Below are 54134 nucleotides of genomic sequence, written 5' to 3'. Positions count from 1 at the left end.
GAGCTGCTTCAGCACCACCCGGGGCGCCTGATCGACCGGCGCGTCCGCCATGGTGCAGTCGGCCGCCACCCAGGCGACGTCCGGCTTCCAGGGCAGGCGGATCACCGAGGCGGCGTCCGGCATCGCGAACAGGTCGGGATGGGCCGGGGTCAGGTCGAGCCACGTGGCGAAGCCCGCGAAGCCCGCGCCGTCGCGCTGCATGGCGCCGATCGCCTGCGCGGGCACCAGCTTGGCGCGCTGGCAGCCGAACAGGTCCGTATAGGAGATCATGAAGTACTTCACGCCGTGCTCGGCGGCGTAGGCGGAAAGGTCGGTCGTCACGGCAGCCCCCTGAGCGCGGATCGGTTGGGGGCCGGCCGCGCCCCGTTCCGGCGCGACCGGCGGGGTTGAAGGGCCCTAGAGGCCCGCTTTGCCCGGGTACCAGTCGGTGCCGGCCAGCGGCACGCGGGCCATGGCGGCGGCCTCGAGCGTCAGCGCCACGAGATCCTCGGGCTCCAGATTGTGCAGGTGGTTGTGGCCGCAGGCGCGCGCGATGGTCTGCGCCTCCAGGGTCATCACCTTCAGGTAATTTGCGAGCTTCCGGCCGGCGCGGACCGGGTCCAGGCGGGCCGCCAGCTCGGGGTCCTGCGTGGTGATGCCCGCCGGGTCGCGGCCCTCGTGCCAGTCGTCGTAGGCGCCAGCGGTGGAGCCGAGCTCGCGGTACTCCTCCTCGTAGGCCGGGTCGTTGTCGCCGATGGCGACGAGCGCCGCGGTGCCGATCGAGACCGCGTCCGCCCCGAGCGCGATGGCCTTGGCGACGTCCGCGCCCGAGCGGATGCCGCCCGAGATCACGAGCTGCACGCTCCGGTGCAGGCCGAGATCCTGCAGCGCCTGCACGGCGGGGCGGATGCAGGCGAGCGTCGGCTGGCCGACATGCTCGATGAACACGTCCTGGGTCGCCGCCGTGCCGCCCTGCATGCCGTCGAGGACGACGACGTCGGCCCCGGCCTTCGCGGCCAGTGCGGTGTCGTAATAGGGCCGGGCGCCGCCGACCTTCACGTAGATCGGCTTCTCCCAGTCGGTGATCTCGCGCAGTTCGCCGATCTTGATCTCGAGATCGTCCGGACCGGTCCAGTCCGGATGCCGGCAGGCGGAGCGCTGGTCGATGCCCTTGGGCAGGTCGCGCATGGCGGCGACCCGGTCGGAGATCTTCTGGCCGAGCAGCATGCCGCCGCCGCCGGGCTTGGCGCCCTGGCCGACCACCACCTCGATGGCGTCGGCGCGCCGGAGGTCGCGCGGGTTCATGCCGTAGCGGGAGGGCAGGTACTGGTAGACGAGGATGTCGGAGTGGCCGCGCTCCTCGTCGGTCATGCCGCCGTCCCCCGTGGTGGTGGAGGTGCCGGCCAGCGTAGCGCCGCGGCCGAGGGCCTCCTTGGCGTTGGCGGACAGGGATCCGAAGCTCATGCCGGCGATGGTGATCGGGATCTTCAACGCGATCGGTTTCTTGGCAAATCGCGTGCCGAGGGTGACGCCGGTCCCGCAGGCCTCCCGGTAGCCCTCCAGGGGATAGCGGGACATCGAGGCGCCGAGGAACAGCAGGTCGTCGAGATGCGGGAGCTTGCGCTTCGTGCCGCCGCCGCGGATGTCGTAGATGCCGGTGGCCGCGGCCCGGCGGATCTCCGCCAGGGTGTGGTCGTCGAAGGTCGCCGACTTGCGCGGCGGCATCGGCGGGTTCTGGTAGGTCATGCCCGGTCTCCCGCTTGAGCCGCTCCCGATCGGGAGCGGCTTTAAGTCCTTGATTCGACGCGCTCGCTCGCGCCGAACCGGTATCCACTCCGGCGGCGCGCTCTCAGTAGGCGTCGGCGTTGTCGATGTTGAAGCTGTAGAGTTTGCGGGCCGAGCCGTAGCGCCGGAACTCTTCCGGCCGGACGTCCGCGACCCCGGCGCGGTCCAGCAGGGCCGCGAGGTGCGCGCGGTGCTCGGGGCGCATCGGTTTCTCGATGCAGTCGGCCCCGAGGCTCTTCACGCTGCCGCGGACGAACAGCTTCGCCTCGTAGAGCGAGTCGCCCAGCGCCTCGCCGGCATCGCCCAGGACCACGAGGGATCCGGACTGGCCCATGAAGGCCGACATGTGCCCGATCGAGCCGTGCACGACGATGTCGATCCCCTTCATGGAGATGCCGCAGCGCGAGGCCGCGTTGCCCTTGATGACGAGGAGGCCGCCGCGCCCGGTGGCGCCGGCATATTGCGAGGCGTCGCCCTCAATCACGACGGTGCCGGACATCATGTTCTCGGCGACGCCGGGACCCGCCGAGCCCTGCACCGTGACGGTGCCGCCGTCGTTCATGCCGGCGCAGTAGTAGCCGACCGGGCCGCGCACCGTGACGGTGACGGGCCCGTCGATCCCGACCGCCACCGCGTGCTGGCCCCGCGGGTTCAGCACCTCGAATTCGGTGTCGTTGGCGCCCGGCGCGACGCCGTGGAGGGCTTGGTTCAGGGCGCGCAGCGGCGTCGCCGCCAGATCGAAGACGGGCATGGGCGAGATCCGTGAAGGCTGCGGGGGGAGCGGCTCAGGCGGCCTGCCGCTGATCCCAGAAGTAAACGGTCGCCGGCTCGGGCTCCCAGACGCGGGCGGATTCGATCCCCGGCAGGCCGACGAGCGCCCGGTATTCCGAGCCGAAGGCGACGTAGCGCTCGGTCTCGGCCATGATCGCCGGCTTGCAGGCGATCGGGTCGCGCAGCACCCCGAAGCCGGACTTGGTGCCGACCACGAAGGTGAAGAACCCGTCGAGATCCGTGAGCGCCCCCGCGAGCGCCGCGCCGAGGTCCCGGCCCCGCGCCATCGCGGTGGTGAGATAGGCCGCCGCGACCTCGGAATCGTTCTCCGTCTCGAAGGCCATACCGTCGCGGGCGAGGCTCCGGCGCAGGTTGTTGTGGTTCGACAGCGAGCCGTTATGCACGAGGCACTGGTCGGCGCCCGTCGAGAACGGGTGCGCGCCCATGGTGGTCACGGCCGATTCCGTCGCCATCCGGGTGTGGCCGATCCCGTGGGTGCCCGACATCCCGGCGATGCCGAAGCGCGCCACCACGTCCTTCGGCAGGCCGACCTCCTTGTAGATCTCCACGCTCTCGCCCGCGCCCATCACGCGCAGATCGGGCGCGAGGCCCTTCAGGGCGTCGCGCGTCGCGGCGAGGCGGTCGGACGCCACGGTGATGACCGCGTGCGAGCTCTTCACCGCCACCCGCGCCGAGCCGCCGGAGGCTTCCGCGAGGCGCTGCTCCAGGGCGGGGAAATCCGCCTCCGGGCGTGCCGACTGCACGGTGATCTTCGACAGGCCGGGGGCCGGCGGCCCGTAGATCGCGAGGCCGGCCGAGTCCGGCCCCCGATCCGTCATGGTGACGAGCATGTCGGCGAGCAGCGCGCCGAGCTGCGGCTCCAGGGCGGGGTCCTTCAGGAACAATCCGACGATGCCGCACATGGCACCACCTCCGTCGCGGGTTCGCCCGGAGCATAGGCGGCCTGCGCGGCGGAAATCAACCCTCAAGAAATAAGATTTCTTCCTGAGAACAACGCGGCCCGTCAGCCGGTGCGGCCCGACTGTGGATACGCGATCACCGAGAGGTAGCGGGCCGGCAGCACGAGCAGCTCCGCCGGCCCGTGCGGGGCATCGGCGTCGAAGAACAGGCTGTCGCCGGGCTGCATGTGGAAGTGCCGGTCCCCGTGCCGGTACAGCACTTCGCCCTCCAGCATGTAGAGGAACTCCAGGCCGGGGTGCTGGAAGGTCGGGAACACGTCCGAATCGGTCGTGAGCGTGATCAGGTACGGCTCGACCGTCACGCCGCTGGTGTTCTCGTGGATGTGCCCGAGCAGGTTGTACTGGTGCCCGGCCCGCGTGCCGCGCCGCTCCAGCTCGATCCCCTCCCCGGCCTTGACGAAGACCGCGTTGCGGACCTCCTCGTAGCCGCGGAAGAAGCCGGTGATCGGCATGCCGAGCGCCTGGGCGAGCAGCTGCAGCGTCGTTAGGGACGGCGAGATGTTGCCGTTCTCGATCTTCGACAGCATGCCGGGCGACAGGCCGGTCGTCGCGGCGAGGTCCGCCGAGGTGATGCCGAGCCGCTTCCGGCGCTCGCGCACCGCGTGGCCGATCGCGCGCTCGAGGTTGTTCTCGCGCGGCTCGCGGACGGCGTGCGGATCCTGCAGCAGGACCGGCTCCCGCTCCGGCCGCGGGGCCTCCCCTGCCGTCCGGTTCGAAGCGCCTGACGGCATGGCGGATCTCCCTCCTCGGCGATCGTGGGCTCCGGCCTAGCGGGTCCTCCGCCGCCGTGCCGTGGCCCCGGACGCCTGTCAACGTCGCGATCCGCGACCCGTCGAGGAATCGCGGTTGAGGACGGATCGGCGCGCGGCGCCGACGGCCGGAGCGCGGGCGCTCGACCGCGCCGGGGGCGGCGTGGCATCGTCCCGGCCGGCGGTGCGCCGCGCTCCGTGCGTGATCTCACGCCGCCGGATCCGAACCCGTCGCAGGGTTGGCCGGCGGGGCGAGCCGGTCGCCCCGCCGGCGCGAATCGAGGGTGGGCATGGCCGGGACAGGACCGAGCAGGCGCGGGATCCTCGCGGGCGGCGGCGCCGCGGCGGCCGCCGCGCTGCTGCCGCGGGCGGCCCGGGCCGCGCCGCGGATCATCCTCAACGACGCGAGCGGCCTCAACCCGACCCCGGTGACGCGCCACGCCCTGCTGCCGACGGGGTCGACCGACACCCTGATCGAGGCCGTGCGCGCCGAGATCCGGGATGCCGCCGCCGCCGGCCGGCCGGTCGCCGTCGGCGTCGCCCGCCATTCCATGGGCGGCCAGAGCCTCGCCCGCGACGGGACGGCCGTGACCCTGGAGGGCGGCCCGATCGAGCCCGACACAGCCGCCGGCCTCTACCGGGTCGGGGCCGGGGCGCGCTGGTCGCAGGTCATCCGGCAGCTCGACCGGATCGGCTACTCGCCGACGGTCATGCAGTCGAACAGCGATTTCGGGGTCGGCTCGACCTTCTGCGTCAACGCCCACGGCTGGCCCGCGCCGCACGGCCCGTTCGGCTCCACCGTCCGCGCCGTCCGCCTCGTCCTGGCCGACGGCAGCCTCGTGACCTGCTCCCGCGAGGAGAACGCCGAGCTGTTCGGGCTGGCGATGGGCGGCTACGGCCTGTTCGGGATCGTGGTCGACCTCGTGGTCGAGATGGTGCCGAACCGCCTCCTGACGCCGACCTTCGCGGTGATGCCGGCCGCGGAGTTCGCGCCGGCCTTCGCGGCGGCGGTGGCGCGCGACGCCCGCCTGCGGATGGCCTACGGCCGGCTCTCTGTCGCGCAGGCCGGATTCTTCGACGAGGCGATCCTCGTCACCTACGCGGAGGCCGAGCACCCGCCGCAGGTCCTGCCCGCGGCGGCCGCGCAGGGGGCGTTCTCGGCGGTCTCGCGGGAGATCTACCGGGCCCAGGTCGGCAGCGAGTTCGGCAAGCGCGCCCGCTGGATCGCCGAGACCCGGCTCAACCCGACGCTCGATCCCGGCCTCGCCACCCGCAACAGCCTGATGAACGAGCCGGTGGCCAACCTCGCCTCGCGCGACCGCAGCCGCACCGACATCCTGCACGAGTACTTCGTCCCGCCCGAGCGCTTCGACGCGTTCCTCGCCGCCTGCCGCGAGACCATCCCGCGCTCGGGCTGCGACTGCCTCAACGTCACCCTGCGCTACGTGGCGGCGGACCCGGACTCGGCGCTGGCCTACGCGCCTGGCCCGCGGATCGGCGCGGTGATGTCGTTCTCGCAGGGCCTCACCCCCGGCGACGAGGCCGCGATGATGCGCATGACCGAGGCCCTGATCGAGCGCGTCGTGGCGATCGGCGGGGCCTATTACCTGCCCTACCGCCTGCACGCCCGGCGCGACCAGATGGCCCGGGCCTATCCGAAGCTCGACGCCTTCGTGGCAGCCAAGCGCCGCTACGATCCGGGGCTGCTGTTCCGGAACGCCCTGTGGTCGACCTACATGGCCTGACCGCGCCCCGGCACGGATCCGCCTCGCGCGGGCCGCGCGTGCCGACTCAGGAGACGCCCATGAGACCCACGCCCCCACAGGTGGCCGCCCTCGCCTTCGCGGCCATCCTGCTGTTCGCCGCCGCCACCGACTACGTCCCGGCCTTCCGGGACGCGGAGGGCCGCGTCTTCGGCCTGTTCCGGCTCGACGTCTACAAGGACGCGCTCCACCTCGCCTCCGGCCTGTGGGCGCTCGCCGCCGGCCTGTGGTCGCGCTCCGCCGCCGTGACCTTCCTGCGGGCCTTCGGGGCGATCTACCTGCTCGACGGCGTCGTCGGCGTGCTCACCGGGTCGAGCTTCCTCGACCTGTCGCTGTTCCTGAAGGGCTTCCAGGACAGCCCGCTCCTCTCCAACGGCCCGCACCTGAGCCTCGGCCTCGCCGGCGTCGTGCTCGGCTGGTGGCCGTGGCGCGCCCGGACCGCGGCCGGGGTCGCCGCGTGAGCCCCCGGCCCCCCCGCCGCCGGCGACGGGTCGTCCGCTGGGCGGTCGCCGGCCTCGCCGTTCTGGCCCTCGCCTGCGCCCTGCCCGTCGCGGCGATCGAGGGGGGCTGCACGGTCAGGCCCGATCCCGCCGGGCCGGGGCGTTCGGCGGGCGGCTCGCGCTTCGGGATCGCCCCCGAGGGCTACAAGCGCGCGGCCGGCGACAGCTACCTCACCTTCCCCGAATGGGACATCGTCCACGCCTACGCGGACCTCGCCGGGGTGACGCGTTCCGCCTCGGAATCGGCCTTCGACTACTGGGCGGCGACGACGGGCTTCTGGACGAGCCTGTGCGGAGCGACCCGGGCGGCCGGGCGCACCGGCGACGTCACCGCGGGCCAGAAAGTCACCAACTACGTGATTGGCCTCAGCTTCACGGCCGAGATGCTGATCCAGGGCGCCTACGAGCGCAGCCTCGGGGCGCTGACCGCGCGGTGGCGGGGGCCGGAGCCGACGGACGAGGACCGGTTCAACGCCCGGCTGCTCGGGGATTACGCCGCGTTCCTGCGCCAGACCCCCTGGTACCGCTACCCGTTCGACGCGGAGCTGTCCCGGCTCTGGCACGAGGTCCCGTTCACGCCGTCCCTGCGGGCGGTCGAGCGGCGCGGCGCGCTCACGCTGCAATACGGGGTGAAATGGGCCTACGCCCAGGGGATCGCGTGGCTCGCCGGGATGGACCCGGCCGGCCTGACGATCCGCAGCGTCGTGGCGGGGCTCGATGCCGGCGACGCGGCCGCCGACCCGCGCATCACCCTCCTCGGCCCCGTCCCGGCCGGCGACGGCGGCCCGGCCGCCCTGATGGAGACCCCGCGCTACCGGGCCTTCACGGAGATCGTCCGGGGCCTCGGCGCGCGGGGCCGGACCGTCCTGGAGATCGCCGGCAACCACCGGATCCTCACCACCGTCCTCCTGCCGCCGGGCCGGACGGTCACCCTCGCCGGGGCCGAGCCGCTGTTCGCGATGCCGATCCAGTCCGAGCCGGGCTGGCAGCGCGTCGGCTACGACACCGCGGTGGAGCAGCTCGTCGCGCAGATCCGCGCCGTGGAGGCCGCGGGGGGCCGGTTCGAGCATGCCTACGATTACTGATCGGCGCCCGCGGCGCGGCCTGCCGGTCGGCGCCGTCGCGGCGGCGCTCGCCGGGGGGCTCGGCGTGACCGCGCTGACCGCCCTCGCGGTCCAGCCGGAGACCGTGGTGGCGCTCGGGAACCCCGCCGCCCTGGCGGCCGCCGACGACGGGGCCCTGGTCTCGTCCGGCCGCGCGTACCTGGTGCTCCGGCCCGCCGCGCCGGGCGCGGTCCGGCGCCTCTACGCGGGCGGTGCCTGGCTGGTCCTGCCGGCGCCCGGGACCGGCTGCCTCGGCGTGCGCTGAGGACAGCGCCCGCGGGGCGGCCGGAGGGCCGGTGCTCAGTAGGGATCGGAGCGCTCGAGGATCTCTTGCCCCATCAGCACGCAGCTCCCGGGCATCGGCGCGTAGATCAGCCGGATCCGATACGCGCCCTTGTAGATGCTGCCCTCCACCTCGATCACCTGGAAGCGCCGCGTCCCGACCAGGGACGCGACGGTGCCGACGGACCGGACGGACGCGGGATCGACCGTGGCCCGCGCGTCGCCGTCGCTGTGGAAGCGCAGCAGCTTGAGGGCCTGCCGCTCGGCGTCGGCCGCGCAGGGGGGAATGGGGGCCGCGACCGCGGCGGTCGCGGCCAGGCCCGTCACGGCGAACAGCGGCAGCGCCCGCAGGATCCGTCTCATCGGCACGCGGCTCCGTATTCGTGGACCTCGGGCAGTTCGCCGTCGCCCGTCGTGGTCACCGAGAGCGTGCCGGCGGCCCCGGGCCGGCGCAGGGGCCGGATCAGGCGCGGGGGCGTGCGGTCCCATCGTCACCGGCTGCTCGGGGCGCCCGCCGGCGCGGGCGGGCTCGATCCCGGGGCCGTCCGGGCCGCCGGAACCGGGTCGGGCGGCGGATAGGCGGGGTCGGTCAGGCAGGTCGAGAGCCAGGTCTCGGCATCGGCGTCCGGGGCCAGCTCGACGTCGAGGACGGGCCGAGGGCCCGCGGGTGCCGCCGCCGCGCCGGCGGCGACGGCCGGGGCGGCAGGCCGCGCCCAGCGGCCGTCGGCGTTGTCGGGACCCGGGCATTCCGCGTCGTCGCCCCCGCCGATCGTGCAGGTCGCGACCGTGCGCGCGGCGCCGTCGACGACCCGCGCGACCGTGCGCGTCTCGGAGGTGTGGCCGCTCGCCCAGTCGTCGGACAGCGTGCAGACCCGGTCGCCGTTCTGGTAGCGCCGGCTGCCGAAGCACCCGTAGACCCGGTCCCGCCCGACGGGGAGGAAGTCGCACGCCGCGTCGAACCCCGCGAAGGGGCCGCCGGTGAACCGCGCCGCGAAGGCCCGCTGCCGCAGCGCCGCCGCGATCCAGTGCGGTCGGGCCGGATCGCTCTTCGAGCGGCCGGACAGGTCCTCGGTCCGTGCCCGGATCGCCTCCAGCACGACGGCGCGCGCGTCGGCCGCGTCCAGGTCGCCGAGCCACGTGTCCCGGGCCGCCACCCAGCGCTTCTGGCTGGCGACCAGCATCGCGCGGATCTCGGCGTCGTCCGTGCTGTGCAGGAGGCCGGAATAGGCCGCACCCAGGGCGGCGTCCGCCTTCCGGAGCGCCGGGTCGGCGCAGATCATGCGCTCGAGCGGGCTGGCCGCCTTGCGGCAGTCGATCGCGCGGGCCGACGACGGCGCCAGGAGGGTTGCGGGGAGGAAAGCGGCGAGGGCTGCCGCGAGGGTGGCCGCCGGGAGTCGCGTCACGGCCGGCTCCGCGCTGAGCATCGCCCCGAACCTCGCCCCGAAGCTCGCACCGGACTGCGCATCGGAACCTCGCCTCTGGGCCGCGTCCCTGGAGCCGGTCGACATCGGGGGCCTACTGCGCCGCGGCATCGACGATGCGGCACAGGTTCTGGTCGACGTCCTGACCGATCTGACCGGCCTGCACCATGAACAGGGCGTCGACCCGGCTGCCCGCCCCGGCCTTGCGCACGACGACCCGCAGCGTCTGCGGTCGCCCCGAACCGGATGTCTCCTGCTGGGCCGTCAGGGTCCCGAGCGCCTTCTCCACGTGCACGCCCACGAACCCCTCGGCCAGGACCGCCCGCGTCACCCGGTCGAACGCGGCCCTGGGGCTGACCGAGGGGAAGATCATCCACGTCTTGTAGGTGATGGCCTGGAGCATCGGCGTCCCCTCGCTCCGGTAATGGTCGCGGCACGTCTCCGCCGCGGCCGCCGGGAGCGCGAGCGTCGACAGGATGGCCGCGTAGACGAAAGCGTTCCGCATCGATCCCATGGGGTGCCTCTCACTTCGCTCTGCTGGTGGCTCTGCTGGTGGCTCTGCTGGTGACTTGCCGGACCTGTGCAGCGGGGGCCCTGGCAGGCGTGGATTCGTACGGGTGCGGAAGGCCGGCCTGCACCGGCCGGCCCCGCAGGGTCTCAGAGCTGCGGCGTGGCCGCTGGCCGGGGGCGCGGCGTCGGCGCCATCGCGCGCGGCGGCGGAGGCTCGGTCCGAGGCGGCGCGCCGGGCGCGTCCGCCGCGGCCGCCTCGGACTTCGGAGGCTCCGCGACCGGTGCCGGCCGCGGGGCCGCGACCGAGCCGCGGACCGTGTCGCGCAGGAAGTCGCCGGTGCTGGTGCTGGCCTCCCGGGGGGCCGGAGCCGGCGTCGCCCGGGCCGCCGGCGCGGCCTGCCCGGCGCCGCCCGCGCGCGGGACGGGCGCCTGCGACACCGCCGGGGCCCGACGGGGCTCGCCCGGCGGCACGGTGATCCGGAACGTGTACGGCACCGTGGACCCGTCCCCGAAGGTGACGTCGATCGACAGGGTGTCGAGTCCGGAGAAGTCGGGCCGTGCCGTGTAGTAGAGCGACATCGAATCCTTCTTGGCGTCCTCGCAGCCGTCCGGCTGCCGGATCTGCGCCCCGGTCTCGTCGACCTTGCCGCTGAGGATCCGGAACTCGCGCCGCTGCTCGATGCGCCCGCCGCGCGGCGGCCTGACGAGCTCGATCGTGGCCGCGCGCGAGCGGCACCCCTGCGTGGCGAAGTAGTAGGTGAAGCCCTGGAGGAAGATCCGCTGGCCGGCGCGCGCGGTCTTGTTCTCCACCTCCGCCCGGGCCGGCAGGGCGAGGCAGAGCGGCAGGCAGAGAGGCAGGCAGAGCGCCGATCCGAGGGCGAGGACGCCGGCGCCGATGCGCCGACGCGGTCGGTTCGGTGCCGCGGATCGGGGGGCGTTCGGGAGGCGCTGATGCACGGGACTCGTCCTCGGCTTGGCGGTGGGGGTGCGGGCGGCCGGTCCGGCCGTCCGCGCCGGAGCTGCGTCAGAGCTGCGGCGCGGCGGGCGGGCGCGGTGGTGCCAGCTGCTGCTGCGGCGGCGGCGCGGGCGTACCGGGCACGGGCGCCGCGGCCTCGGCGGCCTTCGGGGGCGGCGCGGCCGGCGCCGGCCGGGTGGCCGGGACCGCGTCCCGGACCGCGTCGCGCAGGAAGTCGCCGGTGCTCGCCTCCCGGGGCGCCGGAGCCGGAGTCGCAGCCGGAGTCGCGGCCGGAGTCGCCCGCTCGGCCGGAGCGGCGCGCGCCGCCGGGGCCGGCCGCGCGAGGCCCGCGTCGCGGGGGGCGGGTGCCTGGGACACCGCCGGCGCCCGCCGGCCCTCGTCCTCGGGCACCGTGATCCTGTAGGTGTAGGTGGCCTCCTCGCCGGTGACGAACGTGACGATCACCGACACCGTGTCGTGGCCGGCGAAGTCGGGCCGGGCCGTGTAGTAGAGCGTCCGCGCGTCCCGCTCGACGTCCTGGCAGCCGTCCCGCGACGGGGTGCCGTCGATGTTCTGGCCGAGGACCAGGAACTCGCGCCGCTGCTCGATGCGGCCGCCGCGCGGGGGCGTGACCAGCTCGATCGCGGCCGCCGGAACGGACGGGCAGCCCGGTCGGGTCTCGTGGGTGGCGTAGCCGTCGAGGCGGACCCGCTCCCCGGGCCGCGCGGTCACGCTCGTGGATCCCGCGAGCGCCGGTCCCGCGAGGCAGAGCCCCAGGAGGCCGACGAGGATCCCGGTGCCGCCGGCCCCTCCCCTCGTAACGCGTCGTGCCATGGCATCCTCCTCGGGTTCCCGGGTCGGGCGGTTTCGGTCCGCGGCGAGAGCCTCACTTCGCGTCGCCGCGCGTCAGGACCGGCTTGCCGCCGTCGGTGCGGAACCGGACCGCGTAGGTGCTGTTCGCCGACTGGGCGTTGCAGGTGATGACCACCGGGCCGCCCATCGGGTTGGGCATCTCGCAGGTGCCCTTGACCTTGAAGGTGGACTGGTCGCGCTCGGCGTACATCAGCTCGTCGACGGGCTGGTGCAGGGTGCCGCCCTCGACGAAGCCCTTGGCCGAGGCCATGAACGCCATGGCCTTGCCGTCGGTGGTGCCGAAGATGAACCCGGCCTTCGGGCTGCCGACGACGGAGGTGTTCACCGCCTCCGGGGCGCAGGTCGCGGTGAGGTCCTCCCCGTCCATCATCAGGGACTCGCAGCGGCCCTTGAAGGACAGCTTCAGGAACGTGCCCGGCGGCGGATCGCGCCCCTCCGCGCCGTCGCGCGGCGGAGGCGGCGCCTGTGACGGCGCCTGTGCCGGTGGCGGCGACGGCGGCGTCTCGGGCGTGGCCGGAGCCCGGGCCTCGGCCCGCCGGTCCCAGCCGCCGCGGGGCTGGCCGGGCTGCCAGACGCAGAGACGGGCGCCGTCATTGTCCCAGCAGGGGCCGCTCGGCGACAGGGCGCCGAGGGCCTCGGCGGCGCGCAGGCCCCCGGACGACCCGTTCCAGAAGGCCGTGGCCTTCAGCGGGTTCTGCGGGTCGCGGACGAGCTGCGCCACGACGTCGAGCTTGCCCGCGGCGTAGGAGCGGATCTCGAAGCCGCGTGCGCCGGTCTGCCCGGTCTCCGACCGGAACTGGCAGGCCCCGTCGAGGCGGACATCGCCCGCGACCTCGAGGTAGCAGTCGGCGGCCCGCGGAGCGCCGGCCTCGGGCGCCGCCGCGGGGGCGCCGCCGAAGCCGGGGCGGCCCTCGCCGACCTTCCAGGCGCAGATCCGGCTCCGGGACCCGGTCCAGCAGGCGCCCTCCGCGGTGACGCTGTCGGCGGGGCCGTCCTCGGGCTTGCCGCCGGGCTCCCGGTTCCAGGTCGCCGTGCCCTGGCCGGGCGCTGTCACCGACACGACCACGCCGTCGCGCAGGTAGCCGTTGGTGTAGGTGGCGAGGCGGAACCCGCCCACGCCGTAGCTGCGCGCGTCGGTCAGGAACTCGCAGACCCCGTCGATGACGGTCCTGCCGTCGGCCGCGAAGAAGCAGTCGGCCTTGCGGACCTTGATCTGCGCCTGCGCGGCGGCGGGCAGGAGGAGGCCGGCCAGCAGGCCCGCCATCAGGGCGGCGGTGCGGTGGCCGATGCGGCGTCCGGCCCGGGGGGCCGGGAACCGCGCGGGATCCTTGCGGCGGGGACCCATGATGGCCGTCTCCTATGGATTGCCGAGGAGGCGGCGCGCCGCCTGGATGGTCCGGTCGTTGCGCTGGTCGACGACGCGGCCCTGGTAGAGATTCCGGTCGGCGAGGCGCTGCTGGAGGGCGGCCCAGAAGCCGGCGCCCCACTGGTCCTGCTCGAGATTCTGCAGGATCTCGGTGGACTTGAGCTCGAGGGCGCGGATCGTCAGGTCGGCCGCCTTCGCGGGATCCCGCTGCAGGCCGGCGCCGCCGAGATCGTACAGGAAGGCCGCCGAGGCCGCCGCGGGGGCGAAGGAGCGCTCGACCGCGAGGCGCTCGAGATACCGGGCCGCCAGGGGGCCGTCCGGCGCGGTGACCCGCTGCTCCCGGTTGGCCGGGGACAGGTGCATCGCGGCGTAGAGGTACTGCGCCACCGGGACGCCGCTCTCCGCCAGGCCCCGGAGCTTCGCCGCGTCGGCGGCGTTGGAGACCGCGCTCTTGGACAGCGCGATGAGCTCCTCGACGCTCGGCGTCGCCGCGGGCGGTGCCGGAGGCGGCGGGCCGGCGGGCTTCGCGGCTCCGGTGTTGCCCGCCCCCGCACTGCCAGCTCCCGCGTTGCCCTGCGGGCCGGCACCCCGGCCGGCCAGGGCCTGCACGGCCGCGCGCGTCTGCGGCGTCGCCGTCCCGTCGGCCGGCCCGGTGTAGAAGCCGCGCTTGGCGAGGTCGCGCTGGATCGCCGCCACGAGGTCGGGGGGCTGGCGGCCGAGCTCGTCCGTGAAGGTGGTGACCGCCCGCGGCAGCTTGGCCGCCACCGTGTTCATGTAGAGGTCGGCGGCCTTCTGCGGATCCCGCGGGACGCCGCTCCCGGCATCGGTGTAGCAGCCGGCGATCCAGTAGAGCGTCGACCAGGAATCGAGGTAGTTGTTCCGGGCCGCGACCGGGTTCGCCTGGAAGGCCAGCCCGTAGCGGCAGCCCCGCTTGAGATCGTGCTGGCCGCGGGCGGGGTCGAGCAGGAGCTCGGTCATGCCGCGCTGGGCCCCGGGGAAGCCGAGGTCGGCGGGCTTCTGGTAGTAGGTCAGGGCCTTGGCGGCGTCGGGCTTGACCGGGTTCTTGGCGTAGACCGCGGCCCATTCGGGATTGTAGAGGGCGCCCATGAACGACCGGGCGCTGACGTCGCCGGCCTCGGCGGCCGTCCGCAGCTTCTCGAAGGCGGCCCTGTCGCCGTCCTTGCCGGCCTTGTCGAGCAGGTCGAGATAGAGCTTCTCGTTCTCCTTGCTGTCGGCGGGCTTGCCCCACTCGCCCGCGGGCTTCAGCAGCGCCAGGGCGAGGCCGGCCAGGAGCGCGACCGCGGCCTGGGGCAGGACCAGCCAGGCGAGGCGGTAGCGCGCGTCCGCGTACCAGAGCGTCGCGTGCGCCCGGAGCCGGTCGGTCCCGATCGTGGCGCCGCTCATGACTTGGCTTTCATGTAGGCGCGCAGGGCCGTGATGACCGCGGAATTGCGCTTGTTCTCGACCGGGAGCGTGTAGAAGCCGCGGGCGGTCAGCGCGGCCTGGATCGCGCCCCAGAACCCGTCGCTCCAGTTGCCCGCCTCCGGGAACAGCAGCCAGAAGGTGATCTGGTCGTCCTTGAGGTCGACGCCCCGCAGGGCGAGGGCCGCCGCCTTCCCGGGATCCTTGGCGACGTTGCCGTAGCCGGAATCGTACAGCACCGCCGCCTCGCCGGCCGCCATGCCGTTGCCGGCGGCCGCGGCGCGCTCGTAGGCGGCGACGGCGACCTGCGCGTCCGGCGCGAAGACGTCGCCCTTGTTCATCACCGGGTTGAACAGGCGCGCGTAGGCGGTGAGCGCGTCCGCGTCCCCGGCCTCGGCGCGGCTCTTCAGGTCGGCCATCTTCCGCCGGTCGCCGGTCCGGGCGGCGGCCTGGAGGGCCAGCACCTCCGGATCCGGGCCCTTGGGCGTCACCCGCCGCGGCTCGGGCCGCGGGGTCGCGACCGTGTTGGTGATCCCCGCCTCCACCTGGAGGGCCGTGATGATCCCGGGATTGGGCCGCCCGTCCACCGGGCCGATGTACCGGCGCTGCTCGGCCAGGTGCCGCTGGATGCCCAACACCAGGGCGGGGTTCTGCTGCCCGAGATTGTTGATGAAGGCGTCCATCGTCGGCCGGTGGCGGCGCCACAGCACCGCGGTCACCAGCCCCCCGGCCCGCACCGGGTCCTGCGGCAGGCCGCTCTCGGGCTCGACGTAGCAGGTGGCGAGCTTGACGGTCAGCCGCTCCTCGCCGGTGATCGTGCGCTCGAGCGTCTCGGGGGCGTCGATCCAGGTCTGGGCCAGGCGGCAGCCGCGCCGCAGGTCGCGGTTGGGGTTGGCCGGGTCGAGCAGCACGTCCGCGAGGCGCGTGACCGCCAGGAGATCGCCGATCGCGGCGCCCGGTCCGTAGAGGGCGGCCGCCCGGACGAAATCGTTCGGCGCGGGCTTGTTCGGGAAGTAGGCGGCGGTCAGGGGGTCGTAGAGCGTCCCGAGCTTGGTCGCGGCGTCGATCTGGCCCTGGGTGGCCGCGGCGGTCAGCGCGTCGAACGCCTTGCGGTCGCCGTCCTTGCCGGCCCGGTCGCGCAGGGCGCTCAGCTCGGCGAGCCGCGCCTTCGAGGCGGTGGCCGGCTGACCCCAGACACCCTGCGCGGCCAGCGCCATGCACAGGCCCGCCACCGCGCAGGTCACGGCCTGCGGCAGGGCGAGCCAGGCCAGGCGGTAGCGGCGATCGTCGTACCAGAGGGCCGCGTGCGCGCGCAGCCAGTCCTCGCGGGCGATGCTCATGGCTGCGACGGCTCCCGGGCCGTCACGACAGGGCGGCGGGGCGCGGGGCCCCGCCGCCGAGCGCCCGCTCGACATCCACGAGCTCGAACTGGCCGTAATCGCCCAGGGGATCGCTGGCGAGGCGCATCGCCTGGGCCTCGCGCAGGCGCTCCAGGAGCGTGCGCATCTCGCGGGCATTCGCCCAGTCGTGCCGCTGCGCGCGCTGCTCGACCCACGGGATCAGCAGGGTCTCGAAGCGCGGCGGCAGCCGGAACGATTGCCGCGACGCCATCAGGCGCAGGATCTCGACGAGGTCGTACGGGTCGTAGGCCGGGAACGCGACGGTCTTGGTGAAACGGCCGGCGAGGCCGGGATTCGTGTCGATGAACCGGGCCATGTCGCCGGTGTAGCCGGCGACGATCACGATGATCCGGTCGCGGTTGTCCTCCATGAACTTGAGGAGGGTGTCGATCGCCTCCTTGCCGAAGTCGCTGCCGCCCCCGCCGCCCTCGGCCAGGGTGTAGGCCTCGTCGATGAACAGGATGCCGTCGAGGGCCTCGCGGCAGCGCTCCAGGGTCTTGGCCGCGGTCTGGCCGACGTAGCCCGCCACCAGCCCGGCCCGGTCGACCTCGACCACGTGCCCCTTCCGCAGGACGCCGAGCGTCCGGAAGATGTCGCCCATGATGCGCGCCACCTCGGTCTTGCCGACGCCGGGGGGCCCGGTGAACACCATGTGCTGGCTCACCGCGCCGACCTCGATGCCCTCGGCGCGGCGCCGGGCATCGACCAGCACCCGCGCCGCCACGGTCTTCACCTGTTCCTTGACCGGCGCGAGCCCGATCATCGCGTCGAGGCGGGCCATGACCTTCCGGGCCGCGTCCATGTCGACCGCGCCGCCGGCCTGGCGGCCGAGGGCCGCGGCGATGTCGGCGGGTTCGAGCCGGTTGATGTCGCCGCCGGGGCTGGCGGCGAGGCGCAGCGCCTGCGCCTGGCGGGCCTTCTCCAGGACCGTGCGCATCTCGCGGGCGTTGGCCCAGTCCTCGGCCTTCGACCGGGCCCCGACATAGGCGGCGAGGTCCTTCTCGAACCCCTCCGGCATGACGAAGCCCTGGCCCGCGGCCATGCGCTTCAGGATCTCGGCGAGCTCCGGCGGGCTGTAGGGCGGGAACTCGACGGTCTTGGTGAACCGGCTGGCGAGGCCGGGATTCGCGTCGATGAACCGGCGCATGTCGTTGGTGTAGCCGGCGACGATCACGATGATCCGGTCGCGATTGTCCTCCATGAACTTGAGGAGGGTGTCGATCGCCTCCTTGCCGAACTCGCCGCCGCTCCCGCCGCCGGGAGCCAGCGCGTAGGCCTCGTCGATGAACAGGATGCCGTCGAGGGCCTCCTTGCAGCGCTCCAGGGTCTTGATCGCGGTCTGGCCGGCGTAGCCCGCCACCAGCCCGGCCCGGTCGACCTCCACGAGGTGGCCCTTGCGCAGCACCTTGAGCGCCTTGAAGACGCTGCCGAGGACCCGCGCCACCTCGGTCTTGCCGACGCCGGGTGGCCCGGTGAACACCATGTGCTGGCTCATGGCCGCCACCGGCAGGTTCTGGGCGCGGCGCTGCTGCTCCACCTGCATCCGGGCGATGACGCCCTTCACCTCCAGCTTCACGGGGTCGAGCCCGACCATGCCGTCGAGGGTCGCGAGCGCGGTGGCCAGGAGGTCCTTCTTCTCCGCGGCCGCGCCGTCGTCGACGAAGCGGATCGGGCGGATCTTGCGGCTCGCCCGGGCCCGGTCCAGGGCGCGCCGCGTCGCCTCGATCCGCGCCGGGATGTAGCTCGCCGCGAGCAGGCCGCCGACGAGGCCCCCGAGGATCAGGCCGTTGCGCAGCAGCGCCGACGGCGTCGCGGCGAGCGACCCGAGCACGTCCGGCCGCAGGGCGACCAGCAGGCCGGTGGCACCCAGCACGATGACCGCGAAGAGCGCGACCGGATGCTTGTCGAGGCGTTCCATGGACGTGGCGAACCTTGGTGCTGGCCCTGGTGATGGCCTGGGTGCTGGGCGCGCGTGGCCCCTCGGGCCGCCCTCAGGCGTCCTCGCCGGTGGCGCGGAGCAGATCGACGATCTCCAGGCGGCGCAGGTCGCCGCCCTGCAGGGCGACCCGGGCGGCCTGGGCCTCGCGGGCCTTCTCCAGGAGGGTGCGCATCTCGCGGGCGTTCGACCAGTCGTCGGCACGGGACCGCTGCGCGAGCCAGGGGGTCAGCGCCGCCTCGAACCCCTCGGGGAGCGCGAATTGCTGCCGGGCAGCCATGCGCCTCAGGATCTCGCAGAGATCCTTCGGGCTGTAGGGCGGGAACTCGACGGTCTTGGTGAACCGGCCGGCGAGACCGGGATTGGTGTCGATGAACCGGCGCATGTCGTTGGTGTAGCCGGCGACGATCACGATGATCCGGTCGCGGTTGTCCTCCATGAACTTGAGGAGGGTGTCGATCGCCTCCTTGCCGAAGTCGCTCCCGCCCCCGCCGCCGGCGGCCAGGGTGTAGGCCTCGTCGATGAACAGGATGCCGTCGAGGGCCTCGTGGCACTTCTCGAGGGTCCTGGCCGCGGTCTGGCCGACATAGCCCGCCACCAGGGCCGCGCGGTCGACCTCCACGAGATGCCCGCGGCGCAGCACCTCGAGGGACCGGTAGATCTCGCCGATCGCCCGCGCCACCTCGGTCTTGCCGACGCCGGGCGGCCCGGTGAACACCATGTGCTGGCTGATCGCCGCCACCGGCAGGCCCTCGGCGCGCCGCCGCTGCTCCAGCTCCAGCCGCGCGATCAGGGCGTTGACCTCGCGCTTGACCGGCGCGAGCCCGACCATGGCCTCGAGATTCGCGATCACGGCCTCGGGGGACCGGGCCTCCACGACCCGGCGCGGCGCCACGATCAGGCGCGGCAGGGCCAGCAGGCCGCCGGCCGGCTGCCCGAGGCCGGCCTCCGCCTTCCGCGCGGCCGTCGCGGTCGCGGCGAGGCCCAGAGCCGCCAGCAGGGCGACGGCGATCCCGATCGCCGCCTTCCAGCGCAGCTCCGGCCCGGCGGCGTTCCACCAGGCGACCGGGCCGTAATCGGTGCTCAGCAGGAGCGGGGTGAGGACCGCGACCACCAGCCCGGAGACGACGAAGGGGAGGATGGCGGATTTCGACATCCGTCAGCCTCCGCAGGGCTTGCTGGTATTCCAGATCACGGGGATCCGCTGGACGCCGCCGGTCGTGTCGATCTTCAGGCCCGGCGTCAGCTCGACGAACACGTCCTTGGCGGCGCCCTCGATGGTGATCTCGCCCTTGCCGGTCTCGTAGGGCGCCGGGAACGGGACCGCGATGTTGATCGGCCCGTCGGCGACGTTGAAGGCGGGGGACAGGTAGTTCCCGGCCCGGATGCGCACCACGCCGCCGGCATCGGCCGCCATCTTCGACAGGCGCATCTGGCCCAGCGGGGCCCGGCAGGCCTTGGCCTCCGCGACGATCTTGTCCTTCTCGTCGGAGGGCAGGGTCTCGGCGGCCTTGTCGATCTCGCCCGCCTTGACCAGCGTCAGGGCCGGGCGCGCGGCCGTCCCGGCGGTCTCGCCGCCGCCCGAGAGCAGCACGCCCGCGACGGCGCCCGCCGCCAACAGGCCGCCCACGATCGCGATGAGGCTCGGCGAGAGGCCCGGCTTGGCGGCGGGCGGGGCGCTCGGGGCCGCGCGAGGCTCGGAAAGCCTATCCTGAGCCTGCCGCTCAGCATTCTGGTGTTCGACTTCCGACATCCAGCGGGCCCCCGAACATGGAACGACGTAATTCGTGCGTCGCGTCGGCGCGCACGACATGACCTGCAGCCTCGCTCTTTTTGGAAAGATTCGAAGAAATTAGCGGGCCGATGCCTGTCACCATGACCGGCCGACTTCTAGGCAGGCGGAAAAAACCGGTCTACTAGTGTATATGACCTATCGTCGCAGCCTTGACACGCCGGGGATTTTCCTCGGCATGGCTCCGCGCCGCGACGTCATGGGGATAGATTCCGATGCTGCGACCGGGAGTGGCATGAACGGCTCCGCGCGAGAGACCCTGATCGTTGCCGACGACCACCCGCTGTTCCGCGAGGGCATGCGGCGCATCGCGGAGCGGCTCTACCCGCAGGCCCTGGTCCGGGAGGCCGCCACCATGGAGCAGGTCCTGGCGATGGCCCGCGCCGGGGCGCCCCCGCGGGCGTTCCTCCTCGACCTCCTGTTCCCCGGCCTCGATCCCCGCCACTCCATCGGCGCGCTGCGCGTCGAGTTCGAGCGGGCCTCGATCATCGTCGTGTCGATGATCGAGGACGAGGGCCTGATCCGGACCGTCATGGCCGAGGGTGCCGACGGCTTCATCGGCAAGGCGCTGCCCGCCGCGGAGATCGCCCAGGCGATCGCGGCGATCCGCGACGGCGAGTTCGTGATCCGGCGCAGCCCGGTCTCGGGTCTCGCCGCGCCGCGCGGCCCGCTCCCGCCCCTGACGCAGCGCCAGCGCGACGTGCTGCGCCTCGTCGCCCTGGGACGCACCAACAAGGAGATCGCCCGGGAACTCGAGATCTCCCCCTTCACCGTCCGCATCCACGTCTCGGCGCTCCTGCGCGCCCTCGACGTCACCTCCCGGTCCGCCGCGGCCGCGAAGGCCGCCACGGCCGGCGTCGGGGATTGAGGAGGCGGACCGTGCGGCGGGGCCGATCGTACACCTGTCCGAATGGCCCGGTGCCGGGCTCCGTGGCAGAGCCCGGCGCATGAGACGGGCGGGACGGGGAGACGGGCGCGCGGCCCGCGGGCGTTTTCTGACGGGCCCGGCCCTGGCGGTGCTGCCGGTGCTGGCGGCCGGACTGGCGGCCGGACTGGCGGTCGGACTGGCTGCCGGACTGGCCGCCGCGCCCGCTGCGGCCGATCCCGACCTCGCCATGCTGCCGCGCGCCACGGTGCTGGCGGCGATCTGCGGGCGGCCCGCCGACAAGGAGGCCGAGACCTGCCGGATGAAGGACGGCCGCACGGCGGAATTCTGGACCGCCGCGATGTTCTCCACCGAGACCGGGAGCCGGTTCACCGGCTTCGTCACGATGCCGGCCTTGGGCGCGGACGCCGCGGCGCCCGACCGGCTGAGCGTCGCGGCCGCCACCTACGTCCTCAAGGATATGCGCTGGCGCCTCGAAGACGTGCAGGTCCTGTCCGGCCGGATCGGGACCGGGAACCGCAACGGCGGCGCCCCGGAGGTGGACGAGCGGCTCGGCGCCGTGTTCAGGCCGCTGAGCCGGGGCCGCCTCCTGATGGGCCTGCGCCTCACGGTCTACGGGACGGCCGGATCGCAAGGCTTCTCGTACCTCCTCCTGCAATTCCGCGACGCGCCGGCGCACTGGACGCTCGCGGGCGAGGTCGCGGCGGGCGCCGACGAGACGGCCGGCTGCGCGGAGGATCCCTGCCGGCTGGGATCGAGCACGGGACGGCTGGAGATCCTGCCGGAGGATCCGCGCGACCCTGCCGCGTGGCCCCCGGTCCGGGTCGCTCTGAGCGGCACCGTGCTGGGCGCGGACGGGGCGCTGCGTCCGGCCACGGACCGGGATGCCCGGGTCTATCGATTCGATCCGGGCGCCGGCACCTACCGCTGACGGCGCCCGCGACCGTGCGTGCGGCCGGTCGACGAGATCAGACCTGCAGTGAAGTAAAAAATAATCTGCCGCATATTTTCCGCCGGAACGTCTCGCTGCAGCACGGGGACCATTGTAGCGGAGACTGAATAAGCGGTTCTAGCACCGAAGACTCGTCCGCGCCGCCACATCGCGGGCTCCCGCCGCGTCTGGTGGCGTCGATCACCTTCAGGTAGACTTGTCAGATCTGTCCGCGATCGGCGACGGCGGCGCGCCGTTGCCCGGATCCCGGGCGGCGACGCGGCAGGGCGACTGCACGATGAAGCGACAGCGGGAGACCGGGGCCGGCACGGCGCGATTCAGGGCGGACGCCGCGGGGTCCGCTCCGGCGGAGCGGGTGCCCTGCCTCGGTCTCGGTCTCGGCGTCGCAGCCGGCCGGGCCTGAGCCGCCGATGTTCGGGGCGCGGCGCCGGCGGGACGAGGCGTACGACAACGAGAAGGCGCAGGCGCTGATCCGGGCCGTCGTCATCGGCCTCGCCTGCCTATATCTCCTGCCCCAGATCTACGGCGGGATCGCCCCGCCGGAGGCCCGGTTCGTCGCCTATCTGGTGACGTGCCACTGGGTCTTCGCCGTGGCGCTGTACGGCTGGATCAGCCGCAATCCCGGCAGCAACACGCCGCGCCGCGTCGTCACCTTCCTCCTCGACCTCGGCGGGATGACCTACACGATGGCGGTGGGCGGCGCGCCGTTCCTGCCGCTCTACGCGATCGTCATCCGGCTGATCGTCGGCAACGGCCTGCGCTACGGCGTCACCGCCCTGAAGGCGTCCACGGCGGCGGCCCTGGTCTCGATCGCGGTCACTACGTACTTCAACGCGTACTGGCGCGCGAACCCGTTCCTCGTCCTGACGCTGACGGCCATCACCGTCCTCGTGCCGACCTACATCTACAGCCTGCTGGAGCGCCTGCGCGGCGCCTACGAGCGCGAGCAGGAGGCGAGCCTGTCCAAGTCGCGCTTCCTGGCGCAGGCGAGCCACGATCTGCGCCAGCCGATCCACGCCATCAGCCTGTTCACCGCCTGCCTGCGCGGCGCCCAGCTGGGGCCGGAGGAGCTGCAGATGGTCGAGAACATCGACCGGTCGCTGCAGAGCGTCTCGCGCCTGTTCAAGTCGCTCCTGGACATCTCGACCCTCGACAGCGGACGGGTGGAGCCCCGGCCCGAGCCCGTCGCGATCAACGACATCCTCGAGGATGTCCGGCGCCAGAACTCCGAGGCCGCCCAGATCGCCGGGACGGCCCTGCGCAGCCGCGCCTGCGCGGTCGTGGTGCGCACCGACCGGGCCCTGCTCACGACCATGGTCCAGAACATCGTCAACAACGCGATCAAGTACGCGCCCGGCCGGCCGATCCTGATCGCCTGCCGCCGGCGGGGCGACCGGCTCGCCATCCAGGTCTACGATCGCGGCCCCGGGATCCCGGTCGCGCATCAGGAGCGGGTCTTCGACGAGTTCTACCAAGTCCGCCGCCGCGGCGACCGGGACGTCGAGGGGGTGGGCCTCGGCCTGCCGATCGTCCGGCGGCTCGGCGCGCTCCTGGACCTGACGGTGACGCTGCGCTCGGTGCCGGGGCGCGGGACCTGCGTGACGATCGGTGACCTGCCCCTCGCCCGGGCCCCGCAGCCCGTGGCCCTCCCCGCCCGGCTCGACCCGCCGGCGACGATCGGCGGCCTGCGCGTGCTGCTGGTGGAGGACGACGCTGCCGTGCTGCGGGCGACCGCCAGCCTGCTGGAGAAATGGGGCTGCCGCGTCCGGCCCGAGACCGGGATCCCCGACGCCGTGCCGGAGATCGACCTCCTCATCACCGATTTCGAGCTCGGGAACGGCGTCACGGGGACGGACTGCATCGCGGCGGTCCGGAGGCTCGCCGGCCGCCCGCTGCCGGCGGTGGTGATGAGCGGCCACGACGAGGCGCGCGTGCGCGAGGATCTGGGGGCGCCGGACATCCCGATCCTCTCGAAACCGGTCCGGCCGGCCGAGCTGCGCTCGGTGCTCACCGCCGCGAGCCTCCGGCTGCGCCCCCGGCCGGCGCCGGCCGCGTGAGGCGCGGTCGGCGCCCTACCGGGCCGGTTCGCCCGGCTCCCTGCCCGGCTCCTCGCCGGGACGCGCGGTCCCCGTCCGGCCGCCCTGCTGGTCGAGCATTGCCCGGAGCAGCGCGTCCCGCGCGAGGCCGTGCTCGGTCGCGATGCGGTCCACGATCCGGAGCGCCTGCGCGGCGGGGGAGCGGTCCGTCACCGGCAATTGCGCGAAGGCTTGGCTGAGTCGCGTTCCCGCGACGTATCCGATGACGATCCCGACGAGGACGCCGCAGGCGCCGGCCAGGATCAAGACGCCGAACTTCATGACTCACCCGCCGGCTGCCGCGAGACTGCCGGCCTTCTGACCATCCCGCGCGGGTGATCTCAAGAGGCGGGCGGCCGGCTCGGCGGCCCCGGTCGCCGCGTCAGCCCTGCTCCGCGCGGTCCGCGCCGTCGCGGGCCTCGGCCTCTCGCCGGGCTGCGCGGGCCTGGGCGATCAGGTCGACGGCCGTCAGCGGGGCGTTCGCCCCCACGCCGCCGGCCAGCAGCAGGCCCGGCGGCACCGTCCGGACCTGGGCACGGCCGCCGCGGACGCCGCGGCGGCCGGCCCTTCGATCGGTCGCGTTCGTCATGACAGCGCGCCGCCCGTCAGCGCGGGCCGGCCTGCGGCCGCGGCCGCGGAACGGCGATGGTGACCAGCTCGCCGGTGATCGGATCCAGGATCGTCATGGGCCCCCCGTGGTTGTGCCCCATGGCGGACCTGAATTGTGTTTTAACATTGTCCAACCGGGGCCGTGTGCACAGATTTGGCGGTCGATGTCGGCCCCGGCCGCGCTCCGATTGTTGATTATCCGTCCCGATATCCGGATCGAAGTGCGGTATTCCCGGGCCTGGCGCCGGCGGGACGTGCGGCCGGCCCGCTAGACGGACATCCAGCGGAGCACGTCGGCCTCGACCATCCCGGCCCGGGGGCCGGCCAGCACCACCTGCCCGCGATCCATCACCGCGTAGGAGTCGCAGAGGTCCCGGGCCCACTCGAAATACTGCTCGACCAGCACGATCCCCATCTCGCCCTTGCCGCGCAGGTAGGTGATCGCCCGGCCGATATCCTTGATGATCGAGGGCTGGATTCCCTCGGTGGGTTCGTCGAGCACGAGGAGCTTCGGCCGCGTCACCAGCGCCCGGCCGATGGCGAGCTGCTGCTGCTGGCCGCCCGAGAGGTCGCCGCCGCGCCGGTGCAGCATGTCCTTGAGCACCGGGAACAGGTCGTAGATCTCCCCCGGGATATGGCGGTCGCGGCGCCTGAGCGGCGCGAAGCCAGTCTCCAGGTTCTCCTTGACGGTGAGCAGCGGGAAGATCTCGCGGCCCTGGGGCACGAAGGCGATCCCGGCGCGCGCCCGGTCGTAGGGCGCGAGGCCCTGGATCGGGCGGCCGTCGAGACGGATCGCGCCGGAGCGCACCGGCTGCTGGCCGACGATCGCCCGCAGCAGCGAGGTCTTGCCGACGCCGTTGCGGCCCAGGACCGTGGTGACCCGCCCGGCCTCGGCCGTCAGCGAGACGCCGCGGAGCGCCTGCGCGGCGCCGTAATAGAGGTCGATGCCGTCGACGGAGAGCATGGTCATCGTCCCAGATACACCTCGACGACCCGCGGGTCGGCCGAGACGGCGTCGATCGAGCCCTCGGCCAGCACCGCGCCCTCGTGCAGGCAGGTGACCCGGCAGCCGAGGTCCCGGACGAAGTGCATGTCGTGCTCCACCACGAGGACGGCGTGCTCGCCGGCGATCCGGCGCAGCAGGCGGGCGGTCTCGGCGGTCTCGGCGTCGGTCATGCCGGCCACCGGCTCGTCGACCAGCAGGAGCTTGGGGTCCTGCGCGAGCAGCATGCCGATCTCCAGCCACTGCTTCTGGCCGTGGCTGAGATCGGCCGCCGGGCGGCCCCGGTGGGCCAGCAGGCCGACGGTCTCCAGCAGGGAATCGATCCGCGCGGCCTCCACCCGGTTGCGCCAGCCGAACAGGGACGTGAAGGCGGCGCGCGGACCTTTGAGGGCGAGCAGGATGTTGTCGGCGACCGTGTGGCTCTCGAACACGGTGGGCTTCTGGAACTTGCGGCCGATGCCGAGGTCGGCGATCGCCGGCTCGTCGCTCCTGAGCAGGTCGTGGGTGCCGTCGAACAGCGCGATGCCGCTGTCCGGCCGCGTCTTGCCGGTGATGCAGTCCATCATGGTGGTCTTGCCGGCGCCGTTCGGGCCGATGATCGCCCGCAACTCGCCGCGGGCCAGCGTCAGCGACAGGCCGCGCAGGGCCTTGTAGCCGTCGAAGGTCACCCGCAGGTCGTCGAGGTAGAGGAGCGCGTCCGTCTCGCGCTTCCGGTTGGCGGGGCCGCGGGCAGCGGCATCCGGCGGTTCGAGGAGGTCGGTGCTCACGAGCCCTGCCCTTCTTCGGCGAGTTTCGGGGCGATGGCGGGCTCCGGCGGCAGCTTGGCGGCGGCGCGCCGGGAGCCGAACCGCTCGATCGCGGTGCCGACGAGGCCGCGCGGCAGGAACAGCGTCACGAACACGAACAGGCCGCCGAGCGCGAACAGCCACGCGTCCGGCATCGCGCCGGTGAGCACGGTCTTGGCGTAGTTGACCAGCACGGCGCCGAGCGCCGCGCCGACCAGCGTGCCGCGACCGCCCACCGCCACCCAGATGACCGTCTCGATGGAGTTGGTGGGCGCGAACTCCCCCGGGTTGATGATGCCGACCTGCGGCACGTAGAGGGCGCCGGCGACGCCCGCCATCATGGCCGAGACCGTGAAGGCCAGCGTCTTGAAGTGCTCCGGCCGGTAGCCGAGGAAGCGCGTGCGGCTCTCGGCGTCGCGCACGGCGATCAGGATCTTGCCGTAGGCCGAGACCGTCATGACCCGGGCGATCAGGTAGCCCAAAGCCAGCGCGATTCCGGTGGCCACGAAGATGCCGACGCGGAAATTCTGGGACTGGACGGAGACGCCCAGGAGATCCTTGAAGTCGGTCAGCCCGTTGTTGCCGCCGAGCCCCATGTCGTTGCGGAAGAAGGCGAGCATCAGCGCGTAGGTCAGCGCCTGGGTGATGATCGACAGGTAGACGCCGGTCACCCGCGACCGGAAGGCGAGCCAGCCGAACACGAAGGCCAGCAGGCCCGGCACCAGCAGCACCATCAGGGCCGCGAACGCGAAGTGGTCGAAGCCGTACCAGTACCAGGGCAGCGCCTTGTAGTTCAGGAACACCATGAAGTCGGGCAGGACCGGGTTGCCGTAGACGCCCCGGGCGCCGATCTGGCGCATCAGGTACATGCCCATCGCGTAGCCGCCGAGGGCGAAGAACGCCCCGTGGCCGAGCGAGAGGATGCCGCAATAGCCCCAGACGAGGTCGAGGCTGACCGCGAGCAGCGCGTAGGCGAGGTATTTTCCGAAGAGCGAGACGAGGTAGGTCGGCAGGTGCAGGCCGGAGCCCTCCGGCACCGCGAGATTCAGCACCGGCACGGCGAGGCAGAAGGCGGCCAGGACGGCGAGGAAGATCCAGCCCTTCAGGTCGATGAGGGGGGTGCGAGGCGGCATGGGGCTCACGATTCCACCGCCCGGCCCTTGAGCGCGAACAGGCCGCGCGGGCGCTTCTGGATGAACAGGATGATGAAGATCAGGAGGCCGATCTTGGCCAGCACCGCGCCGATATACGGCTCGGCGAGCTTGTTCACGACGCCGAGCGTCAGCGCCGCCACCAGCGTCCCCCAGAGGTTGCCGACGCCGCCGAACACCACCACGAGGAACGAGTCGATGATGTAGCCCTGGCCGAGATTGGGCGACACGTTGTCGATCTGCGAGAGGGCGACGCCCGCGATCCCCGCGATGCCGGAGCCGAGCCCGAAGGTCAGGGCGTCGACGTAGGGGGTGCGGATGCCCATCGCGGCGGCCATGCGGCGGTTCTGGGTGACCGCCCGGGTCTTCAGGCCGAAGGACGTCTTCCGCAGCACGAACAGGAGGCCCAGGAACACGGCGAACGCGAACACGATGATCCACATCCGGCCCCAGGTGATCGACAGGCCGTAGAAGTCGAAGGCGCCGCTCATGAAGGCGGGGGCGCCGACCTCGCGGTTGGTCGGGCCGAAGATCGAGCGCACGCCCTGCTGCAGCGCGAGGCTGACCCCGAAGGTGGCGAGCAGCGTCTCCAGCGGGCGCCCGTACAGGAAGCGGATGATGAACCGCTCGATCAGCACCCCGACGAGGCCGGCGACCAGGAACGCGCAGGGGATGCTGATCGCCAGCGACCAGCCGAACAGGACGGGCGCCTTGGTGCGGATCAGCTCCTGCACGAGGTAGGTCGTGTAGGCGCCGAGCATCACCATCTCGCCGTGGGCCATGTTGATCACGCCCATCACCCCGAAGGTGATGGCGAGCCCGATGGCGGCGAGCAGCAGGACCGAGCCGAGCGAGATGCCGTACCAGACGTTCTGGAGGGCGCCGATTATCGCGAGCCGCGTCTCGATCGCCGCGATGCCGCGGGCGGCGGCGGCGCGCACGGCCTCGCTCGGATCCGCCGCGAGACCGCGCAGGATGCCCATCGCGTCGCCATCGCCTCGGGCCTGGATGGCGGGAATCGCGGCAATCCGGTCGGGTTCCGCGGTGCCGGGCCTCGCGAGCAGCACGGCGGCGCGGGCCTCGGTGAGCGCCTGCCGGACGCCCGGACTGGTCTCGCGGGCGAGCGCCGCGTCGAGGGCCGGCAGCGCGGCCGCGTCCCGCGCCTTGAACACCGCGTCGGCGGCGGCCCGGCGCCGGGCCGGGTCGGGGCTCGCGAGGTCGAGCTGCCCGCGGGCGGCCTCGATCGCCCGGCGGACGCGGTTGTTGGCCCGCACCGGCTTGAGGTCGGGGCTGTCGGCGGCCGGGGCGCCGGTCCTCGCGTCCACGACGGCGCCGCCCTGCCGGATGAGAAGGGTCTTGTCCGGGCCCACCAGCAGGCGGCCGTCCGACAGGGCCGAGAGGATCGCGTCGGCGCGCGGGTCGCCACTCGCCGCGAGGCCGGAGACGCCGGCCTCGATCTCGGCGTAGCCGTCGCCGGCGAGCTGGCCGTAGGGGTCGGGCGCCTGTGCGAGCGCCGGGGCGGCCAGCATCAGGAACAGGAGGGTCAGGAGACGGAGCATCGGGGCCGTTCTGCGAGCCGGGAGCGGTGCGCCCCACACGGGTGAGGCGCGTGTCCCCTCTCCCCGCTCGCGGGGAGAGGAGGTGCAGGGCTTACGCGCCGCCGCAGGACTTGGTCTTGGTGTTGTAGTTGCCGCACTTGAGCTTGACCCAGTCGGCCTCGAGGTCCTTCGAGCCCTCGAGCTGCTTCGACCACGCCTCGCCGGGGATCAGGCCCTCGGTCTTCCAGACCACGTCGAACTGGCCGTTCGCCTCGATCTCGCCGATGAAGACCGGCTTGGTGATGTGGTGGTTCGGCAGCATCTTCGCGGTGCCGCCGGTGAGGTTCTTCTGCTCGATGCCCGGCAGCGTGTCGATCACCTTGTCGGGGTCCGTGGTGCCGGCCTTCTCGACCGCCTTCACCCACATGTTGAAGCCGATGTAGTGGGCCTCCATCGGGTCGTTGGTGACGGCCTTGGGGTTCTTCTTGAACGCCTGCCACTTCTTGATGAAGGCCTCGTTCTCCGGCGTCTTGATCGACTCGAAGTAGTTCCAGGCGGCGAGGTGGCCGACCAGCGGCTTGGCGTCGATGCCGGCGAGCTCCTCCTCGCCCACCGAGAAGGCGACGACCGGGATGTCGGTGGCCTTGATGCCCTGGTTGCCGAGCTCCTTGTAGAACGGCACGTTGGCGTCGCCGTTGATGGTCGAGACCACGGCGGTCTTCTTGCCGGCCGAGCCGAACGCCTTGATCTTCGACACCTCCGTCTGCCAGTCCGAGAAGCCGAACGGCGTGTAGTTGATCATGATGTCCTCGTCCTTGACCCCCTTGGACTTGAGGTAGGCTTCGAGGATCTTGTTGGTGGTGCGCGGGTAGACGTAGTCGGTCCCCTCGAGCACCCAGCGCTTGGCGCCGCCGCCATCCTCCGACATCAGGTAGTCGACCGCCGGGATCGCCTGCTGGTTCGGGGCGGCGCCGGTGTAGAACACGTTCCGCTCGCTCTCCTCGCCCTCGTACTGGACGGGGTAGAACAGGATGTTGTCGAGCTCCTTGAAGACCGGCAGCACGGACTTGCGCGACACGCTGGTCCAGCAGCCGAACACGGCCGCGACCTTGTCCTTGCTGATCAGCTCGCGGGCCTTCTCGGCGAAGAGCGGCCAGTTCGAGGCCGGATCGACCACCACCGGCTCCAGCTTCTTGCCGAGCACGCCGCCCTTGGCGTTCTGCTCGGCGATGAGCATCAGCATCGCGTCCTTGAGAGTGGTCTCCGAGATCGCCATCGTGCCCGACAGCGAGTGCAGGATCCCGACCTTGATGGTCTCCTGCGCCCGGGCGGCGCCCGCCCCCAGCGTGCCCATCGCCAGCCCGGCGGCCAGCGCGGCGGCCGAGGCCCAAGTTCCAAATGCCTTCATGGCGGTCCCCTGCGTCGTCTTCCTCGCGACGGGCCGGTCTTCGCAAAACGTGTGCCAATTATTTAGGCATGGCGCGCCGGGAGGCTGCTCGGGGCGCGCCGGCGCCCAGAAGGGCGGCGTTTCGCCCGCCAGAGTGGCAGCGCCGTGCCGCGTCCTGCGGCGTCGGGGGGCGCGTCGGGGCGTGGGCGGACCAAGCGGTGGGCACCGGCGACCGCAATCTCGCCAGCACGTTGAACGGATGCGGATCGATGCCACTTACCTCAGCCCGCGGGGCGGGCGGCGCCCGTCCGCCGGGGCGGGAGGGGGTCCTGGGCTGAAGGCTGTCATGGCAGAGCGCTACTATTTCCGCCTGAGGAGCGACGGCGAGACGATCGAGGACGAGACCGGCGTCCTCGCCGCGTCGGTCGCGCACGCGGAGGCGGAGGCGCTGGTGCTGATCGAGGAATTCCGGAAGGCCGGCGAGCTGCCGGACGCCGCGGCGGGCTGGCGGATGGAGATCCACGACGCGAACGGCACCGTCCTGCGCACGCTGCCGCTCTCCTGATACGCCGACCCGGCCCCATGCCCCGACGGGCACGACGCGGCGCGACCCCAGCGCGACCCCAGCGCGACTTGTCGCGACCTTCGCGGCCGATGCCGGGAGGCGGCCCCGGTCCGATCGCGCCGAGAGCCGCACCCGGGCGTGGCGATCATTTGATGCGTTCGCGGAGTAAGGATAAGCCGTCACGCGTTTACGCAGAGGCAGCTCCGCGCGCGGGGCAGGATGTCCGGGAGATCCCTTGAACCCCTTCCTTCGGAAGCTGGCCCTGCGCGCGAACCTGGACGAGGGCGACGTGGCCGCCCTGGCAGCGGCGACCAGCGATGTCGCGCAGGTCGAGGCGGGCCGCGACCTGGTCTCGGAAGGCGTGCGGCCCGACGCCGCCTACGTGATCCTCGACGGGTTCGCCTGCCGCTACAAGCTGGTGCCCGACGGGGGGCGCTCGATCCTCGCCTACCTCGTGCCCGGCGACGGCTGCGACCTGCACGCGTCCCTGCTCAACCGGGCGATCCACTCCGTGGCGACGCTGACGCCCTGCACCGTCGCCTCGGTCCCCTACCGGACGATCAAGGAACTCGCCGCCCTCCGGCCCAACATCTACCGCGCCCTCTGGTGGTCGATCCTGGTCGACGAGGCCGTCCTGCAGGAATGGCTCGTCGGGGTGGGGCGCCGGTCCGCCGACAGGCAGGTCGCCCACATCATCTGCGAGCTCTTCGCGCGCCTGAACGCCGTCGGCCTCGGCCTGGAGCCCGATTACCGCCTGCCGCTGGCGCAGTCCGAACTGGCCGACACGGCGGGGCTCTCGAACGTCCACCTCTCGCGCGTCCTCTCCGATCTGCGCAGGGCCGGCCTGATCGAGAGCGGGCGCAAGAGCGTGCGCGTGCCGAATCTCGAGCGTCTGCGGGAGTTTTCCGGGTTCACGCCCGACTACCTGCTCCTGCCCGGCCCGAACCCGCCCGTGGAGGCGCTCGGCGCGCTGCCGCAGATGACCGGGCAGGTGCGGGCGGCGTCCGGCTCGTGAGGCTCACCGGCCGTCGCCGTCCCAGTCCGTCTCGGGATCCTCGGCCACGCGGCGCCCGATCTGGGCCGTGAGCGGCACGCGGATCGCGCAGCGCAGCCCGTCCGGCTCGTAGCGCAGGTCGACCGCCGCGCCGAGATCGTAGGCCAGCATCTCCGTCAGCACGTCCGTGCCGAAGCCGCGCCGTCCGGAGGCCTGGACACCGCTGCCGCCGGTCTCGGCCCAGTCGAGGCTGAGGACGGGCGGTCCGGCCTCCGCGTCCGTCACCCGCCACGCGGCGCGGATCCGGCCCTGGGGGAGCGCCAGGGATCCGTGCTCCACCGCGTTGCTCGCCAGTTCGTGCAGGGCCAGCGCGACGACCTGGGCGGCCTTGGGGCGGAGGCGCACCCGCGGGCCCGCGAGGCTGGCCTGCTCGCCCTCGCGGGCGAGGTGGAACATCAGCTCGTCCGAGATCAGCGTGTGCAGGTCCGCGTCGCCGAACGCGTCGGTGGCGGCCTGCACGCGCATGATCGCCCCGAACCGGCCGTCGAGATGCGCCACGTAGCTCTCGACATCCGCGGCGCTCTCGGCGGAGCGGTGCATGGCGGTGCGCATCATCGCCATCGTGTTGCGCATGCCGTGGCGCAGGCCGTCCGGGAGCCCCGCCGCGTCGAGCAGCCGGCGCAGGCGCGCGTTGTCGGCCTCGAGGGCCGCGAGTCGCTCCGCCGGATCGCGAGGGTCTGTCATGCCGGGCCACTCCGGATGTGTTCAACCTGGCTCAATCACCGCGGGGCGGGCAGGGTTCAGCGCGCGGCGGCGTGGCCGGCCTCGGTGAGATGGAGGTACGCGGTGTCGAAATGCGCGAGCCGGGCGAGCGCGGCCGGATCGTGGATCGTCAGGCGCCGGCTGCGCAGGGTGATCAGCCCCATGCCGCGCAGTTCCTGGAGCGTGCGGTTGATGTGCACGCTGGTCTGCCCCATCGCGTCGCCGAGATCGTTCTGCGTCATCGGCATCGCGCAGGTATTCCCGTCGCTCAGGCCGATGGCCGCCAGGCGCGCGTGCACCTCGCAGAACAGGTGGGCGAGGCGCTCGATCCCGGTGCGGCTGCCGAGGCTGACCGTCCACTCGCGCTGGATCGCCGCGGTGGCCAGGGCCTCGCGGTGGAAGGCCATGTCGAGCCGCGGGCTGCGGGCGGTCACGTCCCGCATCGCGGGGCCGGAGATCTGGCCGAGGAGCACGGGCGTGATCGCGCCGATCGCGTGATCCATCTCGTCGAGGAGGAAGATGTGCGGGTCGCACGGGTCGCCCGGGAGCAGGAGCGAGACGATCTGGCGGCGCCCGTTGGCGAACTGCCGGTACCGGCAGGCCCAGCCCTCGAGGATCACGGTGATCGCGCGCGGATCCTCGCCCTCGTGGATGATGTCGGTGCGCGCGGCGACCATGCGGCTCGGGCTCATGGCGTCGGCCAAGCACATCCGGTCGTCTTCGGAGAGCCCGACATAGCAATTTAGCTTGTGCACGAGCGGGTTTGGCATGGCGGCGTCTCCACGACGGCGTGGGGGCGCGAACCTACATTTTGTTTCAAGCCATGAATACTTATGCAGATTAGTTTGTGCTACCGTAAGGTGTCTTTCCGCCCACCGCACCCGGCCGAATCGCCCGGATCCGGGCCCGTCACCGTCGCGAGGCGGCAAGATATCGGCGGTTCGGGCGGCCCGTCGTCAGGACTAGAGCAGTGATCCCGCGCCGACCTCTCCCTGAGGAAGAATGTTCGCGCGTCGTGTCGAAATTGAAAAGACTGTGCTTTTGACTTCGTGGACCCGGCGGAGCACGATTTGACGGGCGGGAATGCCGGAATATCGGCTCGGGACACGTCGTCGTCCTGTTCCTCGCCTTCTCTCAACGGGTTCCGCCGGTTCGCGCCGCAGCGGACGGCCTATCGTGGACGGATTCCTGCCCATGCAGCCTGCGCTGCGCCTCGTCCGCCCGGTCCGGGACGGGCGAGGCCCCCTCCCCCGGCCCGCCGCCCGCCCGGCGGCAGGCCCCGGCGGCGGCCCGCACCGGGACCGGGCGGACGCGGTCCTGTCGGTCGAGGGGCTGTCCCTCGCCTTCGGCGGCACCGTCGCCTTCGCGGAGATCGACCTCGCGGTCGGGGCCGGCGAGATCCACGCCGTGATCGGGCCGAACGGCGCCGGCAAATCCTCGCTGATCAACGCGATCACCGGCCTCTACGCACCGCGGGCCGGGCGGGTGCGGTTCGGCGCGGAGAGCTTCGCCCGGGTGCCGGCCGGGCGGCTCGCCGCGCTGGGCGTCGCCCGGACCTTCCAGAACCTCGCCCTGTTCGCGGGCCTGAGCGTGCGCGACAACGTCCTCGCGGGACTCTCGGCCGCGCGGCGCGCCGGGCCCGCGGCCCAGATCCTGGGCCTGCCCTCCGCCCGACGGGAGGCGCGCGCCCACCGCGCCGCCGCCGAGGCGGTGATCGGACGCCTCGGCCTCGCGGCGGTGGCCGACCGCCTCGCCGGCAGCCTCCCCTACGGGCTCCAGAAGCGGGTCGAGCTCGGCCGGGCCCTGGTGGCCGGGCCGCGGCTCCTGCTCCTCGACGAGCCGATGGCCGGCATGACGGCGACCGAGAAGGCGGAGATGACCGGCTTCATCCGGGCGGCGCGGGATCGGTCCGGGGCCGCGATCGTCCTGATCGAGCACGATATCGGCGTCGTCATGCGCCTCTCCGACCGGGTGACCGTGCTCGACCACGGCCGCCGCATCGCCACCGGCACGCCCGCGGAGGTGCGGGCGGACCCGGCGGTCATCGCGGCCTATCTGGGGCTCGCGGACGGGGAGGCGGATGCCGCCGCTGGTCCCGCCGCTGGTCCCGCCGCGGATGGAGACGCGGCCGAAGACGGGGACGCGGCCGCCGCATGAGCCCGGATCTCGCCTTCCTGATCGAGGTCGTCGTCGGCGGCCTCCTGTCGGGCGTCATGTACGCCCTCGTGGCGATCGGCTTCGTGCTGATCTACAAGACCTCGGGCGTGCTCAACTTCGCGCAGGGCGCGATGGTGCTGTTCGCCGCCCTCACCTTCGTGAGCCTGACCGAGCGCGGCCTGCCCGTCCCGGCGGCCCTGGCCGCGACGCTCGCCGCGATGGTGGTGGTCGGTCTCGGCGTGGAGCGCCTGGTGCTGCGGCCGCTCGTCAACCAGCCGCCCATCACCCTGTTCATGGCGACGCTGGGCGTCGCCTACGTGATCGAGGGCGCGGCCCAGCTCGCCTGGGGCACCCAGGTCCACGGGCTCGACCTCGGCATCGACGACACGCCGATCGATCTCGGCGGCGTGCTGGTCAGCCGGTTCGACCTGTTCGCCGCCGCGGTCGCGGGCCTGATGGTGGCGGTCCTCGCCGCCTTCTTCCGCTACACCCGCACCGGCCTCGCCTTCCGGGCGGTGGCGGACGATCCGCTCGCCGCCCTCAACACCGGCCTGCGCCTGCCCCGGATCTGGTCGGCGGTCTGGATCGCCGCCGGGATCGTCGCGCTGGTGGCGGGGCTGCTCTGGGGGGCGCGGCTCGGCGTGCAGTTCTCCCTGTCGCTGGTGGTGCTGAAGGCGCTGCCGGTGCTCGTGCTCGGCGGCTTCGACTCCGTCGCCGGGGCGATCCTGGCCGGGCTGATCGTCGGCGCGGCGGAGAAGCTGTCCGAGGTCTATCTCGGGCCGGTCATCGGCGGCGGCATCGAGGGCTGGATCGCCTACGTGGCGGCCCTGGGCTTCCTGCTGGTCCGGCCGTCGGGCCTGCTCGGCCTGCGCGCCGTCGAGCGGGTCTGAGCCGCTGTGGTGGCCCTCCCCCGCGCCGTGCCGCGCACGCACCTGCCCGCCGGGACCCTCGGCCTCGGCGCCCTGCTGGTCCTGGCCTACGGGATCGTACCGCTCACCGGAACGAGCTACCTGTTCGAGGCGCTGCTGACGCCGTTCCTGGCCCTGGCGCTGGCCGGCCTCGGGCTCAACCTGCTCACCGGCTATGCCGGGCTGCTCTCCCTGGGCTCGGCCGCCTTCATGGCGGTCGGGGCCTACGCGGCCTTCAACCTGTCGCTGCGCCTGCCCGGCCTGCCGCTCCCGGCAGCGCTCCTGCTCGCCGGCCTCGTGGCGGCGCTCGCCGGGCTGGTGGCGGGGCTGCCGGCCCTGCGCCTGCGGGGCTTCTACCTCGCGGTCTCGACGCTCGCCGTGCAGTTCTTCGTGGCCTGGGCGCTGAACCGGATCGGCTGGATCTCCGACGACAGCCCCTCGGGCATCGTCACCGCCCCCCGGCTGGTGGTGGCCGGCCTGTCCTTCGACGACCCGTGCGGCCGCTACCTGGTCACGCTCACGGTGGTCACGCTGCTGACCTTCGTCGCGTGGAGGCTCGTCACCTCGCCCACGGGCCGGAACCTCGTGGCGATCCGCGACAACGAGACCGCCGCCCGCCTCGTGGGCGTGCGGGTCGCCCGGACCAAGCTCCTGGCCTTCGCGGCCTCGTCCTTCGTGATCGGGATCGCCGGGGCGCTCTGGGCCTTCGCGTATCTGCGCACCGTCGAGCCGGCGGGGTTCAACCTCGACCGCTCCTTCCAGATCCTGTTCATCGTGATCATCGGCGGCCTCGGCACCCTGCGCGGCGCCTTCCTGGGCGCGGGCTTCATCGTGGTGCTGCCCCTGCTCCTGTCGCGCCTCGGCGCGGCGCTCCTCGGCGACGGGTTCGATTCCGGCACCCTGGAGATGGTCCAGCGCGTCGTGCTCGGCGCCCTGATCGTCGCCGTGCTGATCCGCGAGCCCGCCGGCCTCGCCGCCCTCCTCGACCGGGCGGGCCGCCGCCTCGGCCGCCGCGCGGCCTGATCCCCTCCCCGCCCGACCAACCCCAGGACGACCATGCCCCTGACGACCCGTCTCCGCGCCGCGCTCCTCGCCGGCACCGTCGCGCTCGCCGGCGCGGCCCCCCGGGCCGCTTGGGCCGACGAGCAGTATTTCCCGCTCCAGAGCTACCGGGTCGGCCCCTACGCGGCCGGTGGGACCGGCTTCTTCGGGGGCTTCATCGACTATCTCAACCTGATCAACGCCCGCGACGGCGGGGTGAACGGCGTCAAGCTCACCTGGAGCGAGGGCGAGACCCAGTACGAGGTCGAGCGCGGCGTCGAGGTCTACGAGCGGCTGAAGTCCCGGCCCGGCATCGCCGCCTGGAACCCGCTCTCGGTGGGCATCGCCTACGCGATGATCGACCGCATCACCGCCGACAAGGTGCCGCTGATCACGATCAACCACGGCCGCACCGACTCCACCGACGGGCGCGTCTTCCCCTACGTGTTCCCGCTGCTGCTCAACCCCTACAGCGAGACGAGCGGCATCATCCAGTATCTCGGCACCCGCGCGGGCGGCCTCGACAAGCTGAAGGGCAAGACCGTCGCGGTGCTCTACCACGGCTCGCCCTACGGCAAGGAGACGATCCCGATCTACGCGCGGCTCGCCGAGCGCTACGGCTTCACCGTCGCGCAGATCGAGGTGCCCCATCCCGGCAACGAGCAGCAGTCGCAGTGGCTCACGATCCGGCGCCTGCGGCCCGACTTCGTGGTGCTGCGCGGCTGGGGCGTGATGAACCCGGTGGCCCTGAAGACCGCCCAGAAGACCGGCTTCCCGGCCGACCGCATCGTCGGCAATGTCTGGTCGAACTCGGAGGAGGACGTGATCCCGGCGGGTGACGCCGCCAAGGGCTACGTCGCCATCACGACCCAGGCCTCGGGCACCGCCTACCCGGTGATCCAGGAGGTCGTCGGCAAGGTCTACGGGGCCGGCAACGGCAACCTCGCCGACCGGAAGCGGATCGGCAGCGTCTACCACAATCTCGGGGTGCTGAACGGCATCCTCAACGTCGAGGCGGTGCGGATCGCGCAAGCGCGGTTCGGCCAGCGGACGCTCACCGGCGACGAGGTGCGCTGGGGCTTCGAGCACCTGCGCCTCGACGAGGCCCGGGTGGCGGCGCTCGGCGCCAAGGGCCTGTTCCACTCGATCAACGTCACCTGCGCCAACCACGAGGGCGAGGGCCGCGTCACCTTCCAGCAATGGGACGGGGCGAAGTGGACCGTGGTGTCCGACTGGATCGCCCCCGACTGGGCGAGCCTGCGCCCGATCATCGAGGCGTCCGCGACCGCCTACGCCAAGGAGCGCGGCATCACCCCGCGCGACTGCGCGGCCGAGGAGGCCGCGGACGCGGCCGGCAAGCAGGCCGCCGCGGTGGCCCGGTGAGCGCCCGGTGAGCACCGCGCCGCCCCTCCTGCAGGTCGAGGCCCTGGAAGTCGTCTACGGCGGGGCGGTGCACGCCCTGCACGGCGTCGACCTCGCGGTCCGGGCGGGGGAGATTGTCGCCCTGGTCGGCGCCAACGGCGCCGGCAAGACGACCCTGCTGCGGGCGGTGTCGAACCTGCTGCCGGCCCTGCGCGGCCGGGTCACGGCCGGGCGCCTCGCCTATGACGGGCGCGACGTGACGCGGACCCGGACCGACGTCCTCGTCCGCGCCGGGCTCGTCGGCGTGCTGGAGGGGCGCCACTGCTTCCGGAGCCTGAGCGTCCAGGAGAACCTCGTGGCGGGCGGGCTCGGGCGCGGTACGGGCCGCGGCGGCGTGCGCGCCGATCTGGACCGGGTCTACGGCCTGTTCCCGCGGCTCGCCGCGAAGCGGGGCGTCGCCGCCGGCCTGCTCTCGGGCGGCGAGCAGCAGATGGCGGCGATTGGCCGGGCGCTGATGGGGCGGCCCCGGCTGCTCGTCCTCGACGAGCCGTCCATGGGGCTCGCCCCCCGCGTGGTCGAGGAGATCTACCGGGTGCTCGCCGGCCTGAACCGCGCCGAGGGTCTGACCCTGCTGGTGGCCGAGCAGAACGTCCGCCTCGCCCTGCGCCACGCCCACCACGCCGTGGTGCTGGAGAACGGGCGCAGCGCGCTGGCCGGCACCGCCGCGTCCCTGCGGGCGCGGGACGACGTCCGGTCCCTGTATCTCGGGGGCGCCGACGATGCCGGGGCCGCCGCGCTGCCGGAGACGGGCCGCCGCGCATCGGGCTGACGGTGCCGGCCCGCGTCAGGCCTCGCGTCAGGAGTCCCGGTCGGCCCGGCGCAGGGACCAGAGCAGGGTACCGTGGGCGTCGACCAGCCACAGGGCGTTCACCGCGTCGTCCTCGATCGTCAGCGAGCGGCTGTTGGCGAGGCGCACCGCCTCCTTCGCGTCCGCGGCCGTGAGCACCTCGTCGACGCGCGGCGCGCCGATCTCGCCATCCTCGCCACGGACCGCCCCGCGCAGGCGATAATCCGGCATCCGTCGAACCCCTGTCTCCCCGCGGCCGGCGCCCGTCCGGGGCGTGCCGCGGGTGCGAAGATAGGCGCCGGCGCGGCGTGTCGAGGGTCGGCGGGCCGCTACGGCCCGTCGCGGCTCGCCAGGATCCGCTGCGGCTCCGCGAGGAACAGGGCCCGCAGCGCGGCGGCCGATTCGCGGGCCGGAAGGTCGAGGGCGCGCCGCGTCGCGGCGATCCGGGCGGCGCAGTCGTCCGAGGGGGCCGCCGCTGCGGCCATCGACCGCGCGGTGCCCGGGTCCGCGGCGGGCGCGGCCGCCCCGTCCGGCCGCGCGGCCCGTGTCCGGGCGAGGAGCGGGGCGAGCCCGTGCGACGCGGGCCGCTCGGCCCGCAGCCGCGCGTCGAGCGCCACGAGGTCGCCGGCCGCGAGGAGGCCGCAGGCCGCCGCGTCCCCCGCGCCGGCCCGCTCCAGCGTCGCCAGGATCCGCTGGCCCAGGGCGCGGACGACGGCGTCGTCGGCCGCCCGGAAGCGCCGCTGCAGGTAGCCGGCGGCCATCCGCCTCAACCCCGCGGCGGCCTCCGCCTCCGGCCGGCCGGCGGCGTAGCCGTCCCGGTACCACCGGGCGATCGGGTCGAGCCCCGCCGCCTCGGCTTGGCGCAGGATCGGCAGGTTCCGCAGGATCGCGGCCCGCGCCCCGGCCGCGCTCGGATCCGCGTCCAGAGTGGAATCGGGGAAGCGGTCCGGTCCGACGACCTCGGTGACGATGCCGGCCGCGCGCAGCTCCCCGTCCGTCGGGATCCAGATCCCGGCCGGGGGCACCGCCAGCGCCCGCGTCACGAAGGCCGCCGGCAGGCCGGCGGCCCGGTAGGCCGCCCGCTCCGGCGCGGAATCCACCGGGCGCATCCGGCCCTGCGCCCCGATCTCGTAGGGGGCGTGGAAGCCGAGCCGCCCGCCGGCCGCGAGGTAGCGCGTCCGGCCGCGGACGAAGATCAGCGTGCAGGCCGAGGCGCAGGCGTCGGGGACGTAGGTGGCGAGGCCGCGGGCCGCCACGAGCGCCCCGATCGCCGCCCCCTCCTCTACGAGGCCGCCGTCGCTCGTGAGATGGATCCGGGCGATCCGCGGGTGCGCGGCGAGGATGGCCCGGACCCGCGCGGCGACCCCCGCAGCGAGATCGCCCGCGAGCCTCAGGTCCCGTCCGCCCGGCCCGACCGTGAGCCGGGCCGGGACGTCCGGCACGCCGGCTGCGGCAGCGGCCGCGCCGCGGCCCTTCGGCGGGTGTCCGGCCGCGGCCGGGCCGGCGGCACCGAGCGCCAGGGCGGGCGCCAGGGCGAGCGCGCAGGCGGCCGTCCCCGTCCGGCGCCTCCACCCGCGGGGGAAGACCGACATGGCAGGTTTCCATCGTTCGTGGTCGGAGAGGCCGGCGCGGCCGGCAGCGACGCGCCTACTGGAGGTAGGCGACGAACATCTCGGACACGGCCCGGGACGCGTAGGCTTCCGGGCTCTCGCCCCAGCGGATCGGGAAGGCCTCGGCCACCGGGCGGCCGGCGAGGATCTGCGCGACCTCGTCGGGCATCAGGCCGTCGTCGAGGGCGCTCGCGAGGGCGGCGCGTTCGTGGGAGGGATGGGAGCGGACGCTCCGGGACAGGGCCCGGCCGAGGGCGGCGGCCGGTTCGGGGCTCAGGTCGGGACGGGTGTTCCGGGTCGTGTCATAGGTCAGCATCGGTGGTCGCCTCGCGTGTCTGATGTCGTGCGCTCTCCTCCTCTTGGACGCGGCAACACGGCAGACACGGCGCAGTCATCCGGGCGAACCGTTCCTTGCTGGTGATCACGGCAAACCTCCGTTGGGCTCCGCATCGACTGTATGTCGACACCGTCAATGTAGACGCCGGGCCCGAGAATGTGCTGCCAAATTGGCGAGGACTTGCAGCGCAGGTTGTTCGTCGAAGCCGCGAGCCGGAGCAGAAGCACGGGGTCGGCGGAGATATGCCCGGATCGCGGCCGCGATCGATCGCCGATGCCGGTCGGCGACGGCCGGCTCCCGGGACTTGCCAAAGCCGGCGCGATGCCTGAATATCATGCTTTAACAATGACTTAGCGAAACAATGCTCCGACAACGCGCTCGTGCGGTCGAAACCTTCTCCGCCGGACCGGGGCATCCGGAAGAGACTTCTCGCCGGCGCCGCCGGCGGCGGAATCGGGCCGCCACCGCGACCGATTCGAGGGAGACGACACCATGGCCCCGGGGACGATGATGCGGGGCGACGCCCCGGCCAATGTGGGCGTGACGGTCCAGGGGCACGACGCCCTGGAGCGCGGCCGGCCCGACCCGTTCCGCCCCCTGCCGTGATCGGCGACGACCGATGCATCACGCTGCCCTGCCCGCCGCGGGCGCCACGATGGCCGTGGTCCAGCCGCCCCTGCGCATCACGAGCCGCAGCACCGCGGAGGCCGAAGTCTGGGCCGCCCTGCGCGCCGAGGCCGAGGCGGCCCTGATCGAGGAGCCCCTCTATGCGGGGATCATCCAGGCGACGATCCTCGACCAGCGCTCGCTGGCCCAGGCCCTCGCCTACCGCCTCGCCCACCGGCTCGGGGACGGCGACCTCGCACGCCTGTCGATGCGCGACCTGTGCCTCTCGGCCTTCGAGGCCGACCCGCAGGCCGGCGCCCACGCGGTGCGCGACCTCGTGGCGATCCGCGAGCGCGACCCGACCTGCCGCCGCTACCTCGACCCGTTCCTGTTCTACAAGGGACTCGCCGCGCTCGAGGCGTACCGGGTCGGCCACTGGCTCTGGCACCGGGGCCGGGCGACCCTGGCGCTGCACGTCCAGAGCCGGATCTCCGAGGTGTTCGGCTGCGACATCCACCCGGCGGCCCGGATCGGCTCGGGGGTGTTCATCGACCACGCCACCGGCGTGGTGATCGGCGAGACCACGGTGATCGCCGACGACGTCTCGATCCTCCAGTCGGTGACGCTCGGGGGCAACGGAAAGGAGAGCGGCGACCGGCATCCCAAGATCGAGCGCGGGGTGCTGCTCAGCGTCGGCGCCAAGGTGCTGGGCAACATCCGCGTCGGGGCGGGCGCCAAGGTCGCGGCCGCCGCGGTGGTGCTGCAGGACGTGCCGCCCCACACGACCGTGGCGGGCGTGCCGGCCCGGGTCGTCTCGCGCCTGCCCGTCGACGAGGAGCCGGCGCTCAGCATGGACCAGTCCTTCGGCTACGGGGACGGCATCTGAGATGCGCGAAAGATTTTTCCTGACAACAAAGTCGTCCGGGCGCCGCCGCCGGGCGCGATTCCGTAGAATTAAGTTCTCTGACCTGCCTGTCTGAGGACGGTCGTGTCCTGTTCGTCGTGCATACCACGGGATCCATTTCTACGAATCGGCGAAAAATAGGGACATCATTCCGTTGACCCTTGGGCGAATCAGACTTTATCCAGACATCGCCGGAACAACGATGAAGTCGGCCCGGCCGAGCGTTCGACGATGGCTGTCGGACTGCTAGAGAATACATGATTTGATTGACGGTGCGGCCGCTCGGGTCGCGATCGTCGTCGCGTTCTGATCGGAACGACTTGCGCCCGCCCCGCACAGGCTGCGGGGCGCACTGCCGCCGCGCGGATCGGCGCGGCGCGCCTGAATCCTGGATGGAGTGAGGACGAACGATGAGCGGACCGGGTCTGAGCGTGAGCGCCACGGCGGCACGCAATCTTGCGACGGCGACCGTCACCTCGGTCCAGAACGCGGCCAACACGCCGCGCTGGCTGCTCCGGCTCCTGCCCTTCGTGGACGTGGCGGGCGGGGTCTACCGCGTCAACCGCCGCGCCGTCGTGCTGGCCCGCCCCGGCCGGATCGATCTCGTCGCCGAGGACAAGGGGGACGGCAAGGTGATCCGTCCCGCCTCCCTGCGGGCCGTGCCGCTGTTCAGCCGGCTGGGCGATGCCGAGCTGGCGGCGCTGGCGGCCAAGTTCACCGAGAGCCAGCACAAGGCCGGAACGGTGATCCACGAGGAGGGCTCCGCCGGCCGCAGCCTCACGGTGGTGGCCGACGGCACCGTCGAGCTGACCCTGTCGGGCCCCTACAAGGGTCGCCTGCGCCAGGGGCTCGCCACGAAGGGCGACTATTTCGGCGATGCGAGCCTCGCCGGTGAGCGCGCGCCCGCCCCGGCCGTGAAGGCCCTGTCGGCCGTGACCCTCCTGACCCTCGACGCCGCCGCGGTGGAGAGCGAGGAGATCCGCGCCAAGATCGCGCAGTACCGCGAGGAGCGCGACCGCCTCAAAGGTCACACCAACTCCTACGGCGAGCAGGGGATCGAGCTGCTGGCGGTCCATACCGGCGAGCCGCGCCTGCCGACGACCTTCGTCGACTACGAGGTCGATCCGCGCGAGTACCACCTCTCGACCATCCAGACGATCCTCAACACCCATACCCGCGTCACCGATCTCTACTCCAACGAGATCGACCAGCTCCGCGAGCAGATCCGCCTCACGGTCGACGCCGTGAAGGAGCGCGAGGAGTGGGAGCTTCTGAACAACGCGCAGTTCGGCCTTCTCGGCGAGGTCGGCCCGCGCCAGCGCATCCCCACCCGCGGCGGCCCGCCCACCCCGGACGACCTCGACGAGCTGCTGACCCTGGTCTGGAAGAAGCCCGCCTTCTTCGTGGCCCATCCCCGCGCCATCGCGGCCTTCGGCCGGGAGGCGACCCGCCGCGGCGTGCCGCCGGTCGTCGTCCACCTGTTCGGCGCGCCGTTCATCACGTGGCGCGGCGTGCCGCTGGTGCCGAGCGACAAGCTGCCGATCGACCTCGACCCGGTGACCGGGGCCGAGACCACCTCGATCCTGCTGCTGCGCGTCGGCGAGGGCGAGCAGGGCGTGGTCGGCCTGCAGAAGTCGGGCGTGACCGGCGAGATCGAGCCCGGCCTGTCGGTGCGCTACATGGGCACCAACGACCACTCGATCGCCTCGCACCTCGTGACCCGCTACTTCTCGGCCGCTGTGCTGGTCGAGGACGCGATCGCCCGCCTCGATAACGTGCTGCTGGGCAACTACCATGACTACGCCTGAGGCTGTCGCCCTCGGGCTGCCCGGGGCGAGCCCGGGCGAGCTGGCCCACGCGGATCTGGTCGGACGCCTCGCCCGGGAGATCTACGGGCAGGGTCAGGCCGCGAGCCGGCCCTTCGCGCCGGCGCTCCCCGCCGGCCCCCAGGTCCCGCAGGCCCTCGAGAGCCTGCCCCAGGGCCCGGGCGGCGCGCCGCTGCCGAGTGCGCCCCTGGGCGTCCCTTCCGCCCCAGCGGGCGGCCAGCCCGCCGGCCTGCCGCCCGACGCCTCCGCGCTGGCGGCGCGCTCCTTCGGGGCGCCGCCGGTCGGCCTGCCGGGTCTCTCCGGGCCGACCCTGCCGAACCTCGCACCCGCGAGCCCGGCCTTCGCAGACGTGGCTGCGATCCCGCCGGTCCACCCGGCGAGCCCGCGCCCGGTGCTGCCGGACTTCTCCTTGCCCGGCGCCCCGGCGCTGGCGGCCGCCCTCTCCGGCGGCCCGGAGCTGCACCGGCAGATCGCCGCGGACCATCCCCGCGCCAACGCCTTCGCGCACGCGCTCGCCCCGCAGCTCGTGCCGGCCGACCCGTCGAGGGCCGGAATCGACGAGGCGCAGGAGAACTTTGCGCGCACCAGGACGCTCTCCCGGACGCCCGGGGCGCCGGCCTCCGACTACTACTTCTTGAACCTCGGCCCCGGCCCGGCCCGCAGGGCGCCGGCGAGCCCCCGGGTGGAGCCGGCCCGCGACCCGGGCCCGGCGCCGCGGGTGACGTCGCACGGGTCGAGCCCGGTGGCGGCGCCCTTCGACGTGGAGCATGTCCGCCGGGACTTCCCGGCCCTGCACCAGAGCGTCAACGGCCACCCGCTGGTCTGGCTCGACAACGCCGCCACCACCCACAAGCCGCAAGGGGTGATCGACGCGACCTCGGAGTTCTACGCCCGGCACAACTCGAACATCCACCGGGCCGCCCACACTTTGGCGGCGCGCGCCACGGACCTGTTCGAGGGCGGCCGCGAGGCGGTGCGCCGCTTCCTCAACGCGCCCACGAAGGACGACATCGTCTTCCTGCGGGGCACCACGGAGGCGATCAACCTCGTGGCGAACTCGTACGGCCGGGCCAATGTCGGCCCGGGCGACGAGATCATCGTCTCGACCATCGAGCACCACGCCAACATCGTGCCCTGGCAGCTGCTGGCGCAGCAGACCGGGGCGACGCTCCGGGTGATCCCGGTCAACGATCGGGGCGAGATCATCTTCGAGCAGTACGCGGCGTTGCTCTCCGGCCGGACCAAGATCGTCTCGGTGACGCAGGTGGCCAACGCCCTCGGCACCGTGAACCCGGTGCGGGAGATCATCCAGCTCGCCCACGCCTACGGGGTGCCGGTGCTGGTCGACGCGGCGCAATCCGCGCCGCACATGCCGCTGGACGTGCAGTCCCTCGACGCGGACTTCCTGGTCTTCTCGGGCCACAAGGTGTTCGGGCCGACGGGCATCGGCGCGCTCTACGGCAAGGCCCACCTGCTGGAGGCGATGCCGCCCTGGCAGGGCGGCGGCCACATGATCGAGGACGTCACCTTCGCGAAGACCGTCTACAAGGGCGCGCCCGAGAAGTTCGAGGCGGGCACACCCGACATCGCCGGGGCGGTCGGTCTCGGAGCGGCGCTCGACTACCTCGCGGGTATCGGCATGCCGGCGATCGCCGCCTACGAGCACGACCTCCTGGGCTACGCGCAGGGCGGGCTCGCCGACGTGAAGGGCCTGCGCCTGATCGGCACGGCCCGTGAGAAGGCGAGCGTGATGTCCTTCGTGATCGAGGGGCAGACGAACGCGGCGGTCGCCCACCACCTCGACGCGCACGGCATCGCGGTGCGCTCGGGCCATCACTGCGCCCTGCCGGCCCTGCGCCGGTTCGGGGTCGACCAGTCGGTGCGGGCCTCGCTGGCCTTCTACAACACCCGCGCGGAGGTCGACGCCTTCCTGCGGGCGCTGCACACCCTGCCGCGACCGTGACCGGCGCGTCGCCGGCCGGCGGGCGCGGGGGCGTCGTGTCCGCGCCGAACCCTGCCCTGCGGGCGTGAGGATCCGCGCGACCCGTCGCCGACGTCCGGCGCGGCGCGCGGATCCTCACGCCGCCGGCCGGAGATGCCGCGTCCGCACCGTGCCGTCGATGGCCCGCAGCGCGCGGAGCACCGCGTCCGCCTCGCCCGGCGGCACGGACGCGTCCACCACGACGTAGCCGAACTCGCCGTCCGTCTGCAGGTACTGCGCGTCGATGTTGAGCGACCGGCCCGAGAAGATCGCGTTGATCTGCCCGAGCACGCCGGGCACGTTCCGGTGCACGTGGAGGAAGCGCGCGCCGGACAGGCGCGGCGGCAGCTGGACCTGCGGGAAGTTCACGGCGCCGAGCGTCGAGCCGGTCTGGACGTAGTCGACCAGCTTGCGGGCCACCTCCGCGCCGATGCGGTCCTGGGCCTCCTCGGTCGAGCCGCCGACATGGGGGGTGAGGATCACGTTCGGCAGCCCCTGCAGGGGCGAGACGAAGCGCTCCGCGTTGGAGGTCGGCTCCACCGGGAAGACGTCGATCGCGGCCCCGGCGAGGTGACCGTCGCGCAGAGCCGCCGCCAGGGCGTCCAGGTCCACGACCGTGCCGCGGCTGTTGTTGATCAGGTAGGCGCCCGGCTTCATCGCGCGGATCCGCTCCGCGCCCATCAGTCCGTGGGTCAGCGGCGTCTCCGGGACGTGCAGGCTGACCACGTCGCTCACGGCGAGCAGGGCCTCGAAGCTCTCGGCCGGCTCGGTGTTCCCGTGGCGCAACTTGTCGGTGAGGTCGTAGAAGATGACGCGCATGCCCATCGCCTCGGCGAGGTTCGAGAGCTGCGCGCCGATATTGCCGTAGCCGACGATGCCGAGCGTCTTGCCGCGCACCTCGAAGGCGCCGGTGGCCGACTTGTCCCAGCCGCCTTCATGGGCCGCGACCGAGCGCGGCACGATGCGCCGGAGCAGCATCACGATCTCGCCGATCGTCAGTTCGGCGACGCTGCGCGTGTTCGAGAACGGCGCGTTGAACACCGGCAGGCCGCGGGCGCGCGCCGTCTCGAGGTCGACTTGGTTGGTCCCGACGCTGAAGCAGCCGATGGCGGCGAGGTCGGGCAGGGCGTCGAGAAGCGCGGCGGTGACCTGCGTGCGCGAGCGGATGCCGAGGACGGTGACGTCGGCCAGTTCGCCGGCGTCCCCGGGGCTGACCGCGCGCGACAGCTGCCGGATGGCGCCGATCCCGGCCTGGGTGAAGATCCTGGACGCTGTCGGCGCTATGCTTTCGGTCAGAACGACGCGCTCGGTCGACACGGTCTGTCCTCCCTCCACGGACGGGATGCGATCCGCGACCTTGGCGCCGGCGCGGCGCAGCGGCAAGGGCGGCGCGGGCGGGACGGGGTTGCGGGCGCGCGGCGCGCGCCGCCCTCCCCGCCCCGCGACGGACGGCCCGGCCCCGTCGTCTCGACGGCGCGCGCCGGGCCTGCCAGTGTCCGCCTCCCAGCGGCCGAGGCCGCGGAGCGACAGGTGCACCATGACCGGATCGACAGCCCGGGCCGTCATCGTCCAGCCCGGCGGCGGCTTCGACAAGGTGACCTTCGGCGAGCGGCCCGTGCCGGAGCCCGGGCCCGGCGCGATCACCGTCCGCCTGCGGGCGAGCTCCCTCAACTACCACGACTACGCGGTGGTCAGCGGGATGTGGGGCCCGAGCGAGCCGCGCATCCCGATGTCCGACGGGGCCGGAGAGGTCGAGGCCGTGGGGCCGGGCGTGACCGAGTTCGCCGTGGGCGACCGGGTGGTCAGCACGTTCTTCCCGACCTGGCTGGAGGGCACGCCGCGCGTCGAGGGCTTCGCCACCGTGCCGGGCGACGGGGTCGACGGCTACGCCCGCGGGGGCGTCACCGCGCCCGCCACCGCCTTCACCCGCGCCCCGCGGGGTTGGGACCACGCCGAGGCGGCGACGCTGACCACCGCCGCGCTCACCGCGTGGCGGGCGCTGCACGCCGATGCCGGCCTGAAGAGCGGCGACGTGGTGCTGGTGCAGGGCACCGGCGGCGTGTCGCTGTTCGGCCTGCAATTCGCCAAGGCGGCGGGGGCCACGGTGATCGCCACCTCCTCCAGCGACGCCAAGCTGGAGCGCCTGCGCGGTCTCGGCGCCGACCACGTCATCAACTACCGCACCGACCCGGCCTGGGGCGAGACCGCCCGGCGCCTGACCGACGGGCGCGGTGTCGACCACGTCCTCGACGTCGGCGGCCCGGCGACGCTGGAGCAGTCCATGGCCGCCGCGCGGGTCGCCGGCCACGTCTCGGTGATCGGCATCCTCTCGGGGGTCGCGGGCGAGCTGCCGCTGGTGCCGGCGCTCCTGAAGCAGATCCGGCTGCAGGGCGTGCTGGTCGGCAGCCGGCGCCACCAGATCGAGATGATCCGCGGCATCGACGCCTGCGGGCTGCGGCCGGTCATCGACCGCCGCTTCCCCCTCGACGACCTCGTCGCGGCGTTCCGTCACCAGGAGAGCAACCGCCACTTCGGCAAGATCTGCGTCGAGATCTGAGCGGTCCGGCCGGGCCCGAGGCGGTGCAGCGGGCGGTGCGGCAGGCGTTCAGCGGAAGGCGATCCCGAGCCCACCGGGTATCATCAGGGCCCGGGGCGCCTGGGCCTGGCTCGGCGGCGGCGGCACGTGCGCGCAGCCGTTCTCGCAGAACGTGCGGAGTGTGCGCCGGTCGAGGCCGATGTCGCTCAGCATCTCGTCGTCGAGGGCCGAGAGAATGCGAAGATTTCGCGCCGCGATGCGGCTCTTCCGGGCAGATTTCAGGAACGAGAGGATCATGATCCAGCCTCCGTTGCGCCGAAAGATCCGTGGTTTGTCCACGATCGGCCGGATCAGCCTCGCTTCAATGCAAAGTATGCGCATCCTCCGTTCGGATTAAGGGTGGCGCGCGGCGCGAATATTTTTGCCGGAGCGCGCTAGGCGTCCGCGATCGGCTGCGGGCAGAGCAGGAGCAGGCGCACCAGCTCGGCTTGGCGGCGCGTCCCCGTCTTCTCGAACAGGTGGCGCAGGTGCACGCGCGCCGTGTTCCGGGTGATCCGGCGGCGCGTCGCGCTCGCCGCGAGGTCGTTCCCGGCCAGGATGTCGACGGCCAGGGCCGCCTCCGCGGGCGTGAAGCCGAACTGGTCCTGGAGAATGCCGGGATCCGGCAGGCGCGGGGTCCCGGGGTCGGTGAGACGCAGGAGAACCGCGCCCTCGCCGATCGGGCCGAGCGTCCCGGGAATCGCCGAGGCGGCGACCAGGAGCGTCCCGCCCGCGCCCTCCAATCGCACCGAGCCGCCGCGATGGCCCGCGGCGCAGCGGGCGATGACCCGGCGCAGCGCCGCGCTGTCCTCGGGCGTCGCGCCGCGCAGGCCGCCGTGCTCCAGGCACAGGAGGCCGCGCGCGACGAAGGCCTGCGCCGCGCGGTTCAGGAAATGGGCCCGCCCGTACCGGTCGGTCACCGCCAGCCCCTGCTCGAGATGCTCCGCCAGGAGATGGAGCGCCGCCTCCACGAGGGTCGGGTCCGGGAAGGCCGGGGTGCCGCCGGCCTGAACCCGCCGCTCCTGGGCGGAGCCGATCCCGGATATCGTTTCGGCTCTGCGGGTGTGCAGGTGGGATTGACTGATCACACTGGGATCCTCGCCGGATCGACATCACGATATCAGTAATAACCCGAAACTGGCGTCCCTTATTCCCGCCTTATCCCGGCGGTCCCCCGGTCCGGGACTGAAACAGGTCGGCGAAGGCGCGCAGGTCGCGCCGGTTGAGGTCCGAGACCGCCCAGTAGGTGAGGTCGCCGAGGCGCCAGCGCTCGATCGTGGACCCGTCGCGCCGCTCCTCGCCGGCGCCGGGGCCGTCGGCGGCGGGGACCACCGTGACGCTGATGACGTGCCTGTCGCGGCGATAGACCAGGGTCGGCACGGGGGTTCCGCCGACGATGTCGACCCGGCCGCCGACCAGCGGGAAGCCCTTGTCGGACAGGTCGGGGGCCTCGGGCGCGAGGGTGGTCCGGCCGTTGAACCAGGGCTTCACCACGTGCCGGTCCGAGGAGGCGACGTCGAAGGGCTGGGGCGCCACGAGGCCGCGGAGATGGCCGGCGAGCACGGCCGCGCCGGTATCCGGGGCGCCGTCGGGGCGGTCGAGATAGACGATCCCGCTGCCGAGCGCGGCCCCGCCGACGAGGCCGACGAGCAGCGTCGCGGCCAGCGCCTGCCGGGATCTGCGCCAGGATTCGAGCCAGGCCTCGACCCAGGCCTCGACCCAGGTCCCGAGCCGGGTCCCGAGCGGGCCTCCGAGGCGGCCGCGCGACGGGGGCGGGTCGGTGAAGCCGATCTGCTCGATCACGCGCGCCCGCAGGGATTCCGGGGCGGGCGGCCCCGCGAGGGGCCCGCGCAGGGTGGCCGAGAGGTCGCGGAGGCGTTCCGCCAGGGCCCGCGCGTCGGGATCCGCCGCGAGACGGCGCTCCATGGCCAGGACTTCGCCGGGCGACAGCTCGCCGTCCGCGTAGGCGCTGAGGAGCAGGAGGGTCTCGTCGTCGGTCATCGCCCGTCCTTCGCGAGCCGTGCAAGCAGGTGCTGCCGCGCGCGGCCGAGGCGCGACATCACGGTCCCGATCGGGACCCCCGTCACCGTGGCGATCTCCCGGTAGCTGAGGCCGTGGTACTCGCGCAGGACCAGCGCCTCGCGGAAGGCCACCGGCAGGGCCTCGACCGCCCGGGCGAGCTGCCCCGCGTCGTCGCGGGCGATGAGGGTCGCCTCGGGCGTCTCCGGGACCTCGGTCAGGGCGCCCCCGATCTCCAGCTCGGCGCGGGCCTCGGGGGCGAGGTCGTCGGCGAAGACCACCGCCCGCGGCCGGTGCCGCTGCAGCCAGGAATAGCCGGTGTTGCGGACGATGGTCAGGAACCACGCCCGGGCATTGCCCTCGGCGAACCCCTCGATCGCCCGGTAGGCGCGCAGACACGCCTCCTGCATCACGTCCTCGGCGTCGGTGGCGTTGCCGGTGAGCCAGTGCGCGAGCCGGTAGCCCTCGTCCAGGCGCGGGAGAACGAGCTGACTGAAGCGCGCGCGCGCCAGGGTCGTCATGTCGGCGGCCGGGCCGGGCCCGCCCCGTCGAGAGCCTGCGAAGCCATGGGGTCCCTGCCCTCGTGCTCCTGCCTGCAGCCTTGTGCCACACAATCGGTAACCGGGCGGCGGCGGGCTTTATTCCCGCGTCCGGGCACGCGAATGTTCGGGGCGCTACTCGGGAAGTCTCTCGGGCCGGTGGCGCGTCGCGACCGGCCGCCCCGGAGGCGCCCGGCGGTCCGGCGCCGCGGCCTCGCTCCCGCGGTCCTGTCCGGACGGCGATCGCCGGTCGGGTGCCGGTTCCGGGCAGCCGTCCGGACCGAGGCGCTTGCGGGCGACGCGCTCGGCCGCCGCCCGTTCCGCCGCCGAGGGGTTCGCGCCGCCGCTCTGATCCTGGGCCATGGCCATGTCCAACCGGAGCGGGACCGTCCGCGGTCCCGGTCGTGGCATCCCCGGCGCTGCCGGCCCGCATCACCGCCAACGGGAAAGGGGCAGGCCCCGCCTCCTCGGAGGCGGGGCCTGCCCCTGGATCAACCCGCGGGTCGGGCCACGGTTCGGCGCCGGACCCGCGCGTCGGGACGCGTGCCTGCGCGACCTTAGCGGCAGACGCGCCGCGGTCCCCACGGGGTCGGACGGAAGAAGCAGCGCGGGCCGTAGAAGCGCGGCCGCCGGTAGATCGGCCGGCAGCGCCCGTACGGGCCGGGCGCCCAGCCGGGGCCGCAGCCGAACGCCACGGTGCTGACCGCGGCGGGGCCGGTGAGCGTATCGGCGCCGGCGGGCGCCAGGGGCGCCGCGCTGGCGGAGGCCAGGCCGAGGCCGCCGACGACAGCCGCGGCGGCCGCGATCATCTTCACGTGCATCATCATCAGACCTTCTGTTCGGTTCCGCGCCGGTCGGCCCGGCGCAAGACCCGGTTAGAATGGTCATCGGCCCTGAATGTCGGCTGACCTCCGCCATCATCGTCTAGAAACAAACAGTCCGGCCGGCGCCCGCGCGGGGGCGGGCGCCGCGGCGGGGCTCTAGCGGCGGTCGGCGCGGCCGAGCAGCGAGGCCGCGGCCGCGGTGGCCCCCGCCAGCAGGATCCCGGTCAGGACCGGGTTGATCGAGGCCCGGGTGTAGGCGCTGCGCATGACGTGGTGGGGCGAGCCGCCCCGCACGGCCCCGTCGCGGCCGGCCGCGTGGAGGGCGCCGTCCCGCCGCTTGCCGGCCGCGCCCGCCGTCTGGCTCCGCGACATCACCTGGGCGCCCATCCAGTCGGTCGACGCGGGGACCCGCTTGCGCAGCGCGCTCATCAGCTTGCCGCCGCCGCCGACGTAGAGGTCGCGGGGCCCGTGCTCCGCGGCGTACAGGATCGCGTCGGCGACGTCGGCGGGGTCGTAGACCGGCGGCGGCAGCTTGGGCGCCTGCGCCATGTAGTTCCGGGCATGCTCCGGGAACGGCGTGTCGATCGAGGCCGGCTTGATGAGCGTCACCGAGACCGGGGCGCCCTCCTCTTGGAGCTCCATCCGGAGCGCGTCCGTGAAGCCTTTGATCGCGTGCTTGGAGGCGGAGTACATGCCCTGGATCGGCAAGGCGAGGTCGGAGGCGACGGAGCCCAGGTTGATCAGCGCGCCGCCGGTCCGCTTCAGGTGCTGCAGCGCCACCGTCGAGCCGTAGACGATCCCCCAGAAATTGACGTCGAACAGCCGGCGATGGTCTTCGTCCGAAACCTCCTCGAGGCGGCCGAAGATCGAGAGACCGGCATTGTTGACCCAGGTGTCGAAGCCGCCGTAGGCGCGCACGGTCTCTGCGGCCAGCGCCTCGACATCCTCGCGGCGGGACACGTCGGTCACGGCGGCCCGGGCCTCGCCGCCGCGCTCCTGGATGTCGCGGACGATGTCGTCGAGGGCGGCGCCGTTCCGGGCCGCCAGCACGACGCGGGCGCCGCGGCGGGCGGCCGCCCGGGCCGTGGCGAGGCCGATCCCGCTGGAGGCGCCGGTGATGACGATCACCTGCTCGCGCAAGGGCTTGTGCCGGATCTGCATGCTGCGTCTTCCTCTCTCGCGTGCTGTCTCGATGGCGGCGCTCAGCCCCGGCCTCCGCCCGGCCGGTCGCGCTCCGCGCCGAGGCTGGTCCCGCCCCGGCGCGCCTCCTCCTTCTCGGTGCCGGCCCGCTCCATCGGGCCGTCCTGCGGCCTGACCGTGCCGGTTGCGGTGTCGCGGGGACTGTCGGCCAGGCCCGCGCGCTCCGGCTCGCCGTGCGGCATCCGCTCGGCCTGGGTGTCGTCCGGCGTGTCCGCCATGCTGCATCCCTCGCGATGGGCCTGATCCCCTGAGGGCCAACCCGTCAGGCGGCCGGCGTATCCGGCGGCCCCGGCCACGACGGCGGACGCTGCGCGGGTGGAGATGCGGGAGGGTGCGGGTCGGGCGAACGCGCCGCAGGAACACGGCCGCGGGGCCCGTGTTGTCTGCCAAATCTTTTTCACGAGGCGCCGATGTCAGAAACCGCCAAGAAGACCGACCCGAAACTGTGGGACAAGGTCAAGACGCAGGTCACGAAGTCCGAGAAGGGCGGGAAGCCCGGCCAGTGGTCGGCGCGCAAGGCGCAGATCGCGACCGCCGAATACAAGAAGGAAGGCGGCGGCTACGCCGGCAAGAAGTCGGCCGACAACCATCTCCAGCAATGGACCGACGAGGAGTGGGGCACGAAGTCTGGCAAAGAGAGCGGCAAGACCGGCGAGCGCTACCTGCCCAAGAAGGCCCGCGAGAGCCTGACCGACACGGAATACGCCGCCAGCACGGCTAAGAAGCGCGCCGATACCCGGAAGGGCAAGCAGTTCTCGAAGCAGCCGAAGGCCGCCGCCGAGAAGGCCGCCGCGGCGCGCGAGGACGGCACGTCCACCAAGGCGTCCGGAAAAGGCAAGACGTCCGGCAAGACGTCCGGCAAGTCTGCCGCCAAGGCGTCCGGCAAGGCGGAAACGACCAAGGCCGCGCTGATGCGCAAGGCCCGGGCGCAGAATGTGCCCGGCCGGTCGCGGATGTCGAAGGCGCAGCTCGAGCACGCGGTCCACGCCTGAGGCGCGCCGCGGCGGGCCCTCGCCCCCGACGCAAGACGTCCCGGGAATGGCTCCCGGGACGCTCCTCGGCTCAAGCGGCCAGTTTGATCGGGCTGGGGATGCTCAGGTCGAG

At 73.2% G+C, this 54134-nt stretch carries 56 protein-coding genes (1 of these 56 running past the window's edge); 19 read left to right on the top strand and 37 right to left on the bottom strand.

Annotated elements, in window-relative coordinates; all coding sequences use genetic code 11:
* The 5 genes from glnT to ACQKQD_RS11590 all read right to left on the bottom strand — a co-directional run.
* A protein-coding gene (gene glnT, locus ACQKQD_RS11610; RefSeq protein ID WP_427508435.1) for a type III glutamate--ammonia ligase crosses the window boundary here: on the bottom strand, positions 1–321 show its 5' end (the start). It extends 987 nt beyond the left edge of the window; 321 of the gene's 1308 nt are visible here — the first part of the coding sequence; it begins with the start codon at positions 319–321; its stop codon lies beyond the left edge, outside the window.
* Between the two features lie 75 nt (positions 322–396).
* Positions 397–1725 (bottom strand): FMN-binding glutamate synthase family protein, encoded by a 1329-nt coding sequence (locus tag ACQKQD_RS11605; RefSeq protein ID WP_132367918.1) that lies wholly within the window; start codon positions 1723–1725, stop codon positions 397–399.
* Between the two features lie 103 nt (positions 1726–1828).
* Positions 1829–2515 (bottom strand): GXGXG domain-containing protein, encoded by a 687-nt coding sequence (locus ACQKQD_RS11600; RefSeq protein ID WP_020095169.1) that lies wholly within the window; start codon positions 2513–2515, stop codon positions 1829–1831.
* Positions 2516–2549: 34 nt separating this feature from the next.
* The gene (locus tag ACQKQD_RS11595) at positions 2550–3458 is read right to left on the bottom strand and encodes a class II glutamine amidotransferase (protein ID WP_354455973.1); all 909 of its coding nucleotides are present in this window, start codon (positions 3456–3458) and stop codon (positions 2550–2552) included.
* A gap of 101 nt (positions 3459–3559) precedes the next feature.
* Complete coding sequence (locus tag ACQKQD_RS11590) at positions 3560–4246, bottom strand: helix-turn-helix domain-containing protein (RefSeq protein WP_020095167.1); 687 nt, start codon at positions 4244–4246, stop codon at positions 3560–3562.
* A 308-nt stretch (positions 4247–4554) separates the two neighbouring features.
* Here ACQKQD_RS11590 and ACQKQD_RS11585 point away from each other — a divergent pair, with 308 nt between their 5' ends.
* The 4 genes from ACQKQD_RS11585 to ACQKQD_RS11570 are packed head-to-tail and all read left to right on the top strand — an operon-like array spanning position 4555 to position 7895.
* Complete coding sequence (locus tag ACQKQD_RS11585) at positions 4555–6009, top strand: FAD-binding protein (RefSeq protein ID WP_427508434.1); 1455 nt, start codon at positions 4555–4557, stop codon at positions 6007–6009.
* A gap of 59 nt (positions 6010–6068) precedes the next feature.
* Complete coding sequence (locus ACQKQD_RS11580) at positions 6069–6488, top strand: DUF4383 domain-containing protein (protein ID WP_026605246.1); 420 nt, start codon at positions 6069–6071, stop codon at positions 6486–6488.
* Positions 6485–7612 (top strand): hypothetical protein, encoded by a 1128-nt coding sequence (locus ACQKQD_RS11575; RefSeq protein ID WP_354455975.1) that lies wholly within the window; start codon positions 6485–6487, stop codon positions 7610–7612. Before ACQKQD_RS11580 ends, ACQKQD_RS11575 begins: the two co-directional genes overlap by 4 nt.
* Positions 7596–7895, top strand: a complete 300-nt coding sequence (locus ACQKQD_RS11570) for a hypothetical protein (protein WP_056530802.1) — start codon at positions 7596–7598, stop codon at positions 7893–7895. Before ACQKQD_RS11575 ends, ACQKQD_RS11570 begins: the two co-directional genes overlap by 17 nt.
* Before the next feature lie 35 nt (positions 7896–7930).
* Here the strand turns inward: ACQKQD_RS11570 and ACQKQD_RS11565 are convergent, their stop codons facing one another.
* From ACQKQD_RS11565 to ACQKQD_RS11515, 11 genes are all read right to left on the bottom strand, one after another.
* Positions 7931–8275, bottom strand: coding sequence for a hypothetical protein (locus ACQKQD_RS11565; protein WP_427508433.1), 345 nt, complete (start codon positions 8273–8275; stop codon positions 7931–7933).
* Positions 8276–8403: 128 nt separating this feature from the next.
* A complete protein-coding gene (locus ACQKQD_RS11560; protein WP_427508432.1) occupies positions 8404–9315 on the bottom strand; it encodes a lysozyme inhibitor LprI family protein in 912 nt (303 codons plus the stop codon).
* Between the two features lie 112 nt (positions 9316–9427).
* Complete coding sequence (locus ACQKQD_RS11555; RefSeq protein WP_427508431.1) at positions 9428–9838, bottom strand: hypothetical protein; 411 nt, start codon at positions 9836–9838, stop codon at positions 9428–9430.
* A gap of 152 nt (positions 9839–9990) precedes the next feature.
* Positions 9991–10800, bottom strand: coding sequence for a hypothetical protein (locus ACQKQD_RS11550; RefSeq protein WP_427508430.1), 810 nt, complete (start codon positions 10798–10800; stop codon positions 9991–9993).
* A 67-nt stretch (positions 10801–10867) separates the two neighbouring features.
* Positions 10868–11632: a hypothetical protein gene (locus ACQKQD_RS11545; protein ID WP_427508429.1), complete on the bottom strand. Its 765-nt coding sequence runs from the start codon at positions 11630–11632 to the stop codon at positions 10868–10870.
* Between the two features lie 52 nt (positions 11633–11684).
* Complete coding sequence (locus tag ACQKQD_RS11540) at positions 11685–13016, bottom strand: hypothetical protein (RefSeq protein WP_427508428.1); 1332 nt, start codon at positions 13014–13016, stop codon at positions 11685–11687.
* A gap of 12 nt (positions 13017–13028) precedes the next feature.
* Positions 13029–14441 carry a peptidoglycan-binding protein gene (locus ACQKQD_RS11535; RefSeq protein ID WP_427508427.1) on the bottom strand — a complete coding sequence of 471 codons (1413 nt, stop codon included), beginning with the start codon at positions 14439–14441 and terminating at the stop codon, positions 13029–13031.
* Positions 14438–15799: a hypothetical protein gene (locus tag ACQKQD_RS11530; RefSeq protein WP_427508426.1), complete on the bottom strand. Its 1362-nt coding sequence runs from the start codon at positions 15797–15799 to the stop codon at positions 14438–14440. The genes ACQKQD_RS11535 and ACQKQD_RS11530 overlap by 4 nt, the downstream gene beginning before the upstream one ends.
* A gap of 22 nt (positions 15800–15821) precedes the next feature.
* On the bottom strand, positions 15822–17777 hold the full coding sequence (locus ACQKQD_RS11525) for an AAA family ATPase (RefSeq protein ID WP_056530780.1): 1956 nt from the start codon (positions 17775–17777) through the stop codon (positions 15822–15824).
* 73 nt (positions 17778–17850) lie between these two features.
* Complete coding sequence (locus ACQKQD_RS11520; protein WP_427508425.1) at positions 17851–18951, bottom strand: AAA family ATPase; 1101 nt, start codon at positions 18949–18951, stop codon at positions 17851–17853.
* A gap of 3 nt (positions 18952–18954) precedes the next feature.
* The gene (locus ACQKQD_RS11515) at positions 18955–19548 is read right to left on the bottom strand and encodes a hypothetical protein (protein ID WP_427508424.1); all 594 of its coding nucleotides are present in this window, start codon (positions 19546–19548) and stop codon (positions 18955–18957) included.
* A 274-nt stretch (positions 19549–19822) separates the two neighbouring features.
* Here ACQKQD_RS11515 and ACQKQD_RS11510 point away from each other — a divergent pair, with 274 nt between their 5' ends.
* The 3 genes from ACQKQD_RS11510 to ACQKQD_RS11500 all read left to right on the top strand — a co-directional run bounded on the left by ACQKQD_RS11510 (position 19823) and on the right by ACQKQD_RS11500 (position 23482).
* Entirely contained in the window at positions 19823–20455 is a 633-nt protein-coding gene (locus ACQKQD_RS11510) for a LuxR C-terminal-related transcriptional regulator (RefSeq protein ID WP_042671988.1), read from the top strand.
* A 79-nt stretch (positions 20456–20534) separates the two neighbouring features.
* Positions 20535–21404 (top strand): hypothetical protein, encoded by an 870-nt coding sequence (locus ACQKQD_RS11505; protein WP_427508423.1) that lies wholly within the window; start codon positions 20535–20537, stop codon positions 21402–21404.
* A 431-nt stretch (positions 21405–21835) separates the two neighbouring features.
* The gene (locus tag ACQKQD_RS11500) at positions 21836–23482 is read left to right on the top strand and encodes a hybrid sensor histidine kinase/response regulator (RefSeq protein WP_427508422.1); all 1647 of its coding nucleotides are present in this window, start codon (positions 21836–21838) and stop codon (positions 23480–23482) included.
* Between the two features lie 15 nt (positions 23483–23497).
* Here the strand turns inward: ACQKQD_RS11500 and ACQKQD_RS11495 are convergent, their stop codons facing one another.
* The 7 genes from ACQKQD_RS11495 to urtA all read right to left on the bottom strand — a co-directional run bounded on the left by ACQKQD_RS11495 (position 23498) and on the right by urtA (position 29994).
* Positions 23498–23782: a hypothetical protein gene (locus ACQKQD_RS11495; RefSeq protein WP_091926789.1), complete on the bottom strand. Its 285-nt coding sequence runs from the start codon at positions 23780–23782 to the stop codon at positions 23498–23500.
* Between the two features lie 100 nt (positions 23783–23882).
* Positions 23883–24089: a hypothetical protein gene (locus ACQKQD_RS11490; protein WP_020095148.1), complete on the bottom strand. Its 207-nt coding sequence runs from the start codon at positions 24087–24089 to the stop codon at positions 23883–23885.
* 288 nt (positions 24090–24377) lie between these two features.
* The gene (gene urtE / locus ACQKQD_RS11485; RefSeq protein WP_020095147.1) at positions 24378–25073 is read right to left on the bottom strand and encodes an urea ABC transporter ATP-binding subunit UrtE; all 696 of its coding nucleotides are present in this window, start codon (positions 25071–25073) and stop codon (positions 24378–24380) included.
* Between the two features lie 2 nt (positions 25074–25075).
* Complete coding sequence (gene urtD / locus ACQKQD_RS11480; protein ID WP_427508421.1) at positions 25076–25879, bottom strand: urea ABC transporter ATP-binding protein UrtD; 804 nt, start codon at positions 25877–25879, stop codon at positions 25076–25078.
* Positions 25876–27030 (bottom strand): urea ABC transporter permease subunit UrtC, encoded by a 1155-nt coding sequence (urtC, locus tag ACQKQD_RS11475; protein WP_056530760.1) that lies wholly within the window; start codon positions 27028–27030, stop codon positions 25876–25878. The genes urtD and urtC overlap by 4 nt, the downstream gene beginning before the upstream one ends.
* Positions 27031–27035: 5 nt before the next feature.
* Complete coding sequence (gene urtB, locus ACQKQD_RS11470; RefSeq protein ID WP_427508420.1) at positions 27036–28607, bottom strand: urea ABC transporter permease subunit UrtB; 1572 nt, start codon at positions 28605–28607, stop codon at positions 27036–27038.
* A 91-nt stretch (positions 28608–28698) separates the two neighbouring features.
* Positions 28699–29994 (bottom strand): urea ABC transporter substrate-binding protein, encoded by a 1296-nt coding sequence (urtA, locus tag ACQKQD_RS11465; RefSeq protein ID WP_427508419.1) that lies wholly within the window; start codon positions 29992–29994, stop codon positions 28699–28701.
* 325 nt (positions 29995–30319) lie between these two features.
* Between urtA and ACQKQD_RS11460 the strand changes: the two genes are divergently transcribed.
* Positions 30320–30538, top strand: a complete 219-nt coding sequence (locus tag ACQKQD_RS11460) for a DUF6894 family protein (RefSeq protein WP_020095142.1) — start codon at positions 30320–30322, stop codon at positions 30536–30538.
* 235 nt (positions 30539–30773) lie between these two features.
* A complete protein-coding gene (locus tag ACQKQD_RS11455; protein WP_020095141.1) occupies positions 30774–31553 on the top strand; it encodes a Crp/Fnr family transcriptional regulator in 780 nt (259 codons plus the stop codon).
* Positions 31554–31556: 3 nt separating this feature from the next.
* On the opposite strand, the gene ACQKQD_RS11450 is transcribed toward ACQKQD_RS11455, so the two are convergent.
* Both ACQKQD_RS11450 and ACQKQD_RS11445 read right to left on the bottom strand, forming a co-directional pair.
* Positions 31557–32276 (bottom strand): HWE histidine kinase domain-containing protein, encoded by a 720-nt coding sequence (locus ACQKQD_RS11450; protein ID WP_427508418.1) that lies wholly within the window; start codon positions 32274–32276, stop codon positions 31557–31559.
* A 56-nt stretch (positions 32277–32332) separates the two neighbouring features.
* Positions 32333–33064 carry a Crp/Fnr family transcriptional regulator gene (locus ACQKQD_RS11445; protein WP_427508417.1) on the bottom strand — a complete coding sequence of 244 codons (732 nt, stop codon included), beginning with the start codon at positions 33062–33064 and terminating at the stop codon, positions 32333–32335.
* 424 nt (positions 33065–33488) lie between these two features.
* On the opposite strand from ACQKQD_RS11445, the gene ACQKQD_RS11440 reads away from it, so the two are divergent.
* Genes ACQKQD_RS11440 through ACQKQD_RS11420 form a run of 5 tightly spaced genes read left to right on the top strand, consistent with a single transcriptional unit; the run spans position 33489 to position 38591 of the window.
* Positions 33489–34451, top strand: a complete 963-nt coding sequence (locus ACQKQD_RS11440) for an ABC transporter ATP-binding protein (protein WP_427508416.1) — start codon at positions 33489–33491, stop codon at positions 34449–34451.
* Positions 34448–35341, top strand: a complete 894-nt coding sequence (locus tag ACQKQD_RS11435) for a branched-chain amino acid ABC transporter permease (protein ID WP_091977433.1) — start codon at positions 34448–34450, stop codon at positions 35339–35341. Before ACQKQD_RS11440 ends, ACQKQD_RS11435 begins: the two co-directional genes overlap by 4 nt.
* Positions 35342–35347: 6 nt before the next feature.
* Entirely contained in the window at positions 35348–36382 is a 1035-nt protein-coding gene (locus tag ACQKQD_RS11430; RefSeq protein ID WP_427508415.1) for a branched-chain amino acid ABC transporter permease, read from the top strand.
* A 33-nt stretch (positions 36383–36415) separates the two neighbouring features.
* Positions 36416–37783 carry an ABC transporter substrate-binding protein gene (locus ACQKQD_RS11425; protein ID WP_427508414.1) on the top strand — a complete coding sequence of 456 codons (1368 nt, stop codon included), beginning with the start codon at positions 36416–36418 and terminating at the stop codon, positions 37781–37783.
* A gap of 7 nt (positions 37784–37790) precedes the next feature.
* Positions 37791–38591 carry an ABC transporter ATP-binding protein gene (locus ACQKQD_RS11420; protein ID WP_091681464.1) on the top strand — a complete coding sequence of 267 codons (801 nt, stop codon included), beginning with the start codon at positions 37791–37793 and terminating at the stop codon, positions 38589–38591.
* Between the two features lie 27 nt (positions 38592–38618).
* Here the strand turns inward: ACQKQD_RS11420 and ACQKQD_RS11415 are convergent, their stop codons facing one another.
* The 3 genes from ACQKQD_RS11415 to ACQKQD_RS11405 form a co-directional block, all read right to left on the bottom strand.
* On the bottom strand, positions 38619–38840 hold the full coding sequence (locus tag ACQKQD_RS11415; RefSeq protein WP_091681463.1) for a hypothetical protein: 222 nt from the start codon (positions 38838–38840) through the stop codon (positions 38619–38621).
* 98 nt (positions 38841–38938) lie between these two features.
* A complete protein-coding gene (locus ACQKQD_RS11410) occupies positions 38939–40201 on the bottom strand; it encodes a hypothetical protein (RefSeq protein ID WP_427508413.1) in 1263 nt (420 codons plus the stop codon).
* 55 nt (positions 40202–40256) lie between these two features.
* Positions 40257–40535, bottom strand: a complete 279-nt coding sequence (locus ACQKQD_RS11405) for a hypothetical protein (protein ID WP_020095131.1) — start codon at positions 40533–40535, stop codon at positions 40257–40259.
* Between the two features lie 640 nt (positions 40536–41175).
* Here ACQKQD_RS11405 and cysE point away from each other — a divergent pair.
* The 3 genes from cysE to ACQKQD_RS11390 all read left to right on the top strand — a co-directional run bounded on the left by cysE (position 41176) and on the right by ACQKQD_RS11390 (position 45855).
* On the top strand, positions 41176–42048 hold the full coding sequence (gene cysE, locus ACQKQD_RS11400) for a serine O-acetyltransferase (protein WP_020095129.1): 873 nt from the start codon (positions 41176–41178) through the stop codon (positions 42046–42048).
* 428 nt (positions 42049–42476) lie between these two features.
* Positions 42477–43874 (top strand): family 2B encapsulin nanocompartment shell protein, encoded by a 1398-nt coding sequence (locus ACQKQD_RS11395; RefSeq protein WP_427508412.1) that lies wholly within the window; start codon positions 42477–42479, stop codon positions 43872–43874.
* Positions 43861–45855: a family 2A encapsulin nanocompartment cargo protein cysteine desulfurase gene (locus tag ACQKQD_RS11390; RefSeq protein ID WP_427508411.1), complete on the top strand. Its 1995-nt coding sequence runs from the start codon at positions 43861–43863 to the stop codon at positions 45853–45855. The genes ACQKQD_RS11395 and ACQKQD_RS11390 overlap by 14 nt, the downstream gene beginning before the upstream one ends.
* 114 nt (positions 45856–45969) lie before the next feature.
* Here ACQKQD_RS11390 and serA read toward each other — a convergent pair whose 3' ends face one another.
* Positions 45970–47190 carry a phosphoglycerate dehydrogenase gene (gene serA / locus ACQKQD_RS11385; RefSeq protein ID WP_082558002.1) on the bottom strand — a complete coding sequence of 407 codons (1221 nt, stop codon included), beginning with the start codon at positions 47188–47190 and terminating at the stop codon, positions 45970–45972.
* Positions 47191–47410: 220 nt separating this feature from the next.
* On the opposite strand from serA, the gene ACQKQD_RS11380 reads away from it, so the two are divergent.
* Positions 47411–48430, top strand: a complete 1020-nt coding sequence (locus ACQKQD_RS11380; RefSeq protein ID WP_427508410.1) for a zinc-dependent alcohol dehydrogenase family protein — start codon at positions 47411–47413, stop codon at positions 48428–48430.
* 48 nt (positions 48431–48478) lie between these two features.
* On the opposite strand, the gene ACQKQD_RS11375 is transcribed toward ACQKQD_RS11380, so the two are convergent.
* The 8 genes from ACQKQD_RS11375 to ACQKQD_RS11340 form a co-directional block, all read right to left on the bottom strand.
* Positions 48479–48706 carry a DUF1127 domain-containing protein gene (locus ACQKQD_RS11375; RefSeq protein WP_427508409.1) on the bottom strand — a complete coding sequence of 76 codons (228 nt, stop codon included), beginning with the start codon at positions 48704–48706 and terminating at the stop codon, positions 48479–48481.
* Positions 48707–48843: 137 nt separating this feature from the next.
* Entirely contained in the window at positions 48844–49536 is a 693-nt protein-coding gene (locus tag ACQKQD_RS11370; RefSeq protein ID WP_091681452.1) for a helix-turn-helix transcriptional regulator, read from the bottom strand.
* Between the two features lie 70 nt (positions 49537–49606).
* Positions 49607–50449, bottom strand: a complete 843-nt coding sequence (locus tag ACQKQD_RS11365) for an anti-sigma factor family protein (protein ID WP_427508408.1) — start codon at positions 50447–50449, stop codon at positions 49607–49609.
* Positions 50446–50988 carry a sigma-70 family RNA polymerase sigma factor gene (locus ACQKQD_RS11360; RefSeq protein WP_020095120.1) on the bottom strand — a complete coding sequence of 181 codons (543 nt, stop codon included), beginning with the start codon at positions 50986–50988 and terminating at the stop codon, positions 50446–50448. Before ACQKQD_RS11360 ends, ACQKQD_RS11365 begins: the two co-directional genes overlap by 4 nt.
* Before the next feature lie 153 nt (positions 50989–51141).
* On the bottom strand, positions 51142–51369 hold the full coding sequence (locus tag ACQKQD_RS11355; protein WP_244603250.1) for a hypothetical protein: 228 nt from the start codon (positions 51367–51369) through the stop codon (positions 51142–51144).
* A 194-nt stretch (positions 51370–51563) separates the two neighbouring features.
* Entirely contained in the window at positions 51564–51830 is a 267-nt protein-coding gene (locus ACQKQD_RS11350; protein WP_427508470.1) for a GCG_CRPN prefix-to-repeats domain-containing protein, read from the bottom strand.
* Positions 51831–51986: 156 nt separating this feature from the next.
* Positions 51987–52991, bottom strand: a complete 1005-nt coding sequence (locus tag ACQKQD_RS11345) for an SDR family oxidoreductase (RefSeq protein WP_427508407.1) — start codon at positions 52989–52991, stop codon at positions 51987–51989.
* Between the two features lie 41 nt (positions 52992–53032).
* On the bottom strand, positions 53033–53248 hold the full coding sequence (locus ACQKQD_RS11340) for a hypothetical protein (protein ID WP_170855188.1): 216 nt from the start codon (positions 53246–53248) through the stop codon (positions 53033–53035).
* A 192-nt stretch (positions 53249–53440) separates the two neighbouring features.
* Between ACQKQD_RS11340 and ACQKQD_RS11335 the strand changes: the two genes are divergently transcribed.
* Positions 53441–54022 (top strand): hypothetical protein, encoded by a 582-nt coding sequence (locus tag ACQKQD_RS11335; RefSeq protein WP_331298175.1) that lies wholly within the window; start codon positions 53441–53443, stop codon positions 54020–54022.
* The last annotated feature ends 112 nt before the right edge of the window (positions 54023–54134 follow it).

Origin of the sequence: Methylobacterium sp. NPDC080182, assembly GCF_050281105.1 — a bacterium.
In the GTDB taxonomy this organism is placed as follows: domain Bacteria; phylum Pseudomonadota; class Alphaproteobacteria; order Rhizobiales; family Beijerinckiaceae; genus Methylobacterium.
This window is presented reverse-complemented; position numbering and strand designations above follow the sequence as displayed.

What these genes read in the sequence shown, in the direction of transcription:
- ACQKQD_RS11605 (WP_132367918.1), bottom strand. Translation starts at nt 1,725, where the DNA reads ATGACCTACCAGAACCCGCCGATGCCGCCGCGCAAGTCGGCGACCTTC.
- ACQKQD_RS11600 (WP_020095169.1), bottom strand. Translation starts at nt 2,515, where the DNA reads ATGCCCGTCTTCGATCTGGCGGCGACGCCGCTGCGCGCCCTGAACCAA.
- ACQKQD_RS11595 (WP_354455973.1), bottom strand. Translation starts at nt 3,458, where the DNA reads ATGTGCGGCATCGTCGGATTGTTCCTGAAGGACCCCGCCCTGGAGCCG.
- ACQKQD_RS11590 (WP_020095167.1), bottom strand. Translation starts at nt 4,246, where the DNA reads ATGCCGTCAGGCGCTTCGAACCGGACGGCAGGGGAGGCCCCGCGGCCG.
- ACQKQD_RS11585 (WP_427508434.1), top strand. Translation starts at nt 4,555, where the DNA reads ATGGCCGGGACAGGACCGAGCAGGCGCGGGATCCTCGCGGGCGGCGGC.
- ACQKQD_RS11580 (WP_026605246.1), top strand. Translation starts at nt 6,069, where the DNA reads ATGAGACCCACGCCCCCACAGGTGGCCGCCCTCGCCTTCGCGGCCATC.
- ACQKQD_RS11570 (WP_056530802.1), top strand. Translation starts at nt 7,596, where the DNA reads ATGCCTACGATTACTGATCGGCGCCCGCGGCGCGGCCTGCCGGTCGGC.
- ACQKQD_RS11565 (WP_427508433.1), bottom strand. Translation starts at nt 8,275, where the DNA reads ATGAGACGGATCCTGCGGGCGCTGCCGCTGTTCGCCGTGACGGGCCTG.
- ACQKQD_RS11555 (WP_427508431.1), bottom strand. Translation starts at nt 9,838, where the DNA reads ATGCGGAACGCTTTCGTCTACGCGGCCATCCTGTCGACGCTCGCGCTC.
- ACQKQD_RS11545 (WP_427508429.1), bottom strand. Translation starts at nt 11,632, where the DNA reads ATGGCACGACGCGTTACGAGGGGAGGGGCCGGCGGCACCGGGATCCTC.
- ACQKQD_RS11540 (WP_427508428.1), bottom strand. Translation starts at nt 13,016, where the DNA reads ATGGGTCCCCGCCGCAAGGATCCCGCGCGGTTCCCGGCCCCCCGGGCC.
- ACQKQD_RS11535 (WP_427508427.1), bottom strand. Translation starts at nt 14,441, where the DNA reads ATGAGCGGCGCCACGATCGGGACCGACCGGCTCCGGGCGCACGCGACG.
- ACQKQD_RS11530 (WP_427508426.1), bottom strand. Translation starts at nt 15,799, where the DNA reads ATGAGCATCGCCCGCGAGGACTGGCTGCGCGCGCACGCGGCCCTCTGG.
- ACQKQD_RS11525 (WP_056530780.1), bottom strand. Translation starts at nt 17,777, where the DNA reads ATGGAACGCCTCGACAAGCATCCGGTCGCGCTCTTCGCGGTCATCGTG.
- ACQKQD_RS11520 (WP_427508425.1), bottom strand. Translation starts at nt 18,951, where the DNA reads ATGTCGAAATCCGCCATCCTCCCCTTCGTCGTCTCCGGGCTGGTGGTC.
- ACQKQD_RS11515 (WP_427508424.1), bottom strand. Translation starts at nt 19,548, where the DNA reads ATGTCGGAAGTCGAACACCAGAATGCTGAGCGGCAGGCTCAGGATAGG.
- ACQKQD_RS11510 (WP_042671988.1), top strand. Translation starts at nt 19,823, where the DNA reads ATGAACGGCTCCGCGCGAGAGACCCTGATCGTTGCCGACGACCACCCG.
- ACQKQD_RS11505 (WP_427508423.1), top strand. Translation starts at nt 20,535, where the DNA reads ATGAGACGGGCGGGACGGGGAGACGGGCGCGCGGCCCGCGGGCGTTTT.
- ACQKQD_RS11500 (WP_427508422.1), top strand. Translation starts at nt 21,836, where the DNA reads ATGTTCGGGGCGCGGCGCCGGCGGGACGAGGCGTACGACAACGAGAAG.
- ACQKQD_RS11495 (WP_091926789.1), bottom strand. Translation starts at nt 23,782, where the DNA reads ATGAAGTTCGGCGTCTTGATCCTGGCCGGCGCCTGCGGCGTCCTCGTC.
- ACQKQD_RS11490 (WP_020095148.1), bottom strand. Translation starts at nt 24,089, where the DNA reads ATGACGAACGCGACCGATCGAAGGGCCGGCCGCCGCGGCGTCCGCGGC.
- urtE (WP_020095147.1), bottom strand. Translation starts at nt 25,073, where the DNA reads ATGCTCTCCGTCGACGGCATCGACCTCTATTACGGCGCCGCGCAGGCG.
- urtC (WP_056530760.1), bottom strand. Translation starts at nt 27,030, where the DNA reads ATGCCGCCTCGCACCCCCCTCATCGACCTGAAGGGCTGGATCTTCCTC.
- urtB (WP_427508420.1), bottom strand. Translation starts at nt 28,607, where the DNA reads ATGCTCCGTCTCCTGACCCTCCTGTTCCTGATGCTGGCCGCCCCGGCG.
- urtA (WP_427508419.1), bottom strand. Translation starts at nt 29,994, where the DNA reads ATGAAGGCATTTGGAACTTGGGCCTCGGCCGCCGCGCTGGCCGCCGGG.
- ACQKQD_RS11460 (WP_020095142.1), top strand. Translation starts at nt 30,320, where the DNA reads ATGGCAGAGCGCTACTATTTCCGCCTGAGGAGCGACGGCGAGACGATC.
- ACQKQD_RS11450 (WP_427508418.1), bottom strand. Translation starts at nt 32,276, where the DNA reads ATGACAGACCCTCGCGATCCGGCGGAGCGACTCGCGGCCCTCGAGGCC.
- ACQKQD_RS11445 (WP_427508417.1), bottom strand. Translation starts at nt 33,064, where the DNA reads ATGCCAAACCCGCTCGTGCACAAGCTAAATTGCTATGTCGGGCTCTCC.
- ACQKQD_RS11440 (WP_427508416.1), top strand. Translation starts at nt 33,489, where the DNA reads ATGCAGCCTGCGCTGCGCCTCGTCCGCCCGGTCCGGGACGGGCGAGGC.
- ACQKQD_RS11435 (WP_091977433.1), top strand. Translation starts at nt 34,448, where the DNA reads ATGAGCCCGGATCTCGCCTTCCTGATCGAGGTCGTCGTCGGCGGCCTC.
- ACQKQD_RS11425 (WP_427508414.1), top strand. Translation starts at nt 36,416, where the DNA reads ATGCCCCTGACGACCCGTCTCCGCGCCGCGCTCCTCGCCGGCACCGTC.
- ACQKQD_RS11415 (WP_091681463.1), bottom strand. Translation starts at nt 38,840, where the DNA reads ATGCCGGATTATCGCCTGCGCGGGGCGGTCCGTGGCGAGGATGGCGAG.
- ACQKQD_RS11410 (WP_427508413.1), bottom strand. Translation starts at nt 40,201, where the DNA reads ATGTCGGTCTTCCCCCGCGGGTGGAGGCGCCGGACGGGGACGGCCGCC.
- ACQKQD_RS11405 (WP_020095131.1), bottom strand. Translation starts at nt 40,535, where the DNA reads ATGCTGACCTATGACACGACCCGGAACACCCGTCCCGACCTGAGCCCC.
- cysE (WP_020095129.1), top strand. Translation starts at nt 41,176, where the DNA reads ATGCATCACGCTGCCCTGCCCGCCGCGGGCGCCACGATGGCCGTGGTC.
- ACQKQD_RS11395 (WP_427508412.1), top strand. Translation starts at nt 42,477, where the DNA reads ATGAGCGGACCGGGTCTGAGCGTGAGCGCCACGGCGGCACGCAATCTT.
- ACQKQD_RS11390 (WP_427508411.1), top strand. Translation starts at nt 43,861, where the DNA reads ATGACTACGCCTGAGGCTGTCGCCCTCGGGCTGCCCGGGGCGAGCCCG.
- ACQKQD_RS11380 (WP_427508410.1), top strand. Translation starts at nt 47,411, where the DNA reads ATGACCGGATCGACAGCCCGGGCCGTCATCGTCCAGCCCGGCGGCGGC.
- ACQKQD_RS11375 (WP_427508409.1), bottom strand. Translation starts at nt 48,706, where the DNA reads ATGATCCTCTCGTTCCTGAAATCTGCCCGGAAGAGCCGCATCGCGGCG.
- ACQKQD_RS11365 (WP_427508408.1), bottom strand. Translation starts at nt 50,449, where the DNA reads ATGACCGACGACGAGACCCTCCTGCTCCTCAGCGCCTACGCGGACGGC.
- ACQKQD_RS11360 (WP_020095120.1), bottom strand. Translation starts at nt 50,988, where the DNA reads ATGACGACCCTGGCGCGCGCGCGCTTCAGTCAGCTCGTTCTCCCGCGC.
- ACQKQD_RS11355 (WP_244603250.1), bottom strand. Translation starts at nt 51,369, where the DNA reads ATGGCCCAGGATCAGAGCGGCGGCGCGAACCCCTCGGCGGCGGAACGG.
- ACQKQD_RS11350 (WP_427508470.1), bottom strand. Translation starts at nt 51,830, where the DNA reads ATGATGCACGTGAAGATGATCGCGGCCGCCGCGGCTGTCGTCGGCGGC.
- ACQKQD_RS11345 (WP_427508407.1), bottom strand. Translation starts at nt 52,991, where the DNA reads ATGCAGATCCGGCACAAGCCCTTGCGCGAGCAGGTGATCGTCATCACC.
- ACQKQD_RS11340 (WP_170855188.1), bottom strand. Translation starts at nt 53,248, where the DNA reads ATGGCGGACACGCCGGACGACACCCAGGCCGAGCGGATGCCGCACGGC.
- ACQKQD_RS11335 (WP_331298175.1), top strand. Translation starts at nt 53,441, where the DNA reads ATGTCAGAAACCGCCAAGAAGACCGACCCGAAACTGTGGGACAAGGTC.